At 69.9% G+C, this 54749-nt stretch carries 59 protein-coding genes and 3 pseudogenes (2 of these 62 cut by a window edge); 26 read left to right on the top strand and 36 right to left on the bottom strand.

The features are described from left to right. Together ACGFY9_RS28315 and ACGFY9_RS28310 are read right to left on the bottom strand one after the other, a co-directional pair. Positions 1 to 511, bottom strand: partial view of an N-acyl homoserine lactonase family protein gene (locus tag ACGFY9_RS28315; RefSeq protein ID WP_393758704.1) — the 5' portion only. It extends 293 nt beyond the left edge of the window; 511 of the gene's 804 nt are visible here — the first part of the coding sequence; it begins with the start codon at positions 509 to 511; its stop codon lies beyond the left edge, outside the window. A gap of 196 nt (positions 512 to 707) precedes the next feature. Continuing rightward, entirely contained in the window at positions 708 to 1259 is a 552-nt protein-coding gene (locus ACGFY9_RS28310; protein ID WP_393758702.1) for a CGNR zinc finger domain-containing protein, read from the bottom strand. Positions 1260 to 1365: 106 nt separating this feature from the next. On the opposite strand from ACGFY9_RS28310, the gene ACGFY9_RS28305 reads away from it, so the two are divergent. Both ACGFY9_RS28305 and ACGFY9_RS28300 read left to right on the top strand, forming a co-directional pair. After that, the gene (locus ACGFY9_RS28305; RefSeq protein WP_393758700.1) at positions 1366 to 2592 is read left to right on the top strand and encodes an MFS transporter; all 1227 of its coding nucleotides are present in this window, start codon (positions 1366 to 1368) and stop codon (positions 2590 to 2592) included. A gap of 125 nt (positions 2593 to 2717) precedes the next feature. Beyond that, on the top strand, positions 2718 to 5108 hold the full coding sequence (locus tag ACGFY9_RS28300; protein ID WP_393758698.1) for an ATP-binding cassette domain-containing protein: 2391 nt from the start codon (positions 2718 to 2720) through the stop codon (positions 5106 to 5108). A 24-nt stretch (positions 5109 to 5132) separates the two neighbouring features. Here ACGFY9_RS28300 and ACGFY9_RS28295 read toward each other — a convergent pair whose 3' ends face one another. Next, positions 5133 to 5744 (bottom strand): TetR/AcrR family transcriptional regulator, encoded by a 612-nt coding sequence (locus tag ACGFY9_RS28295; protein WP_393758696.1) that lies wholly within the window; start codon positions 5742 to 5744, stop codon positions 5133 to 5135. 109 nt (positions 5745 to 5853) lie between these two features. Here ACGFY9_RS28295 and ACGFY9_RS28290 point away from each other — a divergent pair, with 109 nt between their 5' ends. From ACGFY9_RS28290 to ACGFY9_RS28280, 3 genes are all read left to right on the top strand, one after another. Further along, positions 5854 to 6414, top strand: a complete 561-nt coding sequence (locus tag ACGFY9_RS28290; RefSeq protein ID WP_393758694.1) for an ester cyclase — start codon at positions 5854 to 5856, stop codon at positions 6412 to 6414. A 79-nt stretch (positions 6415 to 6493) separates the two neighbouring features. Further along, the gene (locus ACGFY9_RS28285; RefSeq protein WP_393758692.1) at positions 6494 to 6736 is read left to right on the top strand and encodes an alpha/beta fold hydrolase; all 243 of its coding nucleotides are present in this window, start codon (positions 6494 to 6496) and stop codon (positions 6734 to 6736) included. Positions 6737 to 7258: 522 nt separating this feature from the next. Beyond that, positions 7259 to 8104, top strand: coding sequence for an MHYT domain-containing protein (locus tag ACGFY9_RS28280; RefSeq protein ID WP_393758691.1), 846 nt, complete (start codon positions 7259 to 7261; stop codon positions 8102 to 8104). A 44-nt stretch (positions 8105 to 8148) separates the two neighbouring features. Here ACGFY9_RS28280 and ACGFY9_RS28275 read toward each other — a convergent pair whose 3' ends face one another. The 7 genes from ACGFY9_RS28275 to ACGFY9_RS28245 all read right to left on the bottom strand — a co-directional run bounded on the left by ACGFY9_RS28275 (position 8149) and on the right by ACGFY9_RS28245 (position 13176). After that, positions 8149 to 8955, bottom strand: coding sequence for an aminoglycoside 3'-phosphotransferase (locus tag ACGFY9_RS28275; protein ID WP_393758689.1), 807 nt, complete (start codon positions 8953 to 8955; stop codon positions 8149 to 8151). 4 nt (positions 8956 to 8959) lie between these two features. Then, positions 8960 to 9202 (bottom strand): helix-turn-helix domain-containing protein, encoded by a 243-nt coding sequence (locus ACGFY9_RS28270; protein WP_393758687.1) that lies wholly within the window; start codon positions 9200 to 9202, stop codon positions 8960 to 8962. Beyond that, positions 9202 to 9855 carry a DUF2975 domain-containing protein gene (locus ACGFY9_RS28265; protein WP_393758685.1) on the bottom strand — a complete coding sequence of 218 codons (654 nt, stop codon included), beginning with the start codon at positions 9853 to 9855 and terminating at the stop codon, positions 9202 to 9204. Before ACGFY9_RS28265 ends, ACGFY9_RS28270 begins: the two co-directional genes overlap by 1 nt. A 33-nt stretch (positions 9856 to 9888) precedes the next feature. Then, entirely contained in the window at positions 9889 to 10317 is a 429-nt protein-coding gene (locus ACGFY9_RS28260) for a hypothetical protein (protein ID WP_393758683.1), read from the bottom strand. Continuing rightward, positions 10314 to 10568, bottom strand: a complete 255-nt coding sequence (locus ACGFY9_RS28255; RefSeq protein ID WP_393758681.1) for a hypothetical protein — start codon at positions 10566 to 10568, stop codon at positions 10314 to 10316. Before ACGFY9_RS28255 ends, ACGFY9_RS28260 begins: the two co-directional genes overlap by 4 nt. Positions 10569 to 10897: 329 nt before the next feature. Then, on the bottom strand, positions 10898 to 12739 hold the full coding sequence (locus tag ACGFY9_RS28250) for an MFS transporter (protein WP_393758679.1): 1842 nt from the start codon (positions 12737 to 12739) through the stop codon (positions 10898 to 10900). Beyond that, on the bottom strand, positions 12736 to 13176 hold the full coding sequence (locus ACGFY9_RS28245) for a MarR family winged helix-turn-helix transcriptional regulator (protein ID WP_393758677.1): 441 nt from the start codon (positions 13174 to 13176) through the stop codon (positions 12736 to 12738). The genes ACGFY9_RS28250 and ACGFY9_RS28245 overlap by 4 nt, the downstream gene beginning before the upstream one ends. Before the next feature lie 72 nt (positions 13177 to 13248). Between ACGFY9_RS28245 and ACGFY9_RS28240 the strand changes: the two genes are divergently transcribed. From ACGFY9_RS28240 to ACGFY9_RS28230, 3 genes are all read left to right on the top strand, one after another. Beyond that, positions 13249 to 14136 carry a PfkB family carbohydrate kinase gene (locus ACGFY9_RS28240; RefSeq protein WP_393758675.1) on the top strand — a complete coding sequence of 296 codons (888 nt, stop codon included), beginning with the start codon at positions 13249 to 13251 and terminating at the stop codon, positions 14134 to 14136. Positions 14137 to 14215: 79 nt separating this feature from the next. After that, on the top strand, positions 14216 to 14410 hold the full coding sequence (locus ACGFY9_RS28235) for a hypothetical protein (RefSeq protein WP_393759054.1): 195 nt from the start codon (positions 14216 to 14218) through the stop codon (positions 14408 to 14410). 129 nt (positions 14411 to 14539) lie between these two features. Next, positions 14540 to 16006, top strand: coding sequence for an FAD-binding protein (locus ACGFY9_RS28230; RefSeq protein WP_393758673.1), 1467 nt, complete (start codon positions 14540 to 14542; stop codon positions 16004 to 16006). Between the two features lie 14 nt (positions 16007 to 16020). Here ACGFY9_RS28230 and ACGFY9_RS28225 read toward each other — a convergent pair whose 3' ends face one another. Both ACGFY9_RS28225 and ACGFY9_RS28220 read right to left on the bottom strand, forming a co-directional pair. Next, complete coding sequence (locus tag ACGFY9_RS28225; protein WP_393758671.1) at positions 16021 to 18804, bottom strand: ATP-binding protein; 2784 nt, start codon at positions 18802 to 18804, stop codon at positions 16021 to 16023. 70 nt (positions 18805 to 18874) lie between these two features. Continuing rightward, positions 18875 to 19474 (bottom strand): annotated as a pseudogene (locus tag ACGFY9_RS28220) (helix-turn-helix domain-containing protein); the annotation flags it as partial. A 176-nt stretch (positions 19475 to 19650) separates the two neighbouring features. On the opposite strand from ACGFY9_RS28220, the gene ACGFY9_RS28215 reads away from it, so the two are divergent. After that, complete coding sequence (locus tag ACGFY9_RS28215; RefSeq protein ID WP_393758669.1) at positions 19651 to 20100, top strand: FAD-dependent monooxygenase; 450 nt, start codon at positions 19651 to 19653, stop codon at positions 20098 to 20100. 139 nt (positions 20101 to 20239) lie between these two features. On the opposite strand, the gene ACGFY9_RS28210 is transcribed toward ACGFY9_RS28215, so the two are convergent. After that, positions 20240 to 21655 (bottom strand): DHA2 family efflux MFS transporter permease subunit, encoded by a 1416-nt coding sequence (locus ACGFY9_RS28210; RefSeq protein ID WP_393758667.1) that lies wholly within the window; start codon positions 21653 to 21655, stop codon positions 20240 to 20242. 190 nt (positions 21656 to 21845) lie between these two features. On the opposite strand from ACGFY9_RS28210, the gene ACGFY9_RS28205 reads away from it, so the two are divergent. Next, the gene (locus tag ACGFY9_RS28205) at positions 21846 to 22277 is read left to right on the top strand and encodes a MarR family transcriptional regulator (protein ID WP_366495813.1); all 432 of its coding nucleotides are present in this window, start codon (positions 21846 to 21848) and stop codon (positions 22275 to 22277) included. Between the two features lie 20 nt (positions 22278 to 22297). Here ACGFY9_RS28205 and ACGFY9_RS28200 read toward each other — a convergent pair whose 3' ends face one another. From ACGFY9_RS28200 to ACGFY9_RS28185, 4 genes are all read right to left on the bottom strand, one after another. Continuing rightward, the gene (locus ACGFY9_RS28200; RefSeq protein ID WP_365303042.1) at positions 22298 to 22684 is read right to left on the bottom strand and encodes a fic family toxin-antitoxin system, toxin component; all 387 of its coding nucleotides are present in this window, start codon (positions 22682 to 22684) and stop codon (positions 22298 to 22300) included. After that, positions 22681 to 22980 (bottom strand): DUF1778 domain-containing protein, encoded by a 300-nt coding sequence (locus ACGFY9_RS28195; RefSeq protein ID WP_393758664.1) that lies wholly within the window; start codon positions 22978 to 22980, stop codon positions 22681 to 22683. The genes ACGFY9_RS28200 and ACGFY9_RS28195 overlap by 4 nt, the downstream gene beginning before the upstream one ends. 45 nt (positions 22981 to 23025) lie before the next feature. After that, positions 23026 to 23394 carry an NUDIX domain-containing protein gene (locus ACGFY9_RS28190; protein ID WP_393758662.1) on the bottom strand — a complete coding sequence of 123 codons (369 nt, stop codon included), beginning with the start codon at positions 23392 to 23394 and terminating at the stop codon, positions 23026 to 23028. 355 nt (positions 23395 to 23749) lie between these two features. Continuing rightward, positions 23750 to 25624: a Xaa-Pro dipeptidyl-peptidase gene (locus ACGFY9_RS28185; protein ID WP_393759052.1), complete on the bottom strand. Its 1875-nt coding sequence runs from the start codon at positions 25622 to 25624 to the stop codon at positions 23750 to 23752. 195 nt (positions 25625 to 25819) lie between these two features. Here ACGFY9_RS28185 and ACGFY9_RS28180 point away from each other — a divergent pair. After that, a pseudogene (locus tag ACGFY9_RS28180) lies at positions 25820 to 26426 on the top strand (hypothetical protein); the annotation flags it as partial. A gap of 165 nt (positions 26427 to 26591) precedes the next feature. Here ACGFY9_RS28180 and ACGFY9_RS28175 read toward each other — a convergent pair. The 5 genes from ACGFY9_RS28175 to ACGFY9_RS28155 form a co-directional block, all read right to left on the bottom strand. Next, positions 26592 to 27032 (bottom strand): hypothetical protein, encoded by a 441-nt coding sequence (locus ACGFY9_RS28175; RefSeq protein ID WP_393759069.1) that lies wholly within the window; start codon positions 27030 to 27032, stop codon positions 26592 to 26594. 148 nt (positions 27033 to 27180) lie between these two features. Next, positions 27181 to 27729: a YciI family protein gene (locus ACGFY9_RS28170; RefSeq protein WP_393758660.1), complete on the bottom strand. Its 549-nt coding sequence runs from the start codon at positions 27727 to 27729 to the stop codon at positions 27181 to 27183. Positions 27730 to 27812: 83 nt separating this feature from the next. Next, entirely contained in the window at positions 27813 to 28817 is a 1005-nt protein-coding gene (locus tag ACGFY9_RS28165; protein ID WP_393758658.1) for an alpha/beta fold hydrolase, read from the bottom strand. Positions 28818 to 28867: 50 nt separating this feature from the next. Next, positions 28868 to 29512, bottom strand: a complete 645-nt coding sequence (locus ACGFY9_RS28160) for a molybdopterin-dependent oxidoreductase (protein WP_393758656.1) — start codon at positions 29510 to 29512, stop codon at positions 28868 to 28870. A 147-nt stretch (positions 29513 to 29659) separates the two neighbouring features. Then, the gene (locus ACGFY9_RS28155) at positions 29660 to 30079 is read right to left on the bottom strand and encodes a molybdopterin-binding protein (protein WP_393758654.1); all 420 of its coding nucleotides are present in this window, start codon (positions 30077 to 30079) and stop codon (positions 29660 to 29662) included. A 432-nt stretch (positions 30080 to 30511) separates the two neighbouring features. On the opposite strand from ACGFY9_RS28155, the gene ACGFY9_RS28150 reads away from it, so the two are divergent. Further along, on the top strand, positions 30512 to 30922 hold the full coding sequence (locus ACGFY9_RS28150; protein ID WP_393758652.1) for a gamma-glutamyl-gamma-aminobutyrate hydrolase family protein: 411 nt from the start codon (positions 30512 to 30514) through the stop codon (positions 30920 to 30922). A gap of 9 nt (positions 30923 to 30931) precedes the next feature. Then, positions 30932 to 31621: a M24 family metallopeptidase gene (locus tag ACGFY9_RS28145; protein WP_393758650.1), complete on the top strand. Its 690-nt coding sequence runs from the start codon at positions 30932 to 30934 to the stop codon at positions 31619 to 31621. Between the two features lie 184 nt (positions 31622 to 31805). Here the strand turns inward: ACGFY9_RS28145 and ACGFY9_RS28140 are convergent, their stop codons facing one another. The 3 genes from ACGFY9_RS28140 to ACGFY9_RS28130 all read right to left on the bottom strand — a co-directional run bounded on the left by ACGFY9_RS28140 (position 31806) and on the right by ACGFY9_RS28130 (position 33345). Continuing rightward, the gene (locus tag ACGFY9_RS28140) at positions 31806 to 32273 is read right to left on the bottom strand and encodes a dihydrofolate reductase family protein (RefSeq protein WP_393758648.1); all 468 of its coding nucleotides are present in this window, start codon (positions 32271 to 32273) and stop codon (positions 31806 to 31808) included. Then, positions 32270 to 32419, bottom strand: coding sequence for a hypothetical protein (locus ACGFY9_RS28135; protein ID WP_393758646.1), 150 nt, complete (start codon positions 32417 to 32419; stop codon positions 32270 to 32272). Before ACGFY9_RS28135 ends, ACGFY9_RS28140 begins: the two co-directional genes overlap by 4 nt. 458 nt (positions 32420 to 32877) lie before the next feature. Then, a complete protein-coding gene (locus ACGFY9_RS28130; protein ID WP_393758645.1) occupies positions 32878 to 33345 on the bottom strand; it encodes a hypothetical protein in 468 nt (155 codons plus the stop codon). A gap of 99 nt (positions 33346 to 33444) precedes the next feature. Between ACGFY9_RS28130 and ACGFY9_RS28125 the strand changes: the two genes are divergently transcribed. Next, positions 33445 to 33915, top strand: a complete 471-nt coding sequence (locus ACGFY9_RS28125; RefSeq protein WP_393758643.1) for a cupin domain-containing protein — start codon at positions 33445 to 33447, stop codon at positions 33913 to 33915. Positions 33916 to 33971: 56 nt separating this feature from the next. Here ACGFY9_RS28125 and ACGFY9_RS28120 read toward each other — a convergent pair whose 3' ends face one another. Both ACGFY9_RS28120 and ACGFY9_RS28115 read right to left on the bottom strand, forming a co-directional pair. Beyond that, complete coding sequence (locus ACGFY9_RS28120) at positions 33972 to 35399, bottom strand: SRPBCC family protein (RefSeq protein WP_393758641.1); 1428 nt, start codon at positions 35397 to 35399, stop codon at positions 33972 to 33974. Between the two features lie 58 nt (positions 35400 to 35457). Then, a complete protein-coding gene (locus ACGFY9_RS28115) occupies positions 35458 to 35778 on the bottom strand; it encodes a ferredoxin (RefSeq protein WP_393758639.1) in 321 nt (106 codons plus the stop codon). Positions 35779 to 36027: 249 nt separating this feature from the next. On the opposite strand from ACGFY9_RS28115, the gene ACGFY9_RS28110 reads away from it, so the two are divergent. Beyond that, positions 36028 to 37011: an NAD(P)/FAD-dependent oxidoreductase gene (locus tag ACGFY9_RS28110; RefSeq protein WP_393758637.1), complete on the top strand. Its 984-nt coding sequence runs from the start codon at positions 36028 to 36030 to the stop codon at positions 37009 to 37011. 63 nt (positions 37012 to 37074) lie between these two features. Here the strand turns inward: ACGFY9_RS28110 and ACGFY9_RS28105 are convergent, their stop codons facing one another. Beyond that, complete coding sequence (locus ACGFY9_RS28105; RefSeq protein WP_393758635.1) at positions 37075 to 38664, bottom strand: FAD-dependent oxidoreductase; 1590 nt, start codon at positions 38662 to 38664, stop codon at positions 37075 to 37077. A gap of 86 nt (positions 38665 to 38750) precedes the next feature. Next, positions 38751 to 39305 (bottom strand): VOC family protein, encoded by a 555-nt coding sequence (locus ACGFY9_RS28100; RefSeq protein ID WP_393758633.1) that lies wholly within the window; start codon positions 39303 to 39305, stop codon positions 38751 to 38753. A 137-nt stretch (positions 39306 to 39442) separates the two neighbouring features. On the opposite strand from ACGFY9_RS28100, the gene ACGFY9_RS28095 reads away from it, so the two are divergent. After that, a complete protein-coding gene (locus ACGFY9_RS28095) occupies positions 39443 to 39919 on the top strand; it encodes a hypothetical protein (RefSeq protein ID WP_393758631.1) in 477 nt (158 codons plus the stop codon). Between the two features lie 31 nt (positions 39920 to 39950). Further along, positions 39951 to 40457 carry a MarR family winged helix-turn-helix transcriptional regulator gene (locus ACGFY9_RS28090; protein ID WP_393758629.1) on the top strand — a complete coding sequence of 169 codons (507 nt, stop codon included), beginning with the start codon at positions 39951 to 39953 and terminating at the stop codon, positions 40455 to 40457. 27 nt (positions 40458 to 40484) lie between these two features. Here the strand turns inward: ACGFY9_RS28090 and ACGFY9_RS28085 are convergent. The 3 genes and pseudogenes from ACGFY9_RS28085 to ACGFY9_RS28075 form a co-directional block, all read right to left on the bottom strand. Next, positions 40485 to 41442 (bottom strand): annotated as a pseudogene (locus ACGFY9_RS28085) (aminotransferase class I/II-fold pyridoxal phosphate-dependent enzyme); the annotation flags it as partial. A gap of 373 nt (positions 41443 to 41815) precedes the next feature. After that, entirely contained in the window at positions 41816 to 42898 is a 1083-nt protein-coding gene (locus ACGFY9_RS28080) for a flavin monoamine oxidase family protein (protein WP_393758627.1), read from the bottom strand. A 146-nt stretch (positions 42899 to 43044) separates the two neighbouring features. Then, the gene (locus tag ACGFY9_RS28075) at positions 43045 to 44073 is read right to left on the bottom strand and encodes an alcohol dehydrogenase catalytic domain-containing protein (protein ID WP_393758625.1); all 1029 of its coding nucleotides are present in this window, start codon (positions 44071 to 44073) and stop codon (positions 43045 to 43047) included. Positions 44074 to 44197: 124 nt separating this feature from the next. Between ACGFY9_RS28075 and ACGFY9_RS28070 the strand changes: the two genes are divergently transcribed. From ACGFY9_RS28070 to ACGFY9_RS28055, 4 genes are all read left to right on the top strand, one after another. Further along, positions 44198 to 45085, top strand: a complete 888-nt coding sequence (locus tag ACGFY9_RS28070; protein WP_393758624.1) for a LysR family transcriptional regulator — start codon at positions 44198 to 44200, stop codon at positions 45083 to 45085. Positions 45086 to 45224: 139 nt separating this feature from the next. Next, positions 45225 to 45506, top strand: coding sequence for a hypothetical protein (locus ACGFY9_RS28065; protein ID WP_393758622.1), 282 nt, complete (start codon positions 45225 to 45227; stop codon positions 45504 to 45506). Positions 45507 to 45561: 55 nt separating this feature from the next. Further along, positions 45562 to 46095: a DinB family protein gene (locus tag ACGFY9_RS28060; protein ID WP_393758620.1), complete on the top strand. Its 534-nt coding sequence runs from the start codon at positions 45562 to 45564 to the stop codon at positions 46093 to 46095. A 66-nt stretch (positions 46096 to 46161) separates the two neighbouring features. Then, complete coding sequence (locus ACGFY9_RS28055; protein ID WP_393758618.1) at positions 46162 to 46944, top strand: SDR family NAD(P)-dependent oxidoreductase; 783 nt, start codon at positions 46162 to 46164, stop codon at positions 46942 to 46944. Between the two features lie 193 nt (positions 46945 to 47137). Here the strand turns inward: ACGFY9_RS28055 and ACGFY9_RS28050 are convergent, their stop codons facing one another. Next, positions 47138 to 47629 (bottom strand): MarR family winged helix-turn-helix transcriptional regulator, encoded by a 492-nt coding sequence (locus ACGFY9_RS28050; RefSeq protein WP_393758616.1) that lies wholly within the window; start codon positions 47627 to 47629, stop codon positions 47138 to 47140. A 55-nt stretch (positions 47630 to 47684) separates the two neighbouring features. On the opposite strand from ACGFY9_RS28050, the gene ACGFY9_RS28045 reads away from it, so the two are divergent. Next, the gene (locus ACGFY9_RS28045) at positions 47685 to 48479 is read left to right on the top strand and encodes an SDR family NAD(P)-dependent oxidoreductase (protein ID WP_393758614.1); all 795 of its coding nucleotides are present in this window, start codon (positions 47685 to 47687) and stop codon (positions 48477 to 48479) included. Positions 48480 to 48535: 56 nt separating this feature from the next. On the opposite strand, the gene ACGFY9_RS28040 is transcribed toward ACGFY9_RS28045, so the two are convergent. After that, on the bottom strand, positions 48536 to 49588 hold the full coding sequence (locus tag ACGFY9_RS28040; protein ID WP_393758613.1) for an adenosine deaminase: 1053 nt from the start codon (positions 49586 to 49588) through the stop codon (positions 48536 to 48538). Between the two features lie 325 nt (positions 49589 to 49913). On the opposite strand from ACGFY9_RS28040, the gene ACGFY9_RS28035 reads away from it, so the two are divergent. The 4 genes from ACGFY9_RS28035 to ACGFY9_RS28020 all read left to right on the top strand — a co-directional run bounded on the left by ACGFY9_RS28035 (position 49914) and on the right by ACGFY9_RS28020 (position 53745). Continuing rightward, complete coding sequence (locus tag ACGFY9_RS28035; protein ID WP_393758611.1) at positions 49914 to 50630, top strand: GntR family transcriptional regulator; 717 nt, start codon at positions 49914 to 49916, stop codon at positions 50628 to 50630. A gap of 97 nt (positions 50631 to 50727) precedes the next feature. Continuing rightward, positions 50728 to 52014 (top strand): MFS transporter, encoded by a 1287-nt coding sequence (locus tag ACGFY9_RS28030; RefSeq protein ID WP_393758609.1) that lies wholly within the window; start codon positions 50728 to 50730, stop codon positions 52012 to 52014. A 50-nt stretch (positions 52015 to 52064) separates the two neighbouring features. Next, on the top strand, positions 52065 to 53426 hold the full coding sequence (locus tag ACGFY9_RS28025; RefSeq protein ID WP_393758607.1) for an acyclic terpene utilization AtuA family protein: 1362 nt from the start codon (positions 52065 to 52067) through the stop codon (positions 53424 to 53426). 4 nt (positions 53427 to 53430) lie between these two features. Next, a complete protein-coding gene (locus ACGFY9_RS28020) occupies positions 53431 to 53745 on the top strand; it encodes a DUF4387 domain-containing protein (RefSeq protein WP_393758605.1) in 315 nt (104 codons plus the stop codon). 327 nt (positions 53746 to 54072) lie between these two features. Here the strand turns inward: ACGFY9_RS28020 and ACGFY9_RS28015 are convergent, their stop codons facing one another. Both ACGFY9_RS28015 and ACGFY9_RS28010 read right to left on the bottom strand, forming a co-directional pair. Then, positions 54073 to 54375, bottom strand: a complete 303-nt coding sequence (locus tag ACGFY9_RS28015) for a hypothetical protein (protein ID WP_393758604.1) — start codon at positions 54373 to 54375, stop codon at positions 54073 to 54075. Then, a protein-coding gene (locus ACGFY9_RS28010) for a hypothetical protein (RefSeq protein ID WP_393758602.1) crosses the window boundary here: on the bottom strand, positions 54351 to 54749 show its 3' portion. The gene runs 132 nt beyond the window's last position; 399 of the gene's 531 nt are visible here — the last part of the coding sequence; its start codon lies beyond the right edge, outside the window — the gene reads right to left on this strand; its stop codon occupies positions 54351 to 54353. Before ACGFY9_RS28010 ends, ACGFY9_RS28015 begins: the two co-directional genes overlap by 25 nt.

Genomic DNA, 54749 nt, shown 5'->3' with positions numbered 1-54749 from the left:
GCGCGATCTCCGCGTCGCCGTCGGCCTGTCGCCAGTCGATCCGCGGGTCGTCGAAGTCGACGCGGAAGATCGAGTGGCGCTCGACGTCGGGCCGCCCGGACAGGCCGTAGGAGAGTTCCTCGCGTTGTACGTGCACCGGAACCCGCCCCGCGAAGTGCTTGAGCCCGCCCGCGTGGTCGGCGTGCAGATGACTGACGGCCACCGCGTGGATCGCGTCCATCGCGATGCCGGCCGCGTCGAGGGCCTCCTCCAGGGGCTCGCCCGGGCCCGGCAGGATCGGCCGGTAGTTGGGGGAGCCGTAGAAGCGGCGGCGCAGGGCCGGGTCCCGGATCAGCGCCGTGTTGAAGCCGGTGTCGAGCAGCAGCCAGCCGCCGTCGCACTCCAGGAGCACGGCCGGTACGGGTTCACGCAGCCGTTCCTCGTACGGGGCGCCGTGCACGGAGACGGACTTGGGGAGCTCCTCCCAGCCCAGCAGCAGGGGCACGATCCTGCGTACGCCGTGACGGGTCATGAGGGGTGCGGGTGGGGCGGCTGACGCATCGGCGTGATCCGTTCCGGGAGTTCATCATGGGCGCCTGCGGGAGTGGGGGGCTCGCCTGCGCGGGGATGGGCCATGGGGATCCACACTTTAAGTATGTGGATCCCAAAGGCGGTTGCGGAGAGGTGAACAAGTTCTCTCCCCCCTCCCCCCTCCCCCCTCTCCCTCCTCAGCCCGTTCTGCCGCGCAGCGTCTCCTTCTTGGCCCGGTTTCCGCAGGTGCCCATGGAGCACCAACGGCGGTTTCCGGGGCGGGAGATGTCCAGGAACAGTGCGCCGCAGTTCGGGCCCGCGCAGTTGCGGAGGCGGGCGAGCGACGGGGAGGTGACGAGGTCCAGGGTGTCGCGGGCGACGAGGGCGAGGGTGGCTCGGACGGGGTCGTCTGCGTGCTGGGTGAGGTGTCCTGCCGAGGTGAGGCGCGGTACGGGGACGGCGTGCGCGGCGGCCGAGTTGACCCGGTCGCGGGAGAGGGCGTCGGGCGTCCGGCCGGCCCGCGCGGCGGTGATCAGGGCGTGGACGGCCTCCCGTAGCTCCCGCGCGTTCGCGGCATCGGGACGCCCGGTGGCGTCGGCGCAGGGGCCGCACTGCCGCACCCACGCCAACAGGGCCTCGGCGTCCGGGAGTTCCTCCACCACGTCGGGGGCACCGCGGTGCCGCAGGGTGCGCACGAAGTCCAGGCAGAGGCGGCCGGCGCCCTGGCGGAAACGGGGAGTTGCTGGCACGGGCCCACCCTACCTCCGTAGAACCAGTTTAAGCGGTGCCAAGGGGCAGGCTCGCCTGCTACCGTCACGGGAACCAGTCAAACCGGTTCTCACGTGAGGTGTGTCCGTGCCCCGCTGGGTGATCCTCGTTCTGTCCCTCGCCTGTGGTGTGGGCGTCTCGACCATCTACTTCCCGCAGGCGATCAGCTCGCTCGTCGCCGCCGACCTGCGCGTCTCCGCCGCCTCGGCCGCCCTCGTCGTCACGGCGGCCCAGTTCGGGTACGCGGCCGGCATCTTCCTCCTCGTCCCCCTCGGCGACCGACTCCCGCACCGCCCCCTGATCGTCACCCTGCTCACGCTCACCGCCGTCGGACTGCTCGCCGCGAGCGCCGCGCCCTCGCTTGCGCTGCTCGTCGCCGCGAGCGCGGTCACCGGCGTGACGACCGTCGTGCCGCAGATCATCATCCCGATGGCCGCCGGACTCGTACCCGCCGAACGCCGCGGAGCCGTCACCGGCACGCTCCTCAGCGGCCTGATCGGTGGCATCCTCCTGGCCCGCACCTTCAGCGGCACCCTCGGCGAGAGGTTCGGCTGGCGGGCGCCGTACGTCGTGGCCGCGGTGATTGTCCTGGCCCTGGCCGCGGTCCTCTCCCGGGTCGTCCCGGACACCGAACCGTCCACGCGCCTCAGCTACCCGTCCCTGATAGCCGCGCCCCTGAACCTCCTGCGCACCGAACCCGACCTCCGCCGCTCCTGCCTCTACCAGGCCACCGTCTTCGCCGGCTTCAGCGCCGCCTGGACCACGCTCACCCTGCTCGTCACCGGACCGACGTACGCCATGGGCGCCCAGACGGTGGGCGTGCTCGGACTGGTCGGCGCGGCCAGCATGTTCAGCACCCCGCTCGCCGGCCGCCTCGCCGACCGCAGGGGGCCCGACACGGTCAGTCTCCTCGCGATGCTCGGCGCGATCGCGTCGGCGGCGGTGCTCGTGCCCGCCTACCGGGGAGGCACGACCGGCCTGCTGGCCCTGGCAGCGGGCATGCTGCTGCTCGACGTGGCCATCCAGTCCGGCCAGGTCGCCAACCAGGCCCGCATCTTCGCCCTGCGGCCCGAGGCCCGGGCGCGTATCAACACCGCTTACATGACCTGCGCGTTCCTCGGCGGCAGCGCGGGCTCCTGGCTCGGCGTGCGCACGTACGACCAGTTCGGCTGGCGGGGTGTGACGGGTCTGGTCGCCGCCCTGGCCGTCGTTGCGCTGGCCCGGCACCTGCACCACGTACGCCGTGCACAGCGCGGTGGGAGGCGATCGGACCGGTCAGGATTCGAGAAGCGCGAGGCCACGCCTTCCCCCTAGCGTGACTGCCAGGTGCGGCACCGTGCACCGGAAGCGGACGTACCGCTCGAAGCCTGGTTGGATCGAGCCGGGCGATGACCGCCGAGCGACTCTCGGCGGCCCGGCGCAAACGGAGGGAACGCACGATGAGCAAGGCCACGAGAACGGACACGCACCAGTCCGGGCTGCACGCTGCCGACAGCCACGACCTGATCCGCGTGCACGGGGCGCGCGAGAACAATCTCAAGGACGTCAGCATCGAGATCCCGAAGCGCCGGCTGACGGTGTTCACCGGTGTCTCCGGCTCGGGCAAGAGCTCACTCGTGTTCGACACGATCGCCGCGGAGTCGCAGCGGCTGATCAACGAGACGTACAGCGCCTTCGTGCAGGGCTTCATGCCGACGCTGGCCCGCCCCGAGGTCGACGTCCTCGACGGACTGACCACCGCGATCATCGTGGACCAGCAGCGGCTGGGCGCCGACCCCCGTTCCACGGTCGGCACCGCCACCGACGCCAACGCCATGCTGCGCATCCTCTTCAGCCGCCTCGGGAAGCCGTACCTCGGCTCGCCCAAGGCGTTCTCCTTCAACGTCGCCTCGATCAGCGGCGCGGGCGCGGTCACCATGGAACGCGGCGGACAGAAGGTCAAGGAGCGCCGCAGCTTCAGCATCACCGGCGGCATGTGCCCGCGCTGCGAGGGCCGCGGCTCGGTCACCGACCTCGACCTCACCCAGCTCTACGACGACTCCAAGTCCCTCGCGGAGGGCGCGATCACCGTGCCCGGCTACACGGGCGGCGGCTGGAACTCGCGCCTCTACACGGAGTCGGGCTTCTTCGACCCCGACAAGCCCATCAGCAAGTTCACGAAGAAGGAACTCCAGGACTTCCTGCACCGCGAGCCGACCAGGATGAAGATCGCGGGCATCAACATGACCTACGAAGGTCTGATCCCGCGCATCCAGAAGTCGATGCTCGCCAAGGACCGGGAGGGCATGCAGCCGCACATCCGCGAGTTCGTGGACCGCGCGGTCACCTTCACCGTCTGCCCCGAGTGCGACGGCACCCGCCTCAACGAGGGCGCCCGCTCCTCGAAGATCAAGGGCATCAGCATCGCCGACGCCTGTGCGATGCAGATCAGCGACCTGGCCGAGTGGGTCCGCGGCCTCGACGAACCGTCGGTCGCCCCCTTGCTCACCGCACTGCGACAGGCCCTCGACTCGTTCGTGGAGATCGGGCTCGGCTATCTCTCGCTCAACCGGCCGGCGGGCACGCTGTCCGGCGGTGAGGCGCAGCGCGTGAAGATGATCCGCCACCTCGGTTCCTCGCTCACCGACGTCACGTACGTCTTCGACGAGCCCACCATCGGACTGCACCCGCACGACATCCAGCGCATGAACGACCTGCTGCTGCGCCTGCGCGACAAGGGCAACACCGTGCTCGTCGTGGAGCACAAGCCGGAGACCATCGTGATCGCCGACCACATCGTCGACCTCGGTCCCGGCGCCGGTACGGCGGGCGGCACCGTCTGCTTCGAGGGCACCGTCGAGGGACTGCGCACCGGCGGCACCATCACCGGCCGGCACTTCGACGACCGGGCCAAGCTGAAGGAGTCGACGCGCAAGCCGACCGGCACTCTGGAGATCCGGGGCGCCGCGACCAACAACCTCCAGGACGTCGACGTCGACATCCCGCTGGGCGTCCTCGCCGTCATCACCGGTGTCGCGGGCTCCGGCAAGAGCTCGCTCGTGCACGGGTCGATCCCGGCCGGCGAGAACGTGGTCTCCGTCGACCAGGGCGCCATCCGCGGATCGCGCCGGAGCAACCCGGCGACGTACACCGGACTCCTCGAACCGATCCGCAAGGCGTTCGCCAAGGCCAACGGCGTGAAGCCGGCCCTGTTCAGCGCCAACTCCGAGGGCGCCTGCCCCACCTGCAACGGCGCCGGCGTCATCTACACCGACCTGGCGATGATGGCCGGCGTGGCCACCACCTGCGAGGACTGCGAGGGGAAGCGGTTCGACGCGTCGGTCCTTGAGTACCACTTCGGCGGGCGTGACATCAGCGAGGTGCTCGCGATGTCGGTGACCGAGGCCGAGGAGTTCTTCGGCGCGGGCGAGGCGGCGACACCGGCCGCGCACAAGATCCTGACCCGGCTCGTCGACGTCGGCCTCGGCTACCTCAGCCTCGGCCAGCCGCTCACCACTCTCTCCGGCGGCGAACGCCAGCGCCTCAAGCTCGCCACCCACATGTCCGAGAAGGGCGGCGTCTACGTCCTCGACGAACCCACCGCCGGCCTCCACCTCGCCGACGTGGAGCAACTGCTCGGCCTGCTCGACCGGTTGGTCGACTCCGGCAAGTCGGTCATCGTCGTCGAGCACCACCAGGCGGTCATGGCCCACGCCGACTGGATCATCGACCTCGGTCCCGGCGCCGGGCACGACGGCGGAAAGATCGTCTTCGAGGGAACACCGGCCGACCTGGTCGAGGCCCGGTCGACGCTCACGGGGGAGCACCTGGCGGCGTACGTCGGCGCCTGAGCCCCACAGTTCCGGCGGTCGCCGTCAGCGCAGGGTGGCGACCGCCGTGCCGTGCAGGACCTCCTCGGCGCGGTCCCACGACCAGCCGTTCTCGACCACGAGCGTGCGCCATCCGGTGGGACCGAACCAGTACCAGAGGAGATCGCCGGTCTCCTTCGCCGAGTGGGGCGGCGGGGGAGTCAGGGTGTGCAGATGGCGGGCGGCGATGTGCAGCGCGTCCCGGTACGCGGCCGTCATGCGTTCCCACAGCGCCTCGCTGTCCTCATGGACGGGCAGTGCCTTGTGGACCGCCTCGATCACCGCGAACTGCCCCTCGTTGCCCAGCCGCGTGCCGTGGGCCAGGGCCTTGAGAACCGCGTCCGGGCTCCGCAGTTCGAGCAGATCCCTCATGGTCTGTTCGTAGCCGGAGGCGATCACCGCCCGGTCGACGACGCGGTTCAGGATGTCGCTCTTGCTGCCGACGCTCGCGAAGACGGTCTTCGAGGCGACACCGGCCGCCGAGGCGATGTCGGCGACGGTGACCCGGCCGTAGCCGCGCTCGGCGAAGAGTTCCGTGGCGTGTTCGAGGATCAGCGCGCGCGTCCGTGCGGCGGCTTGTTCGCGCAGCGGGGAGACGTAACGGCGCGTGGGAGGCATGCCGTCATCGTACGGCGATGAATTCAATAGGCGTGCTGTAACCTCAATTCCTGTCGGCCGGCAACACCCCTCATGACGCCTCTCCCTCGAAAGGGATCACGCAATGGGCATGGACGCCACAGCACTGGCCCACGGGCTCTTCCGCATCCTTGAGACCGGCGACCCGGCACTCGCCGCCGAGGTGGTGCACGAGGACTTCCACAACCGCGAGGCGGCCGTCTCGCCCGCCGCGAGCTCGCTCCCCGGGCCCGCGGGAGTGCTCGCCTCCGGCGCGTGGATGCGCTCCGCCTTCAGCGACCTGAACTTCCCCGTCCTGGGCATCGCCAACAACGACGAGCAGGTCTGGATACGGCTGCGCATGCGGGGCCGGCAGACCGGACCCTTCGTCCGCTTCCGCGACGGTGCGCTCGACCAGGCGATACCGCCCACCGGGCGTGACATCGACTTCGAACAGATCCATGTGCTCGACCTCCGCGACGGCAAGGTGGTCGGACACGAGGCGGTGCGGGACGACGTGGCGATGCTCGGGCAGCTGGGCGTCTTCCCGCCGAGCCCTGCTGTCGGGTTGAGCATCCTTGCGTGGAAGGTGACGGGGCGCGCCGCGCGTGCCGCGGCGGACGTGACGGCGAAGGCCGCCGAGGCAGCGGCCGGGGTGGTGAGGACCGGCTGACGGGAGCGAGGAGTTCGCGGCCGTGCTCGGGCAAGAGGCCGCACCTCCCAGATGTGAGGAAACTGGTCGTGGCGCCCTGGTGGGATGGTTCAGCTCGTCACCCGCCTCCGCCGCCCGCTTGGGGAGTGAGGCGTCAACTCCCGCGCGGCCCAAGGTGCTTGGGTCCTTCGAGTCGCTGAAGCGGGTCAGGGCCGGGGAGTTGGACATCGAGTACGCGGAAGTCGGCCCGGCGAAGGGGCCGGTGGTCGTCCTGCCGCACGGATGGCCGTACGACATCCACAGCTACGTCGACGTCGCGCCGCCGCCGAGGGGTTCCGGGTGATCGTGCCCTACCTGCGGGGCTACGGCACCACGACGTCCCGGTCGTCGAAGACCTTCCGCAACGGCCGGCGCCGGAAGTTGAACCCGCAGCAGCCGAACTCGCCGTAGTGGTGGGCTTTGTGCGCAGTGGTGGCGATGTATCGATTCGGCTAACACCTATCCGGGTTGTGCAGGAAATGTGTGCGCCTTGTGATTGAATCATGCACAACTCGGCCAGGTGGCCAGATCTCGACCGTTCGGTTCCCCGTGTCCTGTGGCCCAACAGCAGGATGTCCGCGCGCTCGTGCAGGTCAGTCCGCCGGGCCGAGCCGGTACGAACGTGCGGCAGGGGCGGGAGTGGTCGATCCGCGCGCGCCCCTGCCGTAGCGCACCCTGTGTCCCAGCGCCTTCCGACCGGAGGCCCGCGCCCGACGGGATCCGCAAGCGTCCGCGGTCCGCCGGACGGGAGCGTGCGCCACGTCACCGTGCCGGCACACCGCGACTGCGGTGCCGCCTGCCGTCACGTACGTGAAGGGAACCCGCCATGACCGTCACAGCCACCGCCGCCACCGTCTCCGACTTCTACTACGGTGCCGTGACCCCCATCGCCGCCTATCTGATGGCGTGCCTCGGAGCGGCCCTCGGGCTGCGCTGCACGACCCGTTCGCTGCGCCGCCCGCAGCACAGAGCCCGCTGGCTGGCGCTCGGCGCCGTCTCGATCGGCTGCGGCATATGGACCATGCACTTCATCGCCATGATCGGCTTCAGCGTCGAGGGCGCGCTCGTCAACTACGACGCCATGAAGACCCTCTTGAGCCTCGTCGTGGCGATCGCCGTGGTGGCCGTAGGAGTGTTCCTCGTCGGTTACCGGGGCGGCTCCCCGCTGAACCTGGGTGTGGCCGGCGCGGTCACCGGCCTCGGTGTCGCGGCCATGCACTACCTAGGCATGGCCGCCATCCACACGAACGGCACCCTCCACTACGACCCCATGACCGTGGCGCTCTCCATCGTGATCGCCATCGCGGCCGCCACCGCGGCGCTGTGGGCGGCGGTCTCCATCCACGCCCTGTGGGCGAGCCTCGGCGCGAGCCTGGTGATGGGCGTCGCCGTGACCGGCATGCACTACACCGGCATGGCCGCGGTCTCCGTCCACCTCACCGATCTGGCCGGTTCCTCGCAGTCCTCGGCCGACCTGGTCGCCTTCCTCCTCGTCATGCTCGCCGGGCCGCTCCTCGTCCTCCTGGTCGCCGCCGTGATCGTCATGTTCGACCCGGACATGATGCTCGGCGAGACCGAGGCGGAGGGGTCGGAGCCCGAGCCGGTACCGCTGTTCGGCGGCGACTCCGTGTTCCCGGCGAGGGAGCCGTCGCAGACCCACACCTCCTGGTGACCTGAGACCTGAACCGCTTCACAGCACCACGCCGGTCCGGCGGCTCAGTCCGACAGTCGCCACAACAACCGGTAATACCTGATCCGTTCCGGGTCCGGTTCGACTCCGTAGGCTTCGAGCAACGGCTCTTCCCAGCCGGGACCGTAGTTCCACCGCGTACTCCGCGTCGCGATGGCGAGGTCGGCCCAGCGGTCGGCGACGCCGAGTGATCCGAGGTCCACGTGACCGCTGCACGTGCCGTCGTCGCCGATCAGGGTGTTCGGAGCGCAGGCGTCGCCATGGCAGACGACGAGTTCATCGATCGGCGGGATGTCGGCGAGCACCCCGAGCGCACGCTCGACGGTCCCGGGGTGCTCAAAGTCCCCGGGCCAGTCCTTCGGATCGATCCGGCCCGTCGCCGCTCGGGACCGTACGGCTTCCAGCCGCTGCTCGGCCGACCAGCCGAACGGGCAGTCCGCGACGGGCAGTTGCTCATGCAGGGCGCGCAGCCCAGCACCGATCGTGCGTACTGCGGTGGCGGGGTCGCGCTTCCAGTGGTCGTCCACCGCCATGCGCCCGGGCAAGCCGGCTGTGACGATCCAGGACCCCGTCCCGTCCGCGCCCTCGTCGACGACGCGCGGCACCACGGTGAACGCCACCGCCCAGCGCAGGCGCACCACCTCGGCCGAGAGGTCGATGCCGCTGCCCGCCGGCGTCCACTTCACGAACTGCCGCGCATCCTCCAGGCCGACCTGGAACGTCAGACCGCCGGCTTCGTTCTTCCATACGGCCCGCACCGGCCGCCCCGCCGCGAGCTCGGTGACGATCCAGGGAAGCTCGACCGGCCCTTGGGGTGACGTCATCACCACCATGCCGTCACCCCTTCCCGTGCCGCGGGCGGTGGGTGAGGAGGTCGCCGGGCTGGCAGTCGAGGACTTCGCAGATGCGGGTCAGGGTGCTGAAGCGGATGGCTTTCGCGCGGCCGTTCTTGAGGATGGACAGGTTGACGTTCGTGACGCCCACCTGGGCGGCCAGTTCGGCCAGGGTCATGCCCCGTTCGTCCAGGATCCGGTCGAGGTGGACCTCGATGGCGTGCGGGTCCGCCTCGGCGGGGGACATCAGATGACCCCTTCGAGGTCTTCGCGCATCACGGTGCCGACCCGCATGATCCGGGCCAGGGAGAGCAGCCCGATGCCGGTGAGCAGTGCGAAGTACGGCATGCCGTGGTCGACGTCGTAGAGCAACGGCCTGTGGTCCGCTGTCCGCAGGGAGTTGAGCAGGGCGGCTCCCGCGACGCTCTCGGTGACGTGGCAGACGAGGCTGCCGACGGCCAGGTACCAGCCCAGGAGGCGTAGACGGCCCGCGGTGCGGAAGGTGTACGGGCCGTCCTGGCGTGCGGCGCGGATCAGCCAGTACAGAAGGAACAGGGCGCCGACGTAGAGGGCGGAGGACGGCAGCTCGGTCAGCGTGCTGAGCAGGCGTGCGCCGCCGCTCGGGGAGTGGTCGCAGTACCGCGGCGTGAACGAGACCTCGATGCCGGGCCTGGGTTCCATGACCCGGCTGAACCAGTCCTCACCGCCGCCCTGTGCGGACGGGTCGGTGCCGCAGACCGAACCGTCGCCCCATCCGAAGACGCCGCCGATCCCGACCGCGGCGTACGCCTTCAGCATCAGGAACACCGCGACCAGCGCGCAGAGCACGGTGACCACGCCGGCCATGGGTTCCAGCGGGTTTCTGCTGCCGTTCTCGGCCCCGGTCGACTCGTCGGTCATGGTGGACCGCCCCCTGTGTATCGTTTATCGATGCTATCGAAAAACGATACCGCGATAAGTGTGCGGGAGGCAAGAAGCCCACACTGCGGCCGTCTTGCGCCCGGCATTGTCCAACTCGCCCCGCAGGCGGAGGTGTTGTCGCACCTCGGCCGATGCGGCCACGAGTTCAGGGACGTACACCGTCGCCTGCACCTCCCTGCACGCGCGCGCCATGCGAGCCCGCAGGGTGTCGATGTCGACCTCCTCGGCAGTGGCGATGCCGCCGCGTTCCGTCAGCGACGAGCCGGAGTCGGCGAAGAAGACGCTCACTGTCTCCGCCAACAGGGCTTGCTCGCCCGCGACTTGGCGGACTTCGGCGAGCAGGGGCTGCAGCAGTTCGAGGAAGCGCTGTCGCAGACCGGCCTCGCGCCCGTACCGTGACCCGGCCTCGTCCGCGAAGGCGTCCGCGACGACGCCGCTCACCGACTGGACCCGCATCCACAGGGGGCGACCAGCTCGGCGGCGGTGTCCTCGGCCGCCGTACCGCGCGCCGCGGCCCGCAGTTCGTCCCAGAGCCGACGGGCGCCGACGTGAAAGGTCGCGAGCGCGTCCTGGACGGGCAGACCGTAGTACGCCCTCCGGCGTGACTCGGCCTGAAACTCCGGCAGTTGCTCGGCCGTCGGTTCCACGTCGAGGGCGAGCCCCCGCAGGAGGGCATGCAGCCGGCTGTGCACGGTCGCGCGCTGTTCGGCCAGCGGCAGCGTCGCGTAGGAGGGAGCTCGCGCCTGATGGCGTCGGTGACGACGTCACTGAGCCCGTCGAGCCGCGACAGCAGGGATTCGCAGAGCACGCGCAGCGGATGCCCGTCGGGCAGAACAGGATGAGGACGTCACGCCCGACACTGCCGAATCGACAAGGCGCCCCTGTCCATCCGCCTCACGAGGAGTGACGGGTGCTGAACGCGTGATCATGAGCGGGCGCGGGCAGGGCCCGGCCTGAGGCCACCCGGCTTGGAGGGATCGACGACTTCGCCCCCACCGGTCACGTGGCACCAACTCGGGCCCTACGACGGCCCGTTCGGCCGCGCCTGCGAAGTCTCGGGTGTCTCCGCCGGGGCGGGTGGCCGATCCGCCGGTGACGGTCCGGGCTCCGGGTCGGGCTTGTGGCCGCCGCGCAGGGCCGAGGCGACCGCGGAGACCAGGGCCATGCCCGCGGCGACGCTGAAGACGATGGTCAGGCCGTGGTGGAACGGGCCCGAGACCAACTGGGGGAAGAAGGTGTGGCCGGTCAGGACGGCGCGCTGGGCGGCGGTGACGTGGTCGAGGGTTCCGTTGGACGCGAGCAGGTGCTGGATGGGGTTGTTGCCGAGGAACGTGGCGAACAGCGTGCTCACCGGAGGCAGCGACGCCGCCTGCTCGGCCGCGCCGGCCGGTATCCCGTGCATCTGAAGCCCGTGGCTCAGCGTCCTGGGCAGCGAGGTCGCGAGCCCGGACACCATCAGGGAGAAGAACACGCCGATGGACAGCGCGGTGCCCGAGTTCTGGAAGGTGGACCGCATGCCCGAGGCGACACCCCGGTACTCGCTCGGCACGCTGCCCATGATGGACGACGTGTTGGGCGCGGAGAACATGCCCTGGCCGAGACCGTTGAGCAGCAGCAGCGCCGCGAACATCCCGTAGTCGAAGTCGATGGGCAGCGCGAGCAGACCGAGGAAGGAGAGCGCGACGACGATCAGCCCGACCGTCGAGAACATCCGGGCGCCGAACCGGTCCGACAGATAGCCGGACACGGGCCCGGCGATGAGGAAGCCGACGGTGAGCGGCAGCATGAAGATGCCCGCCCACAGCGGGGTGTCCTCGTAGTCGTAGCCGTGCAACGGCAGCCAGATGCCCTGCAGCCAGATGATCAGCATGAACTGCAGCCCGCCCCGCGCGATCGCGGTGAGCAGGGCGGCCAGGTTGCCCGCGGCGAAGGCGCGCACCTTGAACAGAGCCAGGTTGAACATCGGTTCGGCGATGTGCGTCTCGACGTAGCAGAAGACCAGCAGCAGGACGACGCCGCCGATCAGCCCGCTGAGCACCCACGGGTTTCCCCAGCCGGTGGCGCTGCCGCCGTAGGGCTGGATGCCGTAGGTGATGCCCGCGAGGAGGATTCCGGCGCCCGCCGCGAAGGTGAGGTTGCCCAGCCAGTCGATGCAGCCGGGGCGGCCCGCCGAGGTCTCGCGCAGGCTCAGGTACGACCAGATCGTGCCGGTGATGCTGATCGGCACGCTCACCCAGAACACCGCGCGCCAGTCGACGACGGCCAGCAGGCCACCGGCGAGGAGGCCGAGGAACTGGCCGGCGAGGGCGGTGATCTGGTTGACGCCGAGGGCCATTCCGCGCTGCCGGGCGGGGAAGGCGTCGGTGAGGATCGCGGCCGAGTTGGCGGTGAGCATGGAACCGCCGAAGGCCTGCACGACGCGCCAGAGGATCAGCCACATCGCGCCCGCTCCCGCGCGGAACGGGTCGAGGGACAGCGCGACGGACGCGCACGCGAAGATCAGGAAGCCGATGTTGTAGATCTTCACCCGGCCGAACATGTCACCGAGCCGGCCGAGCACGACGACCAGCACCGCCGAGACCAGCAGATAGCCCAGGATCATCCAGAGCAGATAGCCGATGTTGCCCGGCGCGAGCGGATCGAGGCCGATACCGCGGAAGATCGCGGGCAGCGAGATGATCACGATCGAGGCGTCCATCGTGGCGATCAGCACGCCGAGCGTGGTGTTCGACAGCGCGACCCACTTGTAGTTCGGCCCCGGGGGAGTGTCCTTACGACGCCCCGAGCGCACGGCGCTCCGCAGCGACGGCCGGCCGCCCCCGTTCCCCGGTCCGTCGCCGGGTATGTGCGCGCGCTCGGTCACAGTCGCTCCGCCAGTCGGTCGAGAAGGGGCAGGGCCGACGCCAGGGTCGCGCGCTCCTCCGCGGTGAACTCGTCGAGGACGGCCCCGAGCCGGTGGACCGACGCGGAGCGCCGCTCGGCCAGCACGGCGCGTCCCTCGTCCGTGATCGCCACGATGCTCCGCCGCCCGTCCGCGGCATCGGGGCTACGGCGGACCAGCCCGCGCTGTTCGAGCACCGCGAGGGTGCTGGCCATCGCCTGCGGACGTACCCGCTCGGCCTCGGCAAGGGACGTCGGCGACTCGGAGCCGTCACAGGCGAGCCGGGCCAGGACCGAGACCCCGGAGAGTGACACGTCCCCCACCGCGTGCGCCTGACGCAGGCGCCGGGTCACCCGGCCCACCGCGAGCCGCAGCTCGGACGCGAGCCGGGCGGTGTCGTTCGGGCTGTTCACCTTCATGGTTACTAACAGTAGGTTTATCAGCCTGAACTGCTCAACCAATTGTTAGTAAATCGCGCGAGGAGGCTGTCGGTGGAGAGAGGACGCCCCACAGGACTGTTCGTCGGTCTGTGCACCCTGGACGTCATCCAGCTCGTGGACCACGCACCGGGCTCGAACGAGAAACTCACGGCTCGGGAGCAGGTGGTCGCCGCGGGCGGCCCGGCGGCCAACGCGGCCGTGGCCTTCGGCCACTTGGGCGGCGCGGCCACACTCCTGACCGCGATCGGCGCCCACCCGTTGGGAGTTGGGGTAGCGGCCGACCTGAACGCGCTGGGCGTGACCGTCTCCGACCTGGCCGCCGACTCGGCGCGGCCGCCCGCGGTCTCCTCCGTCCTGGTGACCGTGTCCACCGGAGAACGGGCCGTCGCCTCGACCAACGCGACGGCACACCGGCTCGCTCCGCCCGGCGACCTCGACGCGCTGGTGGCGGCCTGCGACATCGTCGAGTTCGACGGCCACCACAGGGAACTGGCCGTCGCAGCGGCCCGCTTCGCGCGTGCCCTCGGCCGTAAGACCCTTTTCGACGGCGGCAGTTGGAAGCCCGGCACCCAGGACCTGCTGCCGTTCATCGACGTGGCCGTCTGCTCGGCCGACTTCCACCCACCCGGCACGAGCACATCGGCGGACACGCTGCGCTTCCTGCGGGAACACGGGGTCCTCTGGTCGGCGGTGAGCGGGGGAGCGGACCCCATCGTCTGGGCAGGCCCGGGCGGCGAAGGCACGGTGGACGTGCCGTCGGTGAAGGTGGCGGACACGCTGGGCGCGGGCGACGTTCTGCACGGTGCGCTCGCCCATCACCTCGCGCTGCAAGGCCACTTGAGCACGGAGGGTTTCGTCGAGGCGTTGAGCGGAGCGGCCGTAGTAGCCTCGCGGGCCTGCGCCTCGTTCGGCACACGGGCGTGGATGCGGGAGGGGTGACCCGGTCGACTCGTCCGGGCCTGAGAGGATCATCAGGAACGTGCGTGTCACCGGACCGTACGCGACAGGGGTGGGGAACATGATCAGTGCGGTGCTGCTCGGCTTCCTGGTGCTTCTCATCGGCGGATGCGCGTGTGTGGTGTGGGCCGAGCGCGGCGGCCCCCGCTGGGCCCGTGTCGTGGCGACCGTGACCCTCACCGCGAGCGAACTCCTGCGCAGCTCCGACAAGAAGCGGCGTCGGGGCCTGAACCCGAGCAGCCAGGACGACGACTAGCAAGGTCGGGTCGCCGGGGCGCGTGCCGAACCTGTTGGGGACTCGCCGGGACGGAACCCTTCTCCGCACCCCAACATGCCTAGACTGAGCCGTCGTTGATCGTTTCACGGACGGTCTCAGGAGGACCCCATGCCCCGCACCCCGTCTCGACGCACCGCTCTGCGCGGCCTGGTCGCAGGCTCAGCCGTGGTGATCGGCTTCGATCCCTTCTCCCGCAGCTGGGCGGTGACCGACACCGGCCGACCGCTCACCGGCCTGCCCCATCTGGACGGGACGCTCCACACCGACGACGCCTCGCTCAGCGCCGACGCCGACGACTTCGGGCACATCGTGCACCGGCGTCCGGCCGCGGTGCTGCGGCCAGGATCCGTGCGGGACGTCGTCGCGATGGTCCGGTTCTGCAATCTGCACGGACTCAAGGTGGCCCCGCGCGGACAGGGCCACGGGACGAACGGGCAGGCGCAGGTCGAGGGCGGCCTGATCATCGAGACCGAGCCGCTCGCCTCCATCGGCCCTGTGCGGACGGGGAGTTCACGGGTCACGGTCGGCGCGGGCGCCAAGTGGAGCGACGTCGCCAAGGCGGCCATCGCCCACGGCCTGACCCCGCCCGTCTTCACCGACTACCTCGAACTCTCCGTCGGCGGCACCCTCTCCGTCGGCGGCCTGGGCGGCCAGAGCCACCAGCAGGGCGCGCAGGTCGACAACGTCCTGGAACTCGAAGTCGTCACCGGAGCAGGGGAGTTGCTCCGCTGCTCCCCGACCCGCCACCCCGACCTCTTCCACGCCGTGCTCGCCGGCCTGGGCCAGTGCGCCGTGATCGTCGGCGCCACCCTGCGCCTGGTCCCGGCCCCGGAGACCGTACGGCACTACCTCCTCCCGTACGACGACCTCCAGACCTTCCTCGACGACCAGCAACTCCTCGCCACCGAGGGGCGGTTCGCCTACCTGGAGGGCCAGGTCGGCGCGGACACCGCCGGATCCTTCAACCAGTTCGCCATCGAGGCCGTCGCCTACGGGCCGCCGGTGGGGGACACTCCCGACGATGCGGTTCTCCTGCGGGGGCTGCGCCATGTCGCGTCCGGCGCCCAGATCACCGACCTCGGCTACTACGACTTCCTCGACCGGCTGGCAGCCTCCGTCGCCGCGCTGAAGGAAGCGGGTCTGTGGGCCTACGCCCACCCCTGGCTCAACCTGGTCATCCCGGGCCGTAGCACCGCAGACGTGGCCGGCACACTGCTGGATGCACTCACTCCGGCCAACCTCGGACCCGGCGTCGTCCTCCTGTACCCCCTGCTGCGCGAGCACCTCCACACCCCGCTGCTGCGCATGCCCGACGACCCGATGCCCTACCTGTTCGCGGTCCTGCGCGCCGCGCCGCCCGAGGACACGGCGACCGTGCGACGACTGCTGAGCGCCAACCGGTCCGCGTACGAGACGGCCCAGGCGGCCGGCGGCACCCAGTACCCGGTCGGCTCGATCCCCTTCCAACACGCCGACTGGAAGCGGCACTTCGGGCCGGTCTGGCATCGGTTCGCCGAGGCCAGGAAGACGTACGACCCGAAGGGGATCCTGGTTCCGGGGCAGGGCATCTTCTGAACTTCGATGCCGTTCTAGCCGGGAGGCAGGTCCGTCAGCGCGTCGCGCAACGCGGCGCGGGAGGCCACGCCCAACTTGGGGAAGAGCTGGCGCAGGTGGGCGGCGACGGTGCGCGGGGAGAGGAAGAGGCGCTCGGCGATCTGTTTGTTGGTGAGACCGGCCGCCGCGAGGAGCGCGATCTCCCGTTGCTGAGGTGTCAGTGACGCCGGGCCGGTGACCCCGGCGGCTGTGACGGACAGGCCGGTCGCCCGCAGCTCGTTGCCCGCCCGGGCCGTCCAGGGGCGGGCGCGGAGCCGCTCGAACGTGTCGATGGCGTCGGCGAGTTGGGTGCGTGCCTCGGTCGTGGCTTTCACCCGGCGGAGGCGTTCGCCGTAGGCGAGCCGGACCCGGGCCAGTTCGAAGGGCCAGCGGTCGGTGCCGGGTACGGCGAGCGCCTCCTCGAACAGGTCGAGCGCCTCATGGTCTACGGCTGCGATCGCCGCCGACGCTTTCACGAGCAGGGCGAGCCGTGGCGAGATCGCGGCGATGCCGGCCTCATGTGCCGCCGCCGCGTGGGCTGTTGCCTCCGAGGTACGGCCGGTTCTGACCGCGGCCTCGACGAGATCCATGACGACGAACAGGGCCGGGGGGACGTGCGAGGCGAGTTCCCCTGCGCGGCTGATGGCGCACGCGTGGCGGTAGGCGTCCTCGAACCTGCCCCGGCCGAGCGCTGCGAGCGCCCTCGCATGCGAGGCGCACGACAGGTAGGAGCCCACACCGCGCGGTGTCGCCCACAGGATCATCTCGTCCGTGAGGGTTTTGGCCGCGGTCTCGTCGCCCCGGGCGGCGGCGACCAGCGCCCGTTGGTACAGGAACTCCGTCGACAGCAGCTGGTAGCTGTGCGCTTCGCCCAGATCCCGTCCCTGCGCGGCCTGCGCCTCCAACTCGTCCCACTCACCTGCCGCGAAATGGTCCCGGCCCAGGTACACCAGCCCCTGGATCTCCACGGTGAGCGAGCTGTTGTCCCGCCCGGCGTGCAGCACGCGCCGCAGCGCCGTCCTGCACGCCGGCAACCGGTCGACGTAGAGAGAGGTCATGGCGAGCCGGATGATCCGGACCGGGTCGGCCTCCTGGTCGAGGGAGGCGATGGCCTCGTCGAGCCTGCCGAGCGCGGGCGGTGCCGTGCGCGCCGGGTCGGCCATCGTGCTGAGGGTCAGGGCGAGTTGGTCCGGGACCTCCGGTTTCAGCAGGCCGAGCGCCCGGTGCAGCGGCTTCCACAGTTCCGTGCGCTGACTGCTCTGGCACAGCCAGGCGAGGGTGTACAGCGCGTCGATCATGGTGGGGTCGGCGACGTCGTACGGCTGGTGCTGCATGTCGATCGCGCCGACGAGCAGCCGGTGGGCGGTGTCGAGGTCGCCCTCGCCGCTGAGGAGGATGTGGTGCGCGGCGGCGACCGCGGCGACCAACGGACCCGCCCGTCCGCCGTCGGCCAGGCGGGCCTCTTCGAGCAGCCGGGGCACATCGCGCAGATCACCGGTCAGGTCCGCGCCGAGATAGGCCGCCTCGGCGATCCGGCGACTGCGCTCGTAGCCGCGCGGGCTCAACTCCGCGGCGCGCAGCAGCGCGGCGATGGCACCGCCCGCGTCGCCACGCCGCACGGTGTCGCGTGCCACCTCCTCCAGGAGGCTCGCGACGTCCTCGGTGGGCTCGACCGTGGCATGGGCGAGGTGCCAGGCGCGTCGCTCGGGCCGGTCGGACCAGTACTCCGCCAGGGCGCGATGCACCTCGCGACGCTGCTCGCTGGTGGCCAGTTCCACGACGGCGGACCGCGTCAGGGGATGCCGGAACACCAGCCGGCCGGTGGTCGCGTCCACGAGTCCGGCCCGCTCCGCGGGCGCCAGGTCCTCCATACCGGTCCGCTCGGACGTGGCCGACGTGAGGACGCGCAGATCGCCGGTGCCGTCCAGGACCGCGTACAGAAGGAGCAGTCGGGTCGACGCGGGCAGCGTCTCGACGCGGGACGCGAACACGGACTGGAGACGGCGGCTGAGCGGCAGCAGTTCGGGCACCGCCGCGCCGGAGCGCTGCGGGCCGGTGAGCGCGACGGGCAGTTCGAGCAGGGCGAGCGGGTTGCCCTGCGCCTCCGCCAGCAGGCGGTCGCGGACGCGCGGGGCCAGGGACGGGGTACGCGCCTCGATCAGCGCCGCCGCGGCCGTCGTATCGAGTGGCTGTACGTCGTGATGGGGAACTCCGCCGCGTTCGAAGAAGCTTCCTTCTCCGGAGCGGTAGGCGCCGAGGAAGCCCACCCGGCTGCCGCCCAGGCGGCGGGCGACGAAGCCGAGCAGCACGGCGCTGGCGCGGTCCAGCCACGGGAGATCGTCGACGATCACCAGCAACGGGCGCTCCGCGGCGGCCTGGACGAGGAGGGTCAGCGCCGCGTTCGACACCAGCAGCTGATCGGAGGGTGCGCCGCGGTCCAGGCCCAGCGCGACGCTCAGGGCGGTGCGGTACGGGTCGGTCAGGCGGTCGATTCCGGGCAGCAGCGGCTGAAGGACCTGGTGGAGGCCGGCGAAACTGATCGCGCTCTCGAACTCCACACCGGCGGCACGCACGACCCGCGCGCCCATGCCACGTGCCTGTCGGGCCGCGGCATCCAGCAGCACCGTCTTGCCGACACCGGCGTCCCCGGACAGCAGCAGCGCCCCGCCGGAGACCATGGCCTCGTCGACGAATCCCCGGACCAGCCCTAGGTCGTGATCACGGCCGACGAGCATCTCAGCCGGACCGGACAGCGAAGACCCGTCCCCGTCCATGCGCATCTCCCTTCCGACCTCGGAACTTTACGCCCGCTCCCGCTCGTCACTGTCATCTCTTGACTTCCTGCCCCGCCTAAAGGCGGGGGATTGCAGCGGTCGCCCGCGGGGTTTCCTGTTTCACCGACGACTGCCCCGTCCGGGAGGACTCCCGTTGAGGTCTTACACCGTCTCCAGAGGCAGAGGCCGCCAGCCCGGCGGCCAGGATGTTGCAGGCTGCGTTGATGTCGCGGTCACGGCGCCGCAATCACACGTCCACGCGCGGACGTTCAGCGGCATCTTCGCCGCGACCGTGCCGCAGGCCCCGCACAGCTTGCTGCTGGGGAACCAGCGGTCGATCAGGACGAGTTCGCGCCCGTACCAGGCGCATTTGTACTCCAGCATGGAGCGCAGGCGCGTCCACGACGCGTCGCTGATGGAGGTGGCGTAGCGCCTGCTGGAGTGGGACCGAGGACACCTCCGTCAGGAACGCCAGTTCCTCGGTCTTCTTCCACTGAGTCAGCGCGGCCGACGACTGGACGTAGGAGATGCGGCGCTGCTCTCCGTACCAGGCCCGGGTGCGTTCTTCCAGCGCCTTGTTGTAGACGAGACGGACGCAGCCGAACGTGCGCGACAGCTCGGCCGCCTGCTTGTCCGTGGGGTAAAAGCGGTACTTGAACGCCCGCCTGACCTGCTGCGTCGTGCCTCACGTTCTATCAACTCCCGTGTGAGTGGCGGGTGTCGGCCGGTGGAAGGCGCACACCGGTCCGCCCTGACAGCGAACCGGCTTCCCCTGCCCTGCTCCGCAGGAGCTTCGCTTCCTCCCCCGGCCGAAGCCGTGAGTATCCACGAAGGAGAACCCCGACGAACTGGGTGCTGGAGATCCGTCGGCCGGAGTCCGGTGCGGGACTCGACCGCTCCAACCGTCCGATCCCGACGGACGAGGCGTTGGCCGGGCTGTCCGGATGGGAGCTGCCCTGGGTCGACCTGCCCGAACTGATCCGCAGCTCCACCGGCATCCACGAATACCCGATGGTGGAACGTGACCCGCTGCCGCGCTGGAGTTTCGGCCGGGTGACGCTGGTCGGCGACGCCGCCCACCCGATGTACCCCATGGGCATGAACGGCGGCTCCCAGCCGATTGTCGACGCGCGCGTCCTGGCCTGGACCCTCTCGCAGGATGACGATCAGGTACGGGCTCTGCAGCGGTGCGAGAACCTGCGCCGCGAACCGCTGAACCAACTGGCGCTGGCCAACCGTCAGTTGGGCCCTGAGAAGATCATCGCCATGGCCGAGGAGATCGGCGGCCCGGTGTCCGCGTAGCATGCGACGGCGGTGTCGCAGGGGTACAAGAAGCTCGCCGGGTGCACGACCGCCGTGCTCAACTCCAGGGATTCCTGGTCGGTTTCGCCGGTGACACCCTGAGAGTCGGTCGCCCCCTGAGTGTCGCGGTGAGCGGGCCTCAGTGCGCCTCCTCGTGCCGGTGTCGTGGCCGGGCCGGAGCGTTCCCGCCGCCCGACGCGGTGGTGCCGCGTGCGGCGGCGCGGGCCGGGCCGTCGGGGATCGTGAAGGCGAAGGCGGCGGTCGCCGCGGCGAGGGCGGCCAGGGCCAAGTAGGCATGCTGGTAAGCGGAGATGGGCGGATTCGCCGCGGCCGCCGTGGGCGTGCTCAGGACCAGGGCCGTGGTCACCGCCGCCGGCGCGAAGGCGCCGCCGGTCTGCCGTACGACCGTGTTGAGCGTGGACGCCTGGGACAGGTCCTTGCGGGACAGGGTCGCCAGCGAGGCCACCGTGGTGGGCATGAAGACGCCGCCCATGCCGATGCCGAGCAGGAACATGTAGCCGCGGAAGGTCCACAGGCCGGTGTCCTGGTCGCAGGTGGCGAGGAGCAGCAGGACCGCGCTCACCATGGCCAGACCCGAGCCGATGATGATGCGCGGGCCGACCCTGGAGTAGAGGATCCCGGCCACCTGGACGGTCAGCAGGACGCCGAAGGCCTCGGGGAAGGTGCTCGTGCCGGACTCCAGCGCGGAACGGCCCTGCCCCTGCTGGAGGAAGAGCGGGCCGAGGTACATCGCGCCGAGGATCGGCACCAGGCCCACCAGATTGATCAGGTTGGTGTCCCGGAAGAGCCGGTCCGCGAAGAGCCGGAGCTTCAACAGCGGCTCGGTGACCCGCAGTTCGAAGGCGATGGCGGCGGTGAGCAGGACCGTGCCCAGGGCGAGGGCGGTGACGATGGAGGGGGAGCTCCAGCCGCGGTTGGGGCCCTCGCAGACGCCGAACATCACGCCGCCCAGAGCCGCCGCGCTCAACAGCAGCCCGGTGAGGTCGAAACGGCCGGGCCGATGGCCGTGGTGCTCGGCGAGGAACAGCGCCCCGAACACCACGGCGGGCAGGCCCAGCGGAAGGTTGACGTAGAACACCCAGCGCCACGACAGATGGTCCACGAGCAGGCCGCCGAGCATCGGGGCGACGGCCGGGGCTATCTGCTGCGGGATGATCATGTACCGCGAAATCCGCACCTGCTCCCAGGAGTTGAAGGTGCTGTAGAGCAGCGAGGACGCGGCGGGGAACAGCACTCCGGCGGACAGGCCCTGCACCGCGCGGGAGGCGATGAGCTGACCGAGACCGGCCGCCGCGCCGCACAGCAGTGACGAGACGAGGAAGGCGCCGAGGGCGGTGAGCAACACCCGCTTGGCGCCGAACCGTTCGACCAGCCAGGCGGAGGCGGGGATGGCCATGGCCAGGCAGACCGGATAGACCACGACCACCCCGTCCAGGGCGGCCGTCGTCAGCTGGAACTGGCGCGCGATCGACGGAAGCGCGACGGTCGTGATCGCTCCGTCGACGATCGCTATGAACGTCACGCAGACGCACATGACGGGAACGACGAGACGCTGGCCCGGGCGGCGGAGGCGGAGCCGGCGGAGGTCTGGAGAGCGAAGGCGAGGGGCGAGGGGGACGGGAGGGCGTCGGAACGGCAGCACATGCTGAGCATACTCACTATGTGAGTGCTCATTGCCGCCTGGGGCTCGTACAATCGGCTCTCACCACGGAACGGGGAACGCCATGGCAGTGCACGGCAGCAGCGACATCCTGGTCGACGAGCTCTACGAGACGACGCACCAGCTGCGCCAGTTCGTCGAGACCCGGCTGCGCGCCAACGGGGCCTCGGTCGCCCGACTGCGCGCCCTGCGGATGCTCGCGCACGCCGAACAGCCCCTCCGTATGCGGGACTTGAGCGAGATGACCGGCGTCGCGGCACGGACCACGACCAGCATCGTCGACAGCCTGGAACGCGACGGTCTGGTGGAGCGCGTACGCCATCCGCACGACCGGCGCGCGTTCCTGCTGCGCCTCACCGACAAGGGCCGGGAGTGCCACCGCGAGGCGGAGGAGATCGACGGCCTCGCGCTCGCGGAGGCGACGGCCGAGCTGGACGCGGAGGACCGGGCGCAGCTACGGACCCTGCTCGCCCGCATCCGGAAGGCGACGGCCTGAGAACCGAAGGCCCTGTGTGCTCAGGCGGTGGTCCAGTCGCGGAGCCGGCGGGCGATCCGGGGGAGGCCCAGTTCCCCGGAGGCGGCGTCGCGGACGAGCGCCACGGCCGCCTTGGGCGGGTAGTCGAGGCGGCGCTCGTTGAGAATCAGATAGGCCTCGGTGGCGTGCCAGGCGAAGGCCTCGTTGGAGTGCTCCAGGCACGGCAGTTTCGCCAGGGTCTGCAGCAGCGCGGCCGCCTTGAGGTGCAGGGATCCGTAGATGTCGCGCTCCATCGCGCGGGCGTCGACCCGGGCGGCGGCGGCGTAGAGCGGGCCGTAGTCGTCGACCTGGGGATCGCGGTCGAGGAGTTCGGCGGCATGCAGGAGAAAGGTGACGTCGAGCGCGTGCGGCGGTTCGGGCTGGGTCACGCGGCGTGCCCCTGCTCCTGGCGCTCGATTTCACGGAGGGCGTCCGCCTCGGCCGCCCGCTGCTCGGCGCTGGGATCAGCGCTGCCGGGCTCGGCCGCGAAAGCCGCGCCACTGCGCGCCATCGACTCCTTGAAGCCATCGAGGAACCGCTCTTCGACGGCCGTCGCACGCGCATAGGCGGCCGAGAGGATGTACTCCTGCAGGCTGACCCCGGCCTGCTTGGCGGCGGCCTCGATGGCCGCGCGCTGCCGGGGGTCTCGGAAGCGGAGGTTCATGGCTTTCGGCGTGTTCGGCATGACGTCCACGGTACCAGTGGTACCACGTGCGGGAACCGGCGTTTCCTACACCGGCGTATGGCCCTCCAGATAGGTACGCACGGGTGCCGGCACCCCGGCGGCGATGGCATCGGCGAACGATGCCCAGCGCAGCTGCCCCGCGGTGAGCTGAGCCTCCCCCGACGGGTCGTCGCTCAGCAGCTGGCACACCACGGCCGACCCACCTCCGGACCCGGACTCCAGCAGGCTCGTTCCGTCCACGAGATAACCGGTGAGTTCGTACACCGCCCGCGCGGCAGCGGCCTGCGCCGTCTCGGCCTCCTCGGGAACACCGGACGGCAGACTCCAGCCACCCTGCACATCCACCAGCAGCACACGCCCGTCGTCCACGACGACCGCGCCCACCGCATCCTCGGCGACCTGTTCCAACGCCATGTCCCAACCGTCCCTTCGCGCACGGCACGACCGTTCCTCCGGCCACGTCCGAGCCGGTTTCCTACCCGGGACGGATCGGTTCACGCGGTACGGACGCACCGGGAGATGCCGACCGGGCCTGCGAACTCGGTCGTCCCCTCGGCTGATCACATCGAGCAGCCGGACGCCCGGGAAGACGAGGACGGTGACGGTGAGGGGGTCCGTTCCGGGACGGCTGTGGTTCATCGGGCAGCCTGCATGCGTCGGTGACCGGTGCCGGTGCCACGACCGGTTTCCTCTCTGCTGGGAGGCGGTGTATCCCAGCGGGCCGTCCCGGAACGCCGGCCCCCCGCCGTTGAGGTCCCTGACCCGAGAACTACGAGGTGGGCAGGCTCAGTTGGCCGACTGCCGGCAGCCGTAGGGACGTGCGTGCCAGATCGACGGTGATCGTCGGGCGGTCGGGCGCGCGGCCGGCGATGCCCCAGTCGGTGCCCGCGACGATCAGGGCCAGTCGGTGCCCGGCCGGGACGACGTGGTCGACGCTCGCGAGCGTGAGGGTGAGGGTGTACGGCTTGCCGGGCGTGAGCGGCTGGACCTTGTGCGCGTCGGCGGCGGTGCCGAGTGCCGCCCAGCCCCGGCTGAAGACGGTGCTCGTGACGTGCTTGGTCCTGGCTGCCGTCTTCTTGTAACAGCCGCTGTCCTGGGCCGAGTTCGCGCCCCAGCAGGACGTTCCGGAGACCGTGGAGACGCCCAGACCGGCCGTGTCGTAGTCCCGGACGGTGGCTGGGCCCAGATCGACGAGGACCGCCGACAGGTGCGCGGTCGCCGTCGTCGAGGTGGCGGTCACGGTCACCTGTGAGGCCCCGGAGACGCGCAGTGGTTTCGTGAGCGGCTTGGTGACGAAGCCCGCCTTCTCGCCGGTCGGCTGGTCGATGTGCGCGGCCCAGTCGAGCTCGGACTTGTCCGTGGCGTCGGTGAAGGTCTCGGTCCCGCCGGTTCCGGGTTTCGTGCTGAGTGTGCCCACGCCCGCCTGTGTGCCCTGAACGGGGTTGAGGGTGACGGGAGTTGTGGACTTCGGCGGCCAGACCGCGTCCGTGGTCCAGTGGTCCGGGGTCCGCTCGATGTCGGCCATCGGCGCGCGGTCGATCCCGTTGTCGTAGCCGAGGAGTTCATGGTCGAACCAGTGGTGCAGGGTGTCGACCCACTGCGTACGGCGGTAGTCGAAGGGGTCGACGTGGCCGGTCTGGGAGAGCCAGATCTTGCGCTCGACTCCGTTCGCGGCGAGGGCGTCCCACCACTGGCCGACGTTCTTGGTGCGGACGGTGAGGTCCTGTTGACCGTGCACGACGAAGACGCTCGCCCTCACCTTCTTCGCGTCCGCCACATAGTCGCGTTCGGCCCAGATCGGGGACCAGTCACCGGACTTGACGGCCGCGTCGCCGAGCGGCTTGTTCACGGCGGCGCAGCGCTTGCCGGCGGCATCGCTCTCGACCGTGCGGATGAGCGCGCCAGGGGTGGGCGCGTTGCCGACCAGCCCGGCTCCCTGGGAGAAGTAGGCGTCGTACCAGGAGGAGATGGAGCTGATCGGGACGATCGTCTTCAGGCCCTTCACGCCGGTCGCGGCGACCCCGTTGGCGATGGAACCGTCCCAACTCTTGCCGATCATCCCGGTGTTGCCGTTGGTCCAGCCGGCTTCGGCGGGGGTGGTGCCGGTGTGTGTGGTGTAGGCGTGGGCGCGGCCGTTGAGCCAGTCGACGACCGTCTTCGTGGACTGGATGTCGATGGGGCCGCCGGCGTCGGTGCAGCCGTCGGAGCGGCCGGTGCCGGGGAGGTCGACGGCGACGAAGGCGTAACCGCGCGGGACGAAGTAGTTGTCGTAGAAGAGCGGGAAGCCGACCGGTCGGCCCTCGGCGTCGTAGGTCTTCTTCTGGTTCTCGTTGCCGCGGCCGCAGCAGGAGTAGTACGGACTGGCCTCCATGATGACCGGTATCTTCCGGCCCTCGGCGGCGGGTTCGGCGGGGCGCACGATGTCGACGGCCACCCGGTCGCTCTTCCCGTCACGGTCGTCGTCGCGCCCGGTGTCGACCCAGACGGTCTCCCGTACGGCCTTCTTGTACGAGTAGACCGGTTTGGTCTCCCCGGTGGGGCCCGCCGATCTCGACGCCCCCGACCCCGTCTTCGTCTTCGTCGTCGAGGCCGCGCCGACCGCCTTCGAGACAGTGGGGTGCGTCGAGGAGGAGCAGCCGGTCAACAGGGCGGCGACCGCGGTCGCGACGAGGGCCGACAAGGCGAACTGCCTCCGGGGAGGGCGTTCGTGGGATGAGGACGTAGAAAGGTTGGGGTGCACGTATGGGTAACGGGCCGGTCCTCGCCGGAGGTTGTCGTGATGACGTCGGGAGTTTCCAACTTGCTCTGAGCTGAGGGGTGCTGACGCAGCGTCAGGGTCATGGGCGATTGTCGGACATGTGCCTCGTTCTGCTGGCAGTGGGTGGTGTGCCGGCGGAAAATGCGGCTACGAGGCAGCCCGCGCCCCATCGAAGGCGTCCCGGAGGACGCGTGGGACGCCTGGGAGGAACCGTTCCGTGTCTTGTACCGGGACTACGTGCGCGTCCAGCGGGAGAAGGAGTCCGGGGTCAAGGCGGTGAGCAACGCCCTTCAACGGTCGGGGAGTTACGACCAGTTACCCGCCTCCCGTGTCGCCGCCTCGCAGATGCACATGGGACTGATCACGATGGTCGAGTACATGGCCGTCACCATGCAGAGCCGGTTCTGGCGCTTCGCCCCCTCCCCGAAGTGGCGCAACCTCGGTGTGTTCGGGCTGCTCGACGAGACCCGGCACGCCCAGTTCGGCCTGCGCTTCTCGCACGCCCCTGCTGAAGCACGACACCCGCTTCGACTGGGCGCAGAAGGCCTACCACACCAACCAGTGGGCGGTCGTCGCGGCGAAGAGCCTCTTCGGCGGCATCATGCTGGGCGCCGACTGCGTGGAGGCCTGCCTCGCCTCCAACCTGACCTTCGAACACGGCTTCAGCAACATCCAGTTCGTCGCCCTCGCCTCCGACGCGATGGCCGCAGGCGACGTCAACTGGTCGAACCTGCTCTCCTCCATCACTCCCTCGACAACGGCCACCACGCGATGCAACTCGGCCTGTGGTTCTACCGGCCCACCCTTTTCTGGAACACCAGCGCCGGGGTGTCCAAGGACGAACGGGCCTGGCTCAACGACAAGTGCCCCTAATGGGAAGGGAATTGGGGGCGTCCTGTGGGACGAGGTCATCCGCAACATCAACGCCGGCCACATCGACCGCACCCTCCCAGAGACCCTCCCCGCCCTGTGCAGCGTCACCCAACTGCCCCTCGGCACCGCGATGTCCCGCGAGCGGCTCCACCCCGTCTCCCACGTCCGCGACGGCCGGATCCACCACTTCGACAGCGAGATCTCCAAGTGGTGCTTCGAGCAGGAACCCGAGCGGTACGCGGGCCACCGCACGGTCGTCGACCGGTTCATCGGCGGTGACATCACCGTCGGCGTACCCCTCGACGCCCTCATCACCGACGACCTGGGGCGAGACGCCCACCGTGCGGCCCGCTGGACCCGGGCCCTCCTGGCATTCCTGACCGACGCGGACCCCGGAAACCGGGCCGTCCTCCAGGGCCACCTCGACACCTGGGCCGCCCACGGCACCGCCATGGCCGCCGCGGGTGCCCGACTGCTGGGTACGCCGGACGTCGAGGCCACGGCGCTGGAGGCGTGGGACGAACTCCTGGCGGCTGGCGGACTTGCCCGCCCTCGGACGCCGTCGGCGCTCAGGACGGACGGCCGCCGAACTGCCAGTTGTGCACCTCGATATCGGCGTACAGGTCCCGGGTCAGCACGGCGCGTGCCGTCTCCGGGTCAGGTGCCCGGAGCAACGCCGCCGTGCCCAGCCAGGTGGCGCCGTCGTCGGACAACAGCGGTCCGTACGCGATGAGTTCGTCGCCGGGCGGCACGGCCAGGTCCACGGCCTGTCCGGCGCCGAAGCCGAACACCAGGTACCGGTTGCCGCCGGTCCGGCCGCCGGGGAAGTCCCACATGGTGCGCCCCAGCGTGTTGCGCCACCGGCGCAGCAGTACGTCCCGGTAGACGCCGGCCTGATAGTTGGGCTCGTCGAAGGCGAACGCGCGGGCGGCGGCCGGATCGGGCAGGTCGAGGATGTGCACGCTGCCGGTGGGGGTGTCACCGTCGTCGGCGAGCGTCGGACCCCGGGCGATCATCTCCTTGGCGTACTGGTCCATGTAGGACCAGTGCCGTTCCAGCAACTCGTCGCGCAGGGTGAGGGAACCGGGCCGGTCGCGGTGGTAGCAGAGGAACTCCATGCCCGAAGGATCTCCTGGTGGAGGTGACCGGGTCGAGCGGGTTTGGCGCCCGACCCTGCGACCAGCTCATACGGATCAGACGGTCACGACGCGTCTGCTTCCGTTCCCTGGCCACCGCCGGCGGCGTTCTCGCAGGTCGTGAGGAAGTCGATGAGCGCCGCGTTCACCTCGGCGGGGCGTTCCTGCTGGGTCCAGTGGCCGCAGCCGGGCAGCTCGATGGGTGCGCGTACCAGGCTGGGCATGAAGTTCGGGAGCTGGGCGATGATGTCGCGCGCGCCGGGGAAGGCGGGCACGAGGTCGCGGTCGCCGAAGATGTACAGGGCGGGCCGGGTGACGACGGCGTTGTTCCACGGCGCGGTCAGGTCCCAGTTGCGGTCGAGGTTGCGGTACCAGTTCAGGGCGCCGGTGAAGCCCTTGGAGAAACTCTCGGTGAGCGCGTCGAGATCCTCCTCGGTGAGCCACTCGGGCAGCACCTCGGGGTCCTCCATGGCCGCGAGCCAGCCCTTCTCGGGGTCGACCAGCGGCTGCATGATCTCGCCGGAGGGAGAGGCCGAACCGGAGGCGGAGTAGAGGAACTTGCGGAGCGTGGTGCGGGTGTCGCGCCCGAACTCGGCGTCGGCGACGCCCGGTTGGTTGAAGTAGTTCCAGTAGAAACGGCCCTGGAAGATCTCCTGCATCATCGCCATCGGACGCTGCGGCCCCCGGTACGGCGGCGGCACGCTCAGCCCGGCCACCCCGAGCACCAGGTCCGGTCGCAGCAGCGCGGTGTGCCACGCGACCGGCGCACCCCAGTCGTGCCCGACGACGTACGCCTTCTCCTCGCCCAACTCCTGGATCAGACCGACGACATCGCCGACCAGATGGAAGATGGTGTACGCGTCGACCTCGTCCGGGTGGTCACTGCTGCCGTATCCCCGCTGGTCGGGGGCGACCACATGGAACCCCGCGTCGGCCAGTGCGCCGATCTGACGGTGCCAGGAGTGCCATGACTCGGGGAAGCCGTGCAGGAGTATCACCAGGGGGCCTTCGCCCTGCTCGGCGATGTGCAGGCGGATGCCGTTCACGTCGACAAAACGATGCGTAACCATGCGGACGAGGCTACGTGTCGTGCCCGTCGAGCCGCGTGGCGGGTTTCGGCCTAACGGCCGGGAGGCCGTGCCTCGTCGTCGCCCTCCTCCTGGTAGGAGTAGCGCTGCTCCTTCCACGGGTCGGCAAGGTTGTGGTAGCCGCGCTCCTCCCAGAACCCGCGCCGGTCCTCGGTGAGGTACTCGATGGCGCGCAGCCACTTGGGGCTCTTGTAGCCGTACAGATGCGGCACCACCAGCCGCAGCGGGAAGCCGTGTTCGGCGGTGAGGGGCTCGCCGTTGTGGTGGGTGGCCAGCAGGGTCTGCGCGGCCGTGAAGTCGGCGAGGCGGAGGTTCGTCGAATAGCCGTACTCCGCCCACGCCATGACATGCGTGACCTCCGGCGCGGGCGGCACCAGCTCCAGGACGGTGCCGGCGTGGATGCCGTACCACTCGTGATCGGTGGAGGTCGGGCCGGACGCGCAGTGCAGATCGGCGACGACCCTGACATGCGGCAGCGGCGCGAGCTCGTCGAACGTCCAGCTGTGCTCGGCACCGTCGGCCGTGGCGCCGTGGACGCGCAGATTCCAGCGCTCGGGACGGAAACGGGGGACGGGCCCGTAGTGCGACACCGGCCAGCCATGCACATGACGCTGGCCGGGCGGAACGGGACGGGACGCGTCGGCGGCCTCGGCCGTACCTTGTCGGTCGCTTGCCACGGGTGGCGCCCCTTCTCCGCTGCTCTCCTGGTTACGCCTACCTTCCCCGATCAGCGTAGGCGCTCACGCGCGACCGGGCCGACTCAGGGTCCCGATGCACGCCCACGCTTCGCCCGCCCCTGGAATGTCGGCTACGGCGGCGCCGCGTCAGACGGTCGCCAGGGACACCTCGGTCGACTTGATCAGCGCGACGACCGGCGAACCGGTCCGCAGACCCAGGTCGCCGACCGCGTCCTTCGTGATCGCCGCGGTCAACTCGCCCCCGCCGACAGTGACTTTGACGACGGCCATCGCCCCGCCGGTGGCGACATCGCTGACCGTGCCGGGCAGCTGGTTGCGGATGGACACCCCCTCCACCCGGCTCGTGGCGAGCGCGACCTCGGTGGACTTCATCATGGCGCGCACAGCCGTACCCTCGGCGAGCCCCAGGTCCTTCACGGCCTCCAATGTGATCGCCGCGGTGAGGTCCTGGCCGCCGTCGAGGCGCACCTTCACGGTCGCCATCACCGCGCCGGGCGTGACGGCCGTGACGGTGCCGGGAATCTGATTGCGGATGCTCAAGCTCATGACGGAACGCCTCACAGAGAAGAGGAAAGGTCTGGATTGCCGGATTTCTTACCGACTGTGCGTCCACAAGCTAGCCGCTCCCGCCGCGCCCGTCACAGACCCTGTCGCATCCGCCACCTGGCAGTTTCCTTCGGCCTGGCAAATCCGAGGAACCCGCGCACAGTGACAGTGGCTATCAGTGTTCTGCTGTTCCGCCCTCGGCATGCGCGCATGCCGAGGGCATGAGGAAAGCCAGCTGGCAGATACGAGGTGACCTGCGCCTGTGCCCTCGTAATCACGTTTCGATCCGGCCGTCGTCCGGGAACGGTCGAGCGGGATGTGCTGGCCCGTGATCCAGATCGTGGAGCACGCACCGCAGGAAGGCCCCTACGCCATCGGAACCGTGATCGAGGCGCCCGGGCTGCCGACGCGGGTCTGCCGGACCTGGTGGTGATGGGCGGGGCGATGGCCGCCTGCGCGGACTTCCTCAGCCGTGGCGCCGAACTGGCTTTGCTGCGCGCCGTGTTGGAGACAGAGATCCCCGTTTTCGGGGTGTGTCTCGGCGCTCAGTTGCTGGTCGTCGCGGCGGGCGGTTTGCCCGGCCCGGCAACGGCCCTGCGTGAACGGGCCGGATTCACCGCGCCGGGCGGCACCCTGCTCCTGTTCCGCCCCACGGCCGCCCCTCGACCCGGACGACCCCCTCGCCGAGGAGAACCTCCGCCCCGCCCTGCGAACGGCCGGCTGGGACCTGTCCCGCTACGAGGACGCCCCGCATCACTTCCTGGCCCCCGCGCGTCACGCATCGCCGGGTGGAGCGAGCCGGCCGTAGGGAATCACGTTGCCGAGAACGATCTAGCTGGCTAGGTTCGCCCCATGGCTGATGACGAACCCACGCGGGCCGCAGGCCTGATCGATGCCCAGGCCAAGGCCGCGCTGCTCTTCTCGGAGGTCGAGGAGCGCGGGCTCGTGGCGCCCGGCGAGGGGGAGCGGGCCGTCAGCGACCGGGTTCGTGACCTCGCGAACGAGCTGTTCGGGACGACCCGGCACTGGCACAAGCGGATCGTGCGCTCGGGACCGAACACGCTCGCGCCGTACAAGGAGAACCCGCCGGACCGGGTGATCGGCGCGGACGACATCGTGTTCGCCGACTTCGGGCCGATCTTCGAGGAGTACGAGGCCGACTTCGGGCGGACCTTCGTGCTGGGCGACGACCCGGTCAAGCACCGGCTGCGCGACGACCTCCCCAAGGTGTTCGCGGCCGGCCGGCGCTTCTTCGAGAACACCCCGGACATCACCGGCGCTCGCCTGCACACCGAGGTCGCCCGCCTTGCCGACAAGGCGGGTTGGGAGCTCGGCGGTTGGCACGCCGGTCACCTGGTCGGCGAGTTCCCGCACGAGACGATCGATGGCGCGCACGTCGAGTCGTACGTCACCCCTGAGAACGACACCCCCATGCGCCGCATCGACAAGGCCGGTCGTGCCTGTCACTGGATCCTGGAGGTCCATCTCATCGACCGCGAGCGGGGATTCGGCGGTTTCTACGAGGAACTCCTCACCCTCTGACGGTAGTTGGTTCGGTGATAGTTGATCCATGGGGACCGGACGTACGCCGTTCTCGACGGAACGGGCGCGGTGGGCAGCGCCAAACTCCCCGGCAAGTGGGGCGAGTTGCCGCGCTGCTGGGCCTGCAGGTGTCCGTCTCCGGCGTCGCGCCTGCGGGTGGGGAGGCGCGTCACAAGTCACCCGGTCACTTCACGAAGCGGTACTTCAGGTGCGTGGCGGTGGGTGTCTCGACCACCCTGACCTGCTCGACGCGCTGCGGTCCCGCGGCCGGGCCGTCGAAGAGCCGCAGGCCCGCGCCGAGGAGGGTGGGCACCACATGGAGCTGGAGTTCGTCGATGAGCGCCTCCGCGAGGTACTGCCGCACCGTGCTCGCACCGCCCGCGATGTCGACATTCCCGTCACCGGCGACGGCCTTTGCCCGGTCCAGGGCGCTGTGGATGCCACCGATCCGGCCAGACCTCAGCAGCAGTGCCTCGATGCCGGGTGCGCCAGGGGTCTCCATGGCCACCACAAGACCGTCGCGCACGTGGATGGAGCCGCCGGGGGTGCCGGTCACGACCACTGTGCAGGAACGCTGTCGGGTCCGGAGGGCCGTCAACAGGGCGGGAACGTTGCGGGAGTCGGCGAGCGGTTCCTCGGTGCCTTCCGTCATGCCAGCAACTCGTCGGCGTGCAGCCTCAGTTCGCGCAGCGCCGAGCTGAGGTTCGTGCGGTCGCGGTCGACGGTCGCGCACAGCAGCAAGGGGTCGTCCTGCCGGGGGAGTTGGATCGTCACGAGATGCCGGGTGGAGGTCGTCACGATGACGCTCTCCAACTCCCCTGAAGCGCCTGCCCGAATGAGGCGGGTGCGGGCCAATTACGCTATTTCGCAGGGCTCCTGACTGACACTCATATGCCTGACTCCGCATAGGAGAAGCCGGTGACGGCATCGTTACCCGCACGGCTCGCATGGAGAGCGTTTTCGTGGCGAGATGCCGAATCTCGCAGGGGCGGCACGAGGGCCGGGCGCCGCGGCAGACCAAGCCGGCCGGCGTGCCGAGGGCTTGCCGAGGACTTCACGACCGGCGACGAGACGGACCTGCTCCGACGAAGGGAGAGGGGCAGCCGATCCCAGGAAGCAGGAAGCAGCAGCCCGCAAGAGAGAAGAGTATACGTAATTGCGCCACCCTGGAATGGCGTGCCGGATCCGTCCATGCGATCGGCCCCCCATTCGGCATCGCGCCTGGAATGAGGGGCCGAAATGTAGAGGCGGCCCGGTCAGTGGTCGCGATGGACCCAGCCCGCGTCGTGCCAGTACGTCTCAAGGTTCTCCATCGGCTCGGGCCAGGTCTCGATGTAGGTGACGCCCTCCGGCCCGGCTGTCATGAGATAGGGAGTTCCGGCCTTGCTGATCCAGAACTCGCCAGGACCGATGGTCCGACTGCCCTCTTCCCCGTCCTCGCCCCAGGCGACATGGAACGCGCCACCGAAGACGATGATCAACTCATCGAGGTTGTGATGGTGGCGGGGGACCGCGAAGTCCGGCGCGCACCGCAGGCCGTTCAGATTGAACGACGGGTCCACCTTCGTCGACCACCACATGTTCCCTTTGAAGGTCTGCTCCATGTCGACCGGCGCATCGGCCAGGAGACCGCCCTCGTGCCACAGATACGTGGGAGCGGACTGGTCGACCGGCAGCTCGATCCAGCCCTCGTCCGACAGCAGATTGAAGAACTCGATTCCCATGCCCCGATACTGGGGACCCGGGTGGGACGTGTCATGCGTGAATCCCGATGAGCGGAACCTCTCGGCGACACGATGTCCGGCCGTGCATACGGTCGCCGCGTGACTCTTACATTCGGTGATCTGGTGGAAGACGCGGACTGGGTTCCGATGGGCCTGGAGCAGCAGGGCCATCCCCAGTACTTCTGGAACGACGGCGGCCTGCTGCGGGACGCACCCGTGGACTTCGCGGCGACGTTCGACGGGGCGATGTGGGTGACCACCAAACCCATCGACGTACCGCACTTCAACCGCAACCCGCTGCGCGTACGCCCGGACTTCACGGTGCCCCGGCACCACCACAACGTCGACGAGATGCTGTTCGTCCTCGCCGGCGAGTACAGCATCGAGCACTACGAGGCGGGCGAGCCGCAGACCGTGCGGATGGGGCCGGGGGACGTCTTCCTCAGCCGGGCCGGCACGCCGTACACGATGACGGCGGGACCCGAGGGAGTCACGTACATCGAGACCTGGCCCAAGCCGGTGCGGGAGCTGGAGACGTACTGGCACGACGTCGGCTGGGTCAGGCGGTAGGTCCTCGACACGATCGTGTCCCGGCCCCTGGAGGCCGGGACCACGGATCGGACGGGTCAGTCGGTCCACAGGAACCGGTCGGCGACCCGGTGGTGGTTGTAGACGGTCATCTCCTGCTCCTCGCTCAGCCGGTGCCCGTCGAAGCTGGGAGAGTGCATGCCCACGGTCACCTCCCTGGCGTTCATCAGGTCCTGCGTGAAGATCTCGCCGAGGTCGGCCTCACGGAAGTCCTCGAAGAACTGGGGCTGGAAGTCCCGCTTCTTGTCGTAGTCGGCGACGGGGATCTGGTCCAGGCTGAAGATCTCGAACAGGCAGCTGTCCGGGTCCAGGCCGTTCGGCCGCGCCCGGTAGCCGAAGACCGAACCCTGGTTGGGCAGCAGGATCGTGTTCGGGAACACGTTCCACGCCGTACCGGCCTCGGCCCACTGCTGGGGCGTGATGTCCGGCCAGTCGTAGCCCTCGGCGAGCGACAACTCCTTGTACAGCTGGAGGTAGTACTGGCCGGCGGTCATCCCCTCCGGCACCTCCGCCGTCTTCAGCGCCTCGGCGGCCCGCCAGCTCCGCTCGTTCTCCAGGCCGCGCATGTCGTCGGCGATGTACTGCACGCTCAGCGCCACGCTGAGCCGTTCGTCGGTCACGCCCCCCGTGCCCCGGTTGGCCGGGTCCTTGGCGGTGTCCTTCTTCTTCGGGCCGACGCTCGAATAGTGGGCGTGCCGCTCGTACACGGTCGTGGGCGCCCACATCCGGTTCTCGAGTTCCTTCATCGAGGCGATGTTCGTGTTCGACTTGTCGAAGCGATAGAGCTGCGGATGCGTCCCCGCCACGTGATAGGCCTCAAGGAATCCGTCCAGCGCGGTCTTCCAGTTGCACGGCAGCAGCACGCTCTTGTGCCACCGGTAGCGCATGTTCTCGAACTGGAACGGCGCGAAGATCCGCGGGATCGGGTCGAGGTATTCGAGGAGGGGTTTCGCGTCGGGGTCCATGTTGATGAACACGAACCCGCCCCACTGCTCCGCCCGTACCTGGACCAGGCCCAGGTCGTCGTCGGAACGCGGCACGAACTCCTCACGGTCGAGCACCAGCCTGATCGAACCGTCCAGGTTCCAACGCCAGCCGTGGAAGGGGCAGATGAGCGAGCCGACCCGGCCCCGGCCCCGCGCCAGCCGTGTACCGCGATGCCGGCACGCGTTGAAGTAGGCGCGGATCGAGTCCCTGCCCTCCCGCACGATCAGGATCGAATGACCACCGATCTCGTACTCGACGAAACATCCCACGCCCGGCAGTTCCTCAAGGCGGCAGGCCAGCAACCACGCCCGCGTGAACACCTTCTCCAGTTCCAGCTTGAGGAACTCGGCATCCAGATAACGGCCCTTGGGCACGAACGCACGGGACAGCCGGTACTTCTCCGGGACCTTCTCGGCGGGCACATCGCCCTCGAACCACGGAACCCGACGGTCCACTCGGGGCTCAACCACTGCAGACACCGATCACCACTCCTCCACTCGACATACGTGTACGGCTCAAGGCGGCCGCACGGGGACGTCAGCCGGCGTCGGGGCTGGCGACTTCGGTCCCGTCGGCGCGCCGCACCACGTGGATGCAGTTGCCCGGGCACTCGTCGGCGGCGTCGATCACATCGAGACGCAGCCGCTCCGCCACATCGGCCTGCGCGCCCTCGGGCGTCAGCAGTTCCCCGTCGGCGGCGTTCTTGACGTAGGCCAGTCCGTCGCCGCCGAACTCGAAGACGTCGGGGGCGTACTGGGTGCACAGACCGTCACCCGTGCACAGTTTCTGATCGATCCACACCCGCACCTCATCGCTCACGAGCCTCGCCCTCCTCGTCCACGGAAAGTCGTGCGTCATCGCCGTCCGTCCGTCGACGCGTCGTCGCGGTGGCGGTGAAACGACTCTCCACGCGGCGTCCCGGGCCGTCCACCGGCCGTCCCATCAGCCGGGACCAGCGCGGACGTCCCTGCTCGGAGCCGTCCTACACTCAGCCGGCCGACCGTCCCGCCGAGCTGGGTTCCCGTCCGTCGTGCCCGTCGCCGTACCGCCATCCGCACGCCACGGCGCCGCAGTGCGCCCCGTCCACTCTCCCCAGGAGGCCGGCCCGTGGCCGAGACCGTGACCACAGACATCCTCATCGTCGGCGCCGGCCCGATCGGGCTCTACGGCGCCTACTGCGCGGGCTTCCGCGGACTGCGGACCGTCCTGGTCGACGCGTTGCCGCAGTGCGGCGGCCAGATCACCGCGCTCTACCCGGAGAAGGAGATCCGCGACATCGCCGCCGTCCCCGGCACCCGGGGCCGCGACGTCGTCACCGCCCTCAAGGACCAGGCCGACGCGTTCGACCCGGCCTACCTCCTCGGCCGTCAGGCCGTCGACCTCGCCCACACACCTGACGGACGCCCCCAGGTCACCCTCTCCGACGGCACCACCGTCGACGCCGGAGCGGTCGTACTGACCGCCGGGATCGGCACGTTCACCCCGCGCACCCTCCCGGCGGGGGAGGAGTTCCTCGGGCGTGGGCTGAGCTACTTCGTCCCGGACCCGGCCGAACACGCCGACCGTGACGTCCTCGCCGTCGGCGGCGGCGACAGCGCGGTCGACTGGGCCCTCGCCCTGCACCCGATCGCCCGCTCGGTGATCCTCGTGCACCGGCGCGGCGCGTTCCGGGCTCACGCGGCGAGCGTGCGCGAACTGCACGCCTGCGGAGTCGACATCGTCACCAACGCCCAGGTGGAGACCCTCGCCGGCGACGACCTGCTGCGCCAGGCGCACCTGCGGGTCGACGGGGAGGAGGAGGCCCGGGTGCTGAAGGTGGACGCGGTCGTGGCCGCCCTCGGCTTCATCAGCAACCTCGGACCACTCGCCGACTGGGGCGTCGAACTGGAGCGGCGCACGATCGTCGTCGACACCCGGATGCGTACGACGGTCGACCGGGTCTACGCCGCCGGCGACATCACCGCCTACCCCGGCAAGGTGCGTCTGATGTCCGTCGGCTTCGGGGAGGTGGCGACCGCGGTCAACAACGCGGCCGTCGCCCTGGACCCCGCGCTGTCCCTGTTCCCCGGTCACTCGACCGAGTCCGCCTGAACGCCCGACTCCCTCTCGAAGAGCCATTCTCCGAGAGGGGGTCGAGGAGGACCGGGACCTGGCCTAGCGGCTCTCGTCGGCCATGTCGACGGCGGCGATGTAGGAGAACGCCATCGACGAACCCACGGGACCGCCCGCGCCCGGGTAGATCCGGCCGGACATCGGCGCCATCGTGTTCCCCGACGCGTACAGACCGGGGATCACCGAACCGTCGGGCCGCAGCACGCGCGCGTGCTCATCCGTCTTCAGGCCCCCCTTGGTCCCCAGGTCGGACAGCACGATCGTGGCCGCATAGAACGGCGGTTCGTCGATCACGCCCAGGCAGGGGTTGGGCCCGTCGGTGTGGGCCCCCGCCATGTGCGTGATCATCAGGTCCCAGGGATCCTCACCGCGGCCGAACTGCTCGTCCTTGCCGCCTCGGGCGTACCCGTTGAACTGCTCGACGCTCTTGGTGAGCACACCCGCGGGCAGGCCGATCAGCTCCGCCAGTTCCTCCAGCGTTTCGGCCCGCTTCAGCACACCGGCGGCGAGGAACTTCTCGACGTCGAACCAGCCGGGCACCTGCGGCGCGACCGGCAGCCCGGCGAACGCCCGTCTGTTGTCGATCTGGCGCTGGTCGAACACCCAGTGCGTGGGCAGGTGCGACACGTGCGAGGACCTGTGTGCCCTGAGCATCTCGTGGCCGGCACGGTCGTAGGGGAGACGTTCGTTGAGGTAGCGCTGTCCGGCGGCGTTGACCCAGATGCCGCTCCACACCGACGTGTAGAACACCGGACGGGTGCCGGGTACGACGAGGCCCGGCGCGAACCACGACTCGTCGAGCAGGTCGGTCGCGGCGCCGATGTCGATGCCCGCGGTGAGGGCGTCGCCGGTGTTGCCCTCGCAGCCCTGAGTCCACTCGTCGGTGACCCCGGGCTGGAAGCGTTCACGCAGCGCGCCGTTCCGCTCGTAACCGCCGGCGGCGAGCAGGACGCCCCGCCCGGCACGGAAGGTCACCGGCTCGCCCTCGCTCAGGGCCTCGACCCCGACGACCGCACCGTCCTCGACAATCAGGCGCTCCAGCGCGGTGTTCGTGCGCACGGTTCCGTTGCCGGTCTCCATGAACGCGAGAAGGGCGCGGCCGATGAGGGCCTGCCCGCCGATCATCTCCTGCGGGACCTCCACTCCCCAGCGCTCCGTCCACAGCGGCCTGCGCACCAGCGGCTCCAGGTCGCCGAGTTCGGACCGGTCGAGGTTCTCGGGGAAGATCGTGCGGCCCTGGGGCAGACTCCCGGGACGGCCGGCGAAGTAGTCGGGCACGCCCTGCCAGAAGAACCGGCCGAACCGCGGGTTCTTCTCCAACTCGTCGATCAGGGTGGACCCCACCTGCAGGAAGGCCTCCCGCAGTGCGGCTGGCGAGTCGTCACCGACGATCGCGTCGAGGTAGGGGCGGGCGACGTCGGGGCCGTCCTCGACGCCGGCCCGCTGCTCGGCCGCGTTGCCGGGCAGCCAGATCCCGGCGCCCGAATAGGCCGTGGTCCCGCCGACGTACTCCGTCTTCTCGATCACCAGCGTGCGCAGCCCACGGGAGGCCGCGGCGTACGCGCCGACCAGCCCCGCGCCCGAGCCGACGACGATGACATCGTAGGAATCAGCAGTGCCTTCGCCGCTCATGACGGCCCCTCTCGTGAAGTGTCGAGCATCGGACGGACCCGGCCGGCTCCTGTGGACGCGGGCCGTGCCGCAAGAGAACAGTGCACTCAGTCACGGATCGCGTTCGACGCCGCCTCAAGGTGCGCGAACCCCTGGGCGGCCTCCTCGTCGAGCTCCATGACCTCGACGAAGTGCCCCAGCTCGGCCGTCATGTCGAGGTACCCGAACCGGATGGCGCCACTGTCCCCGTACTGCTTCCACGACCTGCCGCTCGCGGCGACGATCGCGGACGCCTCGTCGAAGTCGTCGACACGGAAGCCCAGATGATGCAGCGTCGCCGGCGCCCCGGGCCTGACGGCCCCGCGATAGAGATCGACCTTGCCGCCGACCGGGCGGATGATCTCCAGGTTGGTCGGACCGGCGTTGACCAGGGCGACATCGATGACCCACTCGTCGGCGGGCACCCCGTCCACCACGACGAAGGTGCCGCGCGGGTCGTCGGCACCGGCGGGCGGCAGACCGCCGCCGAGCGACGACTTGAAGTGCTTGACGCACTCGACCGTCCCCAGCCTCGACTCCAGGAACGCGGCCGCGGCGTCGATGTCGTCGGTCACGTATCCGAGCTGCATGAAGTTGCGGAAGAGGTCACTCAACGATCGCACTCGGCACCCCCTTGTTCTGATCGGCCCGATCGGCCACGGGGAACGACTGTCCCGCCGCCCTCCGCGGTCGTCCATCGCATGTCCCACCAGACGGAATCGGCCGCGTGGGCGCGGCTGGGGAGTGGCACGATGCGGCGTTGACCACATCGAGTGCGGGGACGGCGCCGGGGAGCGTGGACCGGGCAGCGATCGAGCACCGGCTGATCACGATGCGCAAGTCGGTCGTACAACTCGACTCGCTCGGACGGCTGGACGGCGCGCGGCTGGCGAACGACCCGGGCACCGGGCTGGCCGTCGAGCGCGTCCTGGCCCTCCTGAACGACCTCGCCTCCGCCATCAACCGCCATGTCGCCGAAGGGGTGTTGGGCGAGGCGCCGCCGCGGACACCCACCGCCTCGTTGGGCGCGGCCGAGCGGGCCGGGCTGATCGACGCCGAACTGGCGGCCGCCCTCGCGCCGGCGGACGGACCGCACCACGTCCTGGTGCAGCTGTGTCTGGACGCGGAGCCCGAGGAGGTCGCCGCGGTCGTCTCCGCCGCGCGCTCCGGATACCGGGAGTACGTGCGGCAGGTCACCGACTGGATCAGCGCGAGCACGCCCGGCCGGACGGTGTGAAGGTTCAAACGACAGCGGCTACAGTGCGACCATGACGACGACGCCACGCTGGCTGGATGCCGAGGAGATGCGGGCCTGGCTCGCCTACGTCGAGTTCTCCACCCTCCTCTCCGACCACCTGAACCGTCAGCTGCGGCGCGACGCGGGGATGACGCACTCCGACTACATTCTGCTCGCCCACCTCTCCTCGATTCCGCAGGGCAGGCTGACCATGTCGGAACTGGCCGAGCGCCTCAAGATCACCCGCAGCCGGCTGACCCACGCCGTGACCCGCCTCCAGGAAGCCGGATACCTCGACCGCCACGAGGACCCCGAGAACCGGCGCAGCCAACTTGCCGAACTCACAGCACAGGGACGCGAGTTCCTGGAACGCGCGGCCCCCGGCCACGTCGAGGCCGTACGCCGCGCGGTCTTCGACGCGCTCACACCCGAACAGGTACGCCAGTTCGCGGAGATCGGCGAGGCGATCAACGCGGCGCTCCATCGCGAGGAGGCCGCCGGGGACGACCAGGAGGCGCTGCCGTGGCGTCGGCGGTAGGGCGCGGGCGAACCTGAACTCGCCCCGCTAGCCGACGAGTTCGCGTATGAGCGCGGCCACCTGCTCCGTCTCGATCAGGAACCCGTCGTGGCCGTACGGCGACTCGATCACCCGGAGCCGGTCCGCGGCCGGGATCCCCGCCGCCAACTCGGCCTGCTGGTACGGCGGATAGAGCCGGTCGGAGTCGACACCGGCGACCAGGGTCCGGCGGTCACCCGGCGCAGCGCCGCGCGTGTGCCCCCGCGGTCGCGGCCGATGTCGTGGCTGTTCATGGCCTCGGAGAGGATGACATAGCTGCCCGCGTCGAAACGGTCACGCAGCAACTGCACGCGCAGCTTGATGGCGAAGGCGCCCGGGCCGAGTGCCGGCCAGTAACGCAGGCCGTGGCAACTCGGGTCCGGCTCGCTGAAGTCGGGGAATCGGTCGGTGTGCGCGCCGAAGTCGAAGGTGCCGCCGTCGACCACGACACCGCCGATCGTGGTGCCGTGCCTGCCGAGGAACTTCGTCGCCGAGTGGACGACGATGTCGGCGCCGTGCTCGATCGGCCGCAGGAGGAACGAGGTCGGCACCGTGTTGTCGACGATCAGCGGCACCCCTGCCGCGTGCGCGACATCGGCGACCCCTCGCACGTCGAGGACGTTGCCGCGCGGATTGCCGAGCGTCTCGGCGAACAGGGCCTTCGTGTTCGGGCGGACGGCGGCCCGCCACGCCTCCAGGTCGTCGGGGTCGTCGACGAACGACACCTCGATGCCGAACTTCGGCAGCGTGTGCCGGAAGAGGTTGTACGTGCCGCCGTACAGGGACGTACTGGAGACGAGGTGGTCGCCCGCCGACGCCAGGGTCAGGATGGCGAGGTGTCGGCGGCCTGCCCGGAGGCGAGGGCCACCGCGGCGACTCCGCCTTCGAGGGCGGCGACGCGCTGTTCGAAGACGTCCTGGGTGGGGTTGTGGACGCGGGTGCAGGTGTTGCCGGGCTCGGCCAGCTGTAGGGTCTCGCCACTCGCGACATGGTGATCTTGAGTGATCTGGGCGTTCTCGGCTGTCTCACGGCCTTGTCCCGCTTGATCAGTCTCAAATCCGTGGCATTTCCTCGCGAGGCGAGGTCGCGATCAGGCGGCCTGCCTGTGTCGGCCGAGGGCACCACGCTGGGCCCCGAGCGCGAGGACTGCCGTCGAGCCGAGATCGCGCAGCCCTCGTTCGCGGCGTGCGCCAGGGCGAAGCGGTTCCGTCTGAACCCGTCACGGGCCGCTCGAACTGGCGGCTACGCCCGCCAGGTCTCCACCCAACTGAGAAGCACCGTCCACAGCGGAAGCTGAGGTGCCGCCCGGAGCCTCAAAATACTGCTCCATGACGGGATCCCTAGCAGCTGAAGGCAGGCGTGGGAGCTGCGTCGGCGGCGGTTGCCTGGACGGAGTGTGCCGCGCGCTCTGCTGCGGCGAGGGCGCCCTCGATGTGTCCGGCGTACTCGGTGGCCGTCTCGGTCGACGCCCAGTGCAGTCGGCCGCCCAGTGCCGGCTGCTGGTAGAGAGCGTGACCGAAGAGCGAGTAGTCGGCGAGCCGGTGAACGGTGGACGGGGCGGTCCACCGTTCGGTGCTCCAGTTCTGTATGTACAGGGTGGTGGGGGTGGCGGCGGCCGGGCCGAAGAGCTGGGCGAGCTGGTCGGTTGCGGCCTGGTCGAATCCCGGGCGGACGGTGCGGGCGTGGGCGAAGCCTAAGAGCGCGGCGGGCTCAGCGTCGGGCCCGGACATGTCGTGTATTTCCTGCAGCGGTCCAATCCTGCTGAACGCCGCGCCGGCCAGGCCCTGTTCCCGCCAGAAGGCGGTGGGGTAGTGGGCGACGACCTTGGCGACGGTGCCCATCCAGACGGGGGTGGAGCGGGCCAGGCGTACGAGGCCGTCGGGGAGGGCGTCGGTGAAGTCGATGCGTTCCAGGGCCAGAGCCGGGGGCAGGGCCAGCACGACGTGCTCGGCGTGCAGGGTTCCGTGATCGGTGCGTACGTCGAGGCCACTCTTCCCGGCTGGGTGGATGGCAGTGACGGGGGTATTCAGGCGCAGGGTGCCGGTGGGCAGCGTGGCTGCGAGGGCGTCTGCCAGGGACTGGGAGCCGGACGCGAAACGGCGGGAGGGTGCGTCGATCAGGTTGCCGGTCAGGCGGCGCGTCCCGGTGGCTTCCTGGAGGACGGTGTCGCCGGCGAGGTGCTGGTCGAAGACGGTGACGCCGCTGTGTGCGGCCAAGGACGCTACGCGGTCCTCGTTGTCCCAGAACCAGGTGGCTCCCAAGTCCAGGGATGTGTGGGGTGCGGAGAGGAGGCGCCCGCCGATACGGTCGCGGGCTTCCAGGACAACGACCTTGTGCCCGGCGGCGTGCAGGGTCGTGGCCGCAGTGAGCCCGGAGGCGCCAGCGCCGATCACGATCACATCGTGGTTGTTGTGGGGGGACATGTGTGACTCCAGGTCTGCTCGGGTCGGTCTGACCCTGGCGGTGTCCCGGAGTCGCCTGTCCGGGTTTTCTGAGCCGGCGGCACCACGGTGTGGCGAGGGCCGCCTCGCCTCACGGCAGCGTCAGGGGGCCGGGCGGTGGAGGGCGGTCAGGCGGCGTCGGCCGGGTCGAGGACGATGCGGAAGCGGGGGGCTCCCGAACGCAGCCGGGCCACGGCCTCGCCGGCCTGCTCCACCGGCATGCGCTCGATCATCGGCCGTACATCGTTGGTGACGGCGAATGCCATCGCCTGCTCGGTCTCGCGGGGGCTTCCGGTGAGGTGCCCGGTGACGGTGTGGCCGTTCATGACGAGCCGGGCCGCCGGAATCGTCACGGTTCCCGCGTCGACGCCGACGAGGGTGAGCTGCCCGTGCGCCTTCAGTCCTGTGAGGAGTTCGTCGGCGGGGGTGGTGGTGGAGGCGGTGTAGACGATGAGGTCGGCGCCGCCGAGTTCCTTCAGGGCGGTTCCGGGTGCCTGGGCCTGACCGTCGATGTAATGGTGCGCGCCGAGGTCGCGGGCGAGTTTATCGCGCTCTGTGCCCCGGGCGATGGCGATCGTCTCGTAACCGAGCCGGGAGGCGAACTGGACGGCGAGGTGGCCGAGCCCGCCGAGGCCGAACACGGCGACGCGTCCGCCGGCGCGGATGCCGGCCTTGCGTACGGCGTTGAAGGTGGTCACGCCCGCGCAGCCGAACGGGGCCGCGTCGAAGAAGTCGAGTGCGTCGGGGATGCGGGCGAGCGCGTCGGCGGGCACGGTGATGCTCTGGGCCCAGCCGCCCGGGTAGGACAGGCCGGGGATCTTGCGCTCGGAGCAGTGCACGACGTCGCCCGCCCGGCAGTACGCGCAGTGGCCGCAGCTGCCGCCGAACCAGCCGACGGCCACCCGGTCCCCGACCGAGAACCCCTCGACCTCCACTCCCACCTCGGCGATGACACCGGCGACCTCGTGCCCCGGAGTCACCGGGAAGGCGGTGCCCTCGCCCCTGGCGGCGGCCGTGCCGAGGTCGGCGTTGCACACGCCGCTCGCCACGACGGACACCCGCACCTGCTTTCTGGTCGGCGCTGTCGTCTGGGCCACGGAGGAGTGAAGAGGCCCCTCGGGCTCGGTCACGACCATCATCACGCTGGTGTCTGACATGGCGGCCATCCCTTCGAGCAGGCCGCTGCATATAGCTGGTGTTTATGCTGGATCGGCCAGAGCTCTACCGTAGATACAGGCAGGAAAGCCTGGTAGAGGACATTGCTGAATGGAGTCATAAGCCATGGCTATGATCGATCGCCTGAATCCCGAAGGCCTCCGGTACGCGCAGGCGGTCGCCGAGACCAAGTCGTTCAGCGCCGCCGCCCGGGCCTACGGCGTCACCCAGCCCGCCCTGTCCAACGGCATCGCCAAGCTGGAGGAACGCCTCGGCGAGCGGCTGTTCGACCGGTCGCCGCGCGGCGTGACCCAGACGGCGTTCGGCACCCGGATCCTTCCGCTGATCGAACGGGCCGTGTCCGCGCTGGACGCGGTCGCCGCAGAGGCCAAGCGGCTGACCGAACCCGGCGAGCAGAAGATCCGCATGGGGGTCTCGCCCTTGATCGCCTCCCCGCTGGTCGCCCGGGCGTTCACCATGGTGCGCGAGCTTCCCGTGCCCCGCGATCTCGTACTGCGCGAGGCGAACATGCAGGACCTGCGGGAATGCCTGCAAGACGGTCAGCTCGACATCATCCTGATCCCGGCCGTGGCCGCGATGCCGCGCTTCGAGCACCGGGTGATCGACGTGGAGCCGGTCGTCGTCGTCACCCCCGAGGCCGACGGGGACGCGCCGCTCGAACTCGAAGACGTCGGCCAGGAGCCGTTCATCCTGGTGCCGGACACCTGCGGCCTGACCACCTTCACCACCCAGCTCTTCCAGGCCCACGAGATGCCGCTGAACACCTACGCCGGGGAAGCCGCCAGCTACCAGGTTCTGGAGGACTGGACCAAGCTCGGCCTGGGCTCGGCCATGGTCCCCCGCTCCAAGCTCACCTCACCCGACGTGCCCCACCGGCCGCTGTGGGACCAGGGCCGCGAAGTGCAGATCTCCTTCGAGGCGGTGTGGAGCGCCGAGGCCCCGCTGGCGGGCGACCTGCTCCGCCTAGCCGACGCGCTCGCGGCCGCCCGCTGACCCCGACCTGCATTCAGAGTGCTTATGTCTTGATTCGCCAAGATCCTCTACCGGATCCCTCGCTGCCTGCCTACCTTCGCAGATACGACGCGGTTTCCGCCGCGTCAAACAGCACCCGCTGAGGAAGAAGGGCATAACCATGGCATATCTCCAGATCACGCTACAGGTGGCCCAGGCCAACCGCGTCGCCGCCGCAGGCGTGTACGAGAAGTACAAGCAGCCGTTCCTGGAAACCGCCCCCGGCGCGACCAGCAAGCAACTCCTGGTGCGCGACGAGGACGTGCAGGTCCTCCACGGCTTCACGACTCCGGCCGACGCCGAGGCGTACCTGGACAACGAGCTGTTCACCCGCGATGTGGTCGGCGGCCTGGCCCCACTCCTGGAGGCAGCCCCCGACGTGCGTGTCTACGACACCGTCTGAGACCAGCAGGGCGGTCCGCCGACCGCGGCCGCCCTCCCTGAAGGAGACCGGAGTCATGCACGAAGTACACGCACTGCTACGTGAGTACGACCGGGCCCGCGTCTACACCGACGATCTGTGGCGCGACCTCACCCCGGATGAGGTGACCTGGCGCCCGCACGAGAACTCCAGCGCCATCGGCTGGCACCTGGGTCACCAAGCCCACGTCGCCCACTTCATGGTCCGCAACCTCACCGCCGCCGAGCCCAGCCCCGACCCCGAACTGGACGGTCTGATGGACTCGGCCAATCCGGAGCAGTTCCGCGGCGCCCTGCCCACCGTCGAGCGGCTCACCGCCTTCCGCGAGACCGTTGCCGAACGCGTCCACGCCCGCATCGGCGCCATCGCCACCGGGCAGGTCAGCGCTCCCGGCCAACTGGCCGTCGTCGCCACGCACTTGCTGACCGCGCTGATCAACCACGAGTACCAGCACGACCAGTGGATCAGCGAAGTCCGCGCCGACAACCTCGGCCACGCGCTCCCGCCCGACCCTGCATCGGACCGGCTCAGCCGCGTCGATGGCTATCTCGTCTGCAACCCCTACGCCTGACCCAGAACATCGCCCCGGACGCCCCGTCCCCCTCGCCGCGTCAGGACCCCCACCTAGGAGCACCGCATGTCCAGCACCATCCTCGACTTCTCCGGCAAGAAGGCCATCGTCATCGGCGGCACCAGCGGCATGGGCCAGGCCATCGCCCGACGCGTGACCGAGGGCGGCGGCACCGCCGTCGTCACGGGCCGCACCCAGATGAGCGCCGACCAGGCCGTGGCCGAACTGTCCGCCCACGGCAAGGTTGTCGGCCTGGCCGCCGACCTCGCCGACCCCGCGGCCGTCGACGCCCTGCGCACCCACCTCACCGAGGACCACGCGGACGCCACCCTCCTGGTCAACGCCGCAGGCGTCTTCGCCCCCAAGCCCTTCCTGGAGCACACCGGCGACGACTACGACCGCTACCAGGCCATCAACCGAGCGTTCTTCTTCCTCACCCAGACCGTCACCGGCAACATGATCGAGCACGGCGCGAAGGGTGCGGTCGTCAACGTCGGTTCCATGTGGGCCCACCAGGCCGTCGCCGCCACCCCGTCCTCGGCGTACTCGATGGCCAAGGCCGGCCTGCACTCACTCACCCAGCACCTGGCGATGGAGCTCGCCGGCAACGGCATCCGGGTCAACGCGGTCGCCCCGGCCGTGGTCCGTACTCCGATCTACGAGGAGTTCATCCCGAAGTCGGACCTGGACTCCGCGCTCGATGGCTTCAACGCCTTCCACCCCCTCGGTCGCACCGGCACCCCCGAGGACGTCGCCGCCACCGTCGCCTTCCTCCTGTCCGACCAGACCGACTGGGTCACCGGCGCAATCTGGGACATCGACGGCGGCGTCATGGCCGGCCGCAACTGACCGACCCCGCACCCCATTTGGAACCCGGGCGGCGAACGAGCCGCCGAACACGGCAGCCCTGGAAGCGGCCAACGTGCTGGAGACGCTCGCGCGCACGAAGGCGCGCAGAGCCGGTACGCATGTATGGCCACCACGGTGGCCGTGCGCGTCGGCGCCGTGGCCGTCCGTGCCACCGAGGATTTCCGCGCCCCGGTCACTGCGGCGAATTGCCGCCCCGTACGTGCGGGAAGACCTGGCGGTCCTGATGCCGGGCCGTCTGGGCGATGTCCTGGATGACGCTCCAGAAGGCGTCGTGGTCCGGTGCCGTGGCGAGGCCGAGCAGCGCGCGCCGGACGGCCCGTGCATGGGCCGGCCGGGCGGCGGCCAGCGCGGAGCGGCCGGCGTCGGTGGCCGTGACGAAACGCCGCCCGGCCGGCGCGGCCTCGCGTTCGAGGAGTTCCCGGTCGGTCATGCGGGACAGCTGGCGGGAGAGCCGGGCCCGCTGCCAGCCGAGCATGGTGACCAGTTCCTGCTGGGCCATGCGGCCGTCGCCGTTCTCCACCACCCTGGACAGGACCGAGAAGTCCGCCACGGACAGCCCTGCGGCCGTCTGGATCTCCTGCGCGACCGCCGCGGAGACGGCCTCATTGGCCTGCTTCCAAGCGATCCACCGCGCTGTCTCACCGTCATCGAGTGGCCGTGTCATGCGTCCACCATAGCCTCGTGTTGCCATGTAAACACCCGAGGTGCATGCTGTTTACATGACAACAGCAACGGCGTACTCAGTCCTCGTCACCGGCGGAAGCTCGGGCATCGGTCTCGGTCTGGCCGCGCGGTATCTCCAAGCAGGTCACCGCGTCATGATCACCGGCCGTGATCCCGGGCGGCTCGCCTCAGTCGCCGGGCAGCTGCCCGGAATCGAGACCTTCGCCAACGACATCGGCAGCCCCCAGGACCGGCAACGACTGGCCGACCACGTCACGCACGCCATGCCGGAACTCGACGTAGTGATCAACAATGCCGGGATCCAGCGGCGGGTAGGCATCGCGGAGGACCGCGCCCCGTGGGCCGAGGCCCAGAACGAAATCGACATCCTGCTCGCCGGCCCCGTCCACCTGGGCCGGCTGCTCCTGCCGCACATGCTGCGGCACGGGCGCCCCAGCGTGCTGGTGAACGTCACCTCGGGCGGGGCCTACATTCCGCAGCCCTTCGCTCCGTTGTACAGCGCGGCCAAGGCCGCACTGCACAGCTACACCATGAACCTGCGCCACGTACTGCGGGCGACGCCGTGTCGGGTGGTGGAGCTGATCCCCCCGGCTGTGGCCACCGCACTCGCCGGCCCCGGCCACACCCATGGCGCCGACCCGGAGGAGTTCTGCGACACCGTCTTCCCCCTCCTGGACGGCAAGCTGCCCGAGGTCGGATTCGGCCCGACCGCACAGCCCGCCTTCACCGACCGGCTCGCCGCCGAACACCGCACGTTCGACGCCGCGTCCACCCGCTTCGCCGTGCCGCTCTACCGGCCCGACGGCACAGTGGAGCCGGTCAACAGCTAACTGTGGCCGAGCAGTTGGGGGATTCAGCCGTCGAGGATGTCCCTCGATCCTGCCGGTTACGCTGTCGCTTCCAGGCGGTCGAGGAGTGCCTGTTGGCCGGTCGGGGGCAGGAAGGTGGATCGGATCGCGTTGCGGGCCAAGGAGAAGAGGGTGGTCCGGTCGAGGCTGAGGTGTGCGGCGCTCGACGCGTACGTGTGGCTCAAATAGCTCTCGAAGTAGGCGGGATCGTCCGAGTGCAGCGAGACGTTGAGGCCCGCCGAGAGCATGTCCGGCAGCGGATGGGCGGCGAGGGACGGTACGACTTTCAGCCTCGCGTTCGAGGTGGGGCACACGGTGAGCGGCGTTTGGGCGGCGGCGATGTCACGGACCAGTGCCTCGTCGCCGAGAACCGCGATGCCGTGGTCGATGCGGTCCACCTGGAGGAGTTCGAACGCCTGGCGTACGTACTCGGCGGGGCCCTCCTCGCCGGCGTGGATGGAGGTCTTGAAGCCCTGCCGTCGCAGTTCCGCGAAGTAGCGGGTGAACTTCTCCGGCGGGTTGCCGTTCTCCGCGCCTCCCATGCCGAATCCGCCGATCCTCTCGGCCCAGGGGAGAACGCTGTCCAGCAGCTCGAAGGCATCCTTCTCGCTGCGATGGCGGTGCGCGCTCACCAGCAGGGAGGCGCTGATCCCGGAGCGCTCGCCCGTGTCGGTGATCGCGTCAAGTACGCCGCCCAGGACGGCACTTGTCGCGATGCCGCGGTCGGTGAAACTCTGCGGGCCGAAGAAGATCTCGGAGTGCACGACGCCGTCCGCGTGGGCGCGCTCCAGGTAGGCGGTCGTGAGGTCGTAGAAGTCCTGCCGGGTGCTGAGCACCCGGCAGCCGGCGAAGTACAGGTCGAGGAACGAGGAGAGGTCCTCGAAGCGGTACGCGGCGCGGAGCTGTTCAGCGGTCTTCCAGGGCACGGCGACGTCGTTGCGTCGGGCCAGGGTCATGAGGAGTTCGGGTTCGAGGCACCCCTCAAGGTGGACGTGCAGTTCGACCTTCGGCAGTTCCCGGCAGAAGCGCAGCGTTTCGGCGTCTGGAGTGTCCGGTGCACCGGGGGCGTGCGCGGATTCGGCGCTGCTCACGAGGAGGAGGCCTTTCTGCTCAGGGTTGGCGGGCTGCGGGCCGGAGGAGCCCGGCCGTGACGATGTCATCGACATCCCGGACGGCTCCGGCGGCGAGCCCGTTCGGATCGGCTGTCGCCAAGGTTCCTGGGCCGCAAAGTTAGGCAATGAGTGTTGCGGCCGGTAGAGGATCACACTGAATCACGTCATAACCAGCACCTGTCGCCGGCGGACAGCCGCCAGCCGCTCAGCCGGGCGAAGAGGCGCGCACCACGAGGCTTGGCCGACCATTTCCATTCCACCCCTGGCATTGACTGTTTGCTATAGCAGGAGTCACTCTGTCGGCATGAGCACTGAAGCCCTCGGTCCGATGGAGACCATGTCGCTGGCCGACCAGGCTTACCAGCGGCTGCGCAACGCGATCCGTGAGGGCGTCCTGCGGCCGGGCGAGAAGATCACCGAACGTGACCTGGCCGGCCGCCTCGGGGTGAGTCCCACCCCGATCCGTGAGGCGTTGCGCCAGCTGGTGCACGAGCGGGTCGTCGAACGAGTCGGCCCGCGTGCACTGCGGATCGCGGACCACTCCTCGGCGGCCCGCTCCGAAATCGTCGAGGCAGAGGTCCGCCTCTCCGCGCTCATGGCCCGGCTGGCTGCCCGCAACGCCACCGCCGAGCAGCTCACCGGCCTGGTCTCCCTCCTCACCGAGTCCGACCAGATCGTCGCCGACATCGAGCGGACCGTCTCGGAACAGGGCCCGGAAGCCGATGTCGCCGACCGGCTCACGGCCGTCTTCCAGAAGCTGCGCCTCTTCCATCACCAGGTCGAGGCGTGCGTCGCCAATCCTGTCCTGGAGGGCCTGCTGAACCAGGCCCGGGCTTTCAGTGACGAAGAACGACTCGACCTGACGATGCAACTCGTGCCCGAGCGCGCCGACACCTTCCGTGCCCGCTACCACGAGCACCGCCAGCTCCTGGACGCCCTTCTCGAACGGGACGAGGACCGCGCCGAGGAACTCGCCGCACTGCACCACCGCGCCGCGCTCGACCAGCTCGCCGGCGGCTGACCCTTCCGCGATCGAACCGTCTGCCCGCCCATGGCGTTGGGATGCGCCCGGCGGACAGATTTCCCCCTGTTGCTATAGCATGTAGCAAGGAGCCGTCATGGTGCCCACCTCCCCGCCCGCGCCCGGCGCGGCCACGACACCGCACCGCCCCGCCCCCGCGGGTCCGATGAACCGCAGCGCGGTGCTGTGGGTGACGCTGGCCGTCTTCGCCCAGGAGGCGGTGTGGAACTTCTACGACGCCCAAGTCCCCGAGCAGCTGCGGCACTACTTCAGCTCCGCGGGCGTGATCGGTCTGATCATGGGCCTGGACCACTCCTGGGGCATCTTCACCCAGCCCGCGGTCGGGTTCTACTCCGACAAGCTCGCCCGCCGCCGCACCGGCCGGTGGCCCATCGTCCTGCTCGGCGCGGCCCTAGCGACGGTGCCGTTCGCCCTCATCCCCTGGGCGACGAGCCTGCCCGCCCTGATGGTGTGCGTGGTCGGCTTCGCGGCGATCGCCAACGCCTTCAAGGGCGTCACCGAAACCCTCATCTCCGACTACGTCACGCCCGGCAACCGCAGCAAGGCCCAGGGCTTCATCAAGGCCGGCGTCAGCCTGACCATCGTCGTCTCCTCCCTGATCAGCCTCCTCGTCGTCGACCACAGCCTCCACCTCGCCTTCGCCATCCCCCCGGCCCTGATGCTGATCATGCTCGGCCTGTCCTGGGCATTCCTCGGGCGCCACCACCGCGACGCCGTCCTGCCCCAGGAACACGCCGACCAGTCGCAGGAGTTCACCTCTCCGCGGGCCGTGCTCAAGGACGCGCTGCGCTCCCCGTCCAGCCCCACGCTGCTACTGATGATCGGCATCTTCTGCTTCGCCGGCATGTGGTCCGCGCTCCGCTCACTCATGACCCCCTACGGCACCCAGGTCCTCGGCCTGACCCGCGGTGATGCAGGGGGTCTCGCTCTGCCAGGCGCCGTCGCCTTCCTCATCTGCGTTCTGCCGATCGCCTACCTCTCCAACCGGCTCGGGCAGTTGCGCGCCATGCGCCACGGCGTCGCCCTGTTCATCGCCGGACTCCTCGCCGGCTTCGCGATGCCGAACGTGCCCGGCACGATCGTCTCGATGGTCCTGTCCTCCCTCGGGTACGCCTCGTTCGCGGTCAACGCGCTCGTCGCCCTGTGGAACCTGGCCCCGGCCCAGAAGGTCCTCGGCACCTACACCGCCCTCTACACGATCGCCTCGGCCTCCGGAATGGCCCTCGGCCCGGCGATCCTCGGTACTTCGATCGACCTCACCAGCTGGCGCTACATGCTCCTGAACGCCGCCGTCTTCGCCGCCGTCACCTTCGCCGTCTTCACCCGCATGGCCCGCAGCATCCCCCACAGCACGACGGCCTGACGCTTCGCCATTTCTACCCTCTTGCACACACCCCTGAGAGGCACCACCCCATGGAAATCCGCATCCTGGCGCCCACCGGCGCCCTCGGCGCCGGATTCGACGCCGACGCCTTCCGACGCGGCGTCGCCGCGCGACCGGACGTGATCGCCTGCGACGCCGGCTCCACCGACTCGGGCCCGGCCGCCCTCGGCTCCGGCACCCCGAAGCTGTCCGCCCAGGCCGTCACCCGCGACCTGCGCCTGCTCCTCACAGCCCGCCACGAACTCGGCGTACCGCTGATCATCGGCTCCTGCGGAACCTCCGGCCGCGACGTCGGCGTCGACTGGGTCGCCGGCCTCGCCCGCACCATCGCGGCCGAGGAGAACCTCCACTTCAAGCTCGGCCTGATCTACTCCGACCAGAGCGCAGACCGCCTCCAGAACCTCTACGACGCCGACCGCATCCGGCCACTGGCCAACGCCCCGGAGATCGACCGAGACCTGTTCGCCCGCAGCCACACCGTCGCGATGATGGGCGTCGAACCCCTCCAGGAAGCCCTCCGATCCGGCTGCGACGTCATCCTCGCCGGCCGCGCCAGCGACACCGCACTCTTCGCCGCCCTCCCGCACCTCAAGGGCGCCGACCCCGGACTGACCTGGCACCTGGCCAAGACCATCGAATGCGGCGCCGCCTGCGCCATCCCACCCTCCGCGAACGGACTCCTCGCCACCCTGCGCGACGACCACTTCGACGTCACCACCCTCGCCACCGGCAGCCGCCTCACCCCCCGCTCGGTCGCCGCGCACACCCTGTACGAGAACGCCGACCCGTTCCACATCGCCGAACCCTCCGGCACCCTGGACACCACCGACGCCACCTACGAGGCCATCGACGAGCAGACCGTCCGCGTACGCGGCGCCCACTACATTCCGGCAGACGGCTACACGAACAAGCTCGAAGGCGCCGAACTCGTCGGCTACCAGACCGTCATCTTCGGCGGGGTCCGCGACCGCGTCGTCATCGACGCTCTGCCCAAGCTCCTGCCCATGGCCAAGCAGTACTTCGACGCCAAGATCACCGATGTCTTCCGCGGCAGCGTCGACCCGGCCGACGTCGACATCGACTACCGCCTCTACGGCGCGGGAGCAGTCCTCGCCGGCAGCGAGCCCGGCCCGCTCACGCCCCGCGAACTCGGCGTCCTGATCACCATCACCGCACCCGACCGGGAAACCGCCCACGCCATCGCCACGTTCGTCGCCCACGCCAGCAGCCACCTGCCCATCCCCGAGTACGACGGCCTGGTCTCCACCCTCGCCTACCCCTACTCACCACCCGAGATGGACCGCGGCGCCCTGTACCGCTTCACCCTCAACCACGTCGCCACCAGCGTCACGCCCACCGAACTGTTCCGCACCACCACCGAGGAGCTGTAACCCCATGGCCACCCTGCTCGACTACTGCTCCCTGGTCCGCTCCAAGAACGCCGGCCCGTTCACGCTGACCTTCGACTTCATGTGCCACGACCAAGCCGCTTACGACGCCCTCGTCGCCACCGGCTTCCTCGATGCGGATCTTTTCGCCACGCTCTACGACACCGACCCCGAGAAGATCCTCGTCGTGAACCACCCCCTGGCCCTCGCCGTCAAGGTCTCCCTCTCCCGCCCCACCGTCCAGGGCGACCTCCACGACACCGACTGCTACGCCGGCCAGCAGTACGCCCCGCTCATGGACATGAAAATTGCCCCGGCCTGACAGACGGAGCCGTCGCCGGCATTGAACTCAGCCACTTGACAGGAACACTGGGCACGCACGGGGCACCCTCGTGGTCCAAGAAACCGCCCCGCCAATCTGCACCGGAGGCACCGGTGAAGCACTCCAGGTCTGATGGAGGCTCGATTCCCTGAGAGGATCGAGTTATGGCACGTCAGTCCCCCTGCCCTGCCGAGCTTCGCGGGCGTGCGGTGCGCACGGTCGCCGAGATTCGCCCCAACTACCCAGCCGAATAGGCGGCGATGAAGGCAGACGCCGCGAGTGGTTCTGTTGCTGCACGGTGGAGCCGCATGCTCTCGGCCGGACGGATCACTTACGTCGGGGGCGGCCTTGTTGGGACCCGGCGGGGCGGAGTTGAGTGCCGCCCTTGCGGAGTGCGAGACGGATGGTGGCGAGGCTAGTCCCTTCCCGGTCGGCGATGGTCTGCGGGGACAGCTGGTCCACCTCGTACCAGGTGCGCCATTGCCCGACACGGGTGGCGGTGTGCTGGGTGCGGCGGAAGCGGGGCGGGCTCCAGTCGACGGGGTGCTCGGAGAGCAGGTGGACGATGTGCGAGGTGGTTGTCTCCAGGGTGCGGGCGAGTTGAGCTATGGAGAAGTCGCTGCCGGGCACGGCCTGGTGGAGCCGTTCGGGGCTGATGCTTTGAGGGTCGGGCCCGGCAGCCGGAGGCCGTGCAGCGCACGGTCGGGGAGCTGGAGCCGCTGGTCTTGCGCCACTTCAGGAAGCGCAGGTCGTCCAGGATCAGCAGGCGCACCTCGCGTCCCCGTCCGCAGCCGGGCCGGCTGGATCGAAATGCCCATGCGACGGCACACGCTGGTCAAATGCTCTGAAACGTAGACCTTGCCGTGATCCACCACCAGGGTCTCCGGCATCAGCGGCGGCGAGGCCAGCCCCTCGCCGATGGCGCCGTCGACGTCGACGTCGACCAGGACGGTGTGCGGGATACCGTGCTCGGGCCACAGGGCGCCGTGCGGCCAGTCCCGTCC

This window comes from Streptomyces sp. NPDC048504 (assembly GCF_043200035.1).
Lineage (GTDB): Bacteria > Actinomycetota > Actinomycetes > Streptomycetales > Streptomycetaceae > Streptomyces.
Note: the sequence above shows the minus strand (reverse complement) of the source record. Positions and strands in the feature narration are given on the sequence as shown.

Coding starts and splice junctions, on each gene's coding strand:
- ACGFY9_RS28300 (WP_393758698.1), top strand. CDS start 2,718: ATGAGCAAGGCCACGAGAACGGACACGCACCAGTCCGGGCTGCACGCT.
- ACGFY9_RS28055 (WP_393758618.1), top strand. CDS start 46,162: ATGTCCAGCACCATCCTCGACTTCTCCGGCAAGAAGGCCATCGTCATC.
- ACGFY9_RS28165 (WP_393758658.1), bottom strand. CDS start 28,817: ATGGTTACGCATCGTTTTGTCGACGTGAACGGCATCCGCCTGCACATC.
- ACGFY9_RS28290 (WP_393758694.1), top strand. CDS start 5,854: ATGGACGCCACAGCACTGGCCCACGGGCTCTTCCGCATCCTTGAGACC.
- ACGFY9_RS28145 (WP_393758650.1), top strand. CDS start 30,932: ATGGCTGATGACGAACCCACGCGGGCCGCAGGCCTGATCGATGCCCAG.
- ACGFY9_RS28235 (WP_393759054.1), top strand. CDS start 14,216: ATGATCAGTGCGGTGCTGCTCGGCTTCCTGGTGCTTCTCATCGGCGGA.
- ACGFY9_RS28195 (WP_393758664.1), bottom strand. CDS start 22,980: ATGCCGAACACGCCGAAAGCCATGAACCTCCGCTTCCGAGACCCCCGG.
- ACGFY9_RS28210 (WP_393758667.1), bottom strand. CDS start 21,655: ATGTGCGTCTGCGTGACGTTCATAGCGATCGTCGACGGAGCGATCACG.
- ACGFY9_RS28245 (WP_393758677.1), bottom strand. CDS start 13,176: ATGAAGGTGAACAGCCCGAACGACACCGCCCGGCTCGCGTCCGAGCTG.
- ACGFY9_RS28035 (WP_393758611.1), top strand. CDS start 49,914: ATGAGCACTGAAGCCCTCGGTCCGATGGAGACCATGTCGCTGGCCGAC.
- ACGFY9_RS28045 (WP_393758614.1), top strand. CDS start 47,685: ATGACAACAGCAACGGCGTACTCAGTCCTCGTCACCGGCGGAAGCTCG.
- ACGFY9_RS28295 (WP_393758696.1), bottom strand. CDS start 5,744: ATGCCTCCCACGCGCCGTTACGTCTCCCCGCTGCGCGAACAAGCCGCC.
- ACGFY9_RS28115 (WP_393758639.1), bottom strand. CDS start 35,778: ATGACGCACGACTTTCCGTGGACGAGGAGGGCGAGGCTCGTGAGCGAT.
- ACGFY9_RS28205 (WP_366495813.1), top strand. CDS start 21,846: ATGGCAGTGCACGGCAGCAGCGACATCCTGGTCGACGAGCTCTACGAG.
- ACGFY9_RS28230 (WP_393758673.1), top strand. CDS start 14,540: ATGCCCCGCACCCCGTCTCGACGCACCGCTCTGCGCGGCCTGGTCGCA.
- ACGFY9_RS28190 (WP_393758662.1), bottom strand. CDS start 23,394: ATGGCGTTGGAACAGGTCGCCGAGGATGCGGTGGGCGCGGTCGTCGTG.
- ACGFY9_RS28265 (WP_393758685.1), bottom strand. CDS start 9,855: ATGACCGACGAGTCGACCGGGGCCGAGAACGGCAGCAGAAACCCGCTG.
- ACGFY9_RS28140 (WP_393758648.1), bottom strand. CDS start 32,273: ATGACGGAAGGCACCGAGGAACCGCTCGCCGACTCCCGCAACGTTCCC.
- ACGFY9_RS28090 (WP_393758629.1), top strand. CDS start 39,951: ATGACGACGACGCCACGCTGGCTGGATGCCGAGGAGATGCGGGCCTGG.
- ACGFY9_RS28025 (WP_393758607.1), top strand. CDS start 52,065: ATGGAAATCCGCATCCTGGCGCCCACCGGCGCCCTCGGCGCCGGATTC.
- ACGFY9_RS28225 (WP_393758671.1), bottom strand. CDS start 18,804: ATGCGCATGGACGGGGACGGGTCTTCGCTGTCCGGTCCGGCTGAGATG.
- ACGFY9_RS28080 (WP_393758627.1), bottom strand. CDS start 42,898: ATGTCCCCCCACAACAACCACGATGTGATCGTGATCGGCGCTGGCGCC.
- ACGFY9_RS28270 (WP_393758687.1), bottom strand. CDS start 9,202: ATGTCCCCCGCCGAGGCGGACCCGCACGCCATCGAGGTCCACCTCGAC.
- ACGFY9_RS28030 (WP_393758609.1), top strand. CDS start 50,728: ATGGTGCCCACCTCCCCGCCCGCGCCCGGCGCGGCCACGACACCGCAC.
- ACGFY9_RS28275 (WP_393758689.1), bottom strand. CDS start 8,955: ATGGTGGTGATGACGTCACCCCAAGGGCCGGTCGAGCTTCCCTGGATC.
- ACGFY9_RS28155 (WP_393758654.1), bottom strand. CDS start 30,079: ATGAGCTTGAGCATCCGCAATCAGATTCCCGGCACCGTCACGGCCGTC.
- ACGFY9_RS28105 (WP_393758635.1), bottom strand. CDS start 38,664: ATGAGCGGCGAAGGCACTGCTGATTCCTACGATGTCATCGTCGTCGGC.
- ACGFY9_RS28070 (WP_393758624.1), top strand. CDS start 44,198: ATGGCTATGATCGATCGCCTGAATCCCGAAGGCCTCCGGTACGCGCAG.
- ACGFY9_RS28065 (WP_393758622.1), top strand. CDS start 45,225: ATGGCATATCTCCAGATCACGCTACAGGTGGCCCAGGCCAACCGCGTC.
- ACGFY9_RS28150 (WP_393758652.1), top strand. CDS start 30,512: ATGGGCGGGGCGATGGCCGCCTGCGCGGACTTCCTCAGCCGTGGCGCC.
- ACGFY9_RS28050 (WP_393758616.1), bottom strand. CDS start 47,629: ATGACACGGCCACTCGATGACGGTGAGACAGCGCGGTGGATCGCTTGG.
- ACGFY9_RS28170 (WP_393758660.1), bottom strand. CDS start 27,729: ATGGAGTTCCTCTGCTACCACCGCGACCGGCCCGGTTCCCTCACCCTG.
- ACGFY9_RS28130 (WP_393758645.1), bottom strand. CDS start 33,345: ATGGGAATCGAGTTCTTCAATCTGCTGTCGGACGAGGGCTGGATCGAG.
- ACGFY9_RS28075 (WP_393758625.1), bottom strand. CDS start 44,073: ATGTCAGACACCAGCGTGATGATGGTCGTGACCGAGCCCGAGGGGCCT.
- ACGFY9_RS28280 (WP_393758691.1), top strand. CDS start 7,259: ATGACCGTCACAGCCACCGCCGCCACCGTCTCCGACTTCTACTACGGT.
- ACGFY9_RS28020 (WP_393758605.1), top strand. CDS start 53,431: ATGGCCACCCTGCTCGACTACTGCTCCCTGGTCCGCTCCAAGAACGCC.
- ACGFY9_RS28060 (WP_393758620.1), top strand. CDS start 45,562: ATGCACGAAGTACACGCACTGCTACGTGAGTACGACCGGGCCCGCGTC.